The sequence below is a fragment of the Lysobacter sp. Root494 genome (assembly GCF_001427225.1).
Lineage (GTDB): Bacteria > Pseudomonadota > Gammaproteobacteria > Xanthomonadales > Xanthomonadaceae > Agrilutibacter.
Genome location: NZ_LMFH01000005.1, coordinates 337,677 through 395,347, shown reverse-complemented (window position 1 = coordinate 395,347; position 57,671 = coordinate 337,677). Strand labels below are relative to the sequence as shown.

Genomic DNA, 57,671 nt, shown 5'->3' with positions numbered 1-57,671 from the left:
CAGGACAACAACGACATCAGCAAGGCCCCCACGCCATGACAACCGAAATCAATCCGAACGCCGCCCCGGCACCGGCTCCCACCAGCAAGCGCAAGCGCGCGCTGACCATCCTGGCGATCGTGGTCGTGATCGCCGGCATCGCCTGGGCGCTGTGGTACCTGCTGGTCGCGCGCTGGCACGAAAGCACCGACGACGCCTACGTGCAGGGCAATGTCGTCGCGATCACGCCACAGGCGCCGGGCACCGTAGTCAGCATCGGCGCCGACGATGGCATGAAGGTCAATGCAGGCCAGGTGCTGGTGCAACTCGATCCGAACGACGCACGCGTTGCGTATGAACAGGCCGTGGCCAATCTCGCCAATACCGTACGCCAGGTCCGAGGGCTGTACAGCGCAGTGGAAGCCGGCCACGCCGACATCGCGGCTCGTCGAGTCGCCGTGGAGAAGGCGCGCGCCGACGTACAGCGTCGCGAAGGCCTCGTCGCCAGCGGCGCGGTATCAGCCGAAGAGCTGGCGCATGCCCGCGACGAACTCGCCGCCTCGCAGGCGGCGTTGTCGGCTTCGAACGAGAACCTCGCGCGCAACCGTGCGCTCGTCGATGCCACCACCGTCATGGACCAACCGCAGGTGAAGGCCGCTGCCGCGCAGCTTCGCCAGGCGTATCTCAACAACCAGCGCATGGCGATCGTCGCGCCAGTGTCGGGCTACGTCGCCAGGCGCAGCGTGCAGCTGGGCCAGCGTGTGCAGCCGGGCACGGCACTGATGACGATCGTGCCGCTGGAGCAGGCGTGGGTCGAAGCGAACTTCAAGGAAACGCAGCTCGCGAAGATGCGCATCGGCCAGCCGGTGGAGCTGCATTCGGATCTGTACGGCGACGACATCGAATTCGACGGCAAGCTCGCCAGCGTCGGCCTCGGCACCGGCAGCGCGTTCGCCCTGCTGCCGGCGCAGAACGCGAGCGGCAACTGGATCAAGATCGTGCAGCGCGTGCCTGTCCGCATAGAAGTCGATCGCAGGCAGCTCGCCGAGCATCCACTGCGCATCGGCCTGAGCATGCACGCCGACGTATCGCTGCGCGACCAGAGCGGCCCCGTGCTCGCAACTGCGCCGCAGGAGAAGCCCGTGTTGACCACGCAGGCGTATTCGAAGCAGCTCGCGGATGCGGATGCGGTGATCCAGAAGGTCGTCCGCGAAAACCTGCCGCGCAGCCACGGCTGATCGGCAGCTACTCGCGACTCCCGCCTTCGCCGATGCCAAGCGAACTTGAATATCGTCGTGGACGGACAGGCTCGCGCGGCAAGTCGAAGCAAAGTCACTGGATCCCCGCCTGGCGGGGATGACGAGCAAGGTCCATGTCCTCACCCTCCCCCGCCAATCAGGCTCCGGCCAACGGCTTCCGTCCGCCCAACATCGCACTGACCACGCTCGGCCTCGCGCTGGCGTCGTTCATGCAGGTGCTGGACCTGACGATCGCCAACGTCTCGCTGCCGACGATCTCCGGCAACCTCGGCGGCAGCGCCAACCAGGCGACCTGGGTCATCACGTCGTTTGCGGTCAGCAATGCGATTGCATTGCCGCTGACCGGCTGGCTGACGCGCCATTTCGGCGAACGCAAGCTGTTCGTGTGGGCCACGTTCCTGTTCGTCATCGCGTCCCTGCTCTGCGGCCTGGCCAACAGCATGGGTTTGCTGGTGCTGGCCCGCGCAGTGCAGGGTTTCGTCGCCGGACCGATGTATCCGATCACGCAGGCGCTGCTGATCTCGATCTATCCACCGCACAAGCGCGGACAAGCGATCGCATTGCTCGCGATGGTGACGGTCGTGGCCCCGATCGCGGGCCCGATCCTCGGTGGCTGGATCACCGACAACTACAGCTGGGAATGGATCTTCTTCATCAACGTGCCGATCGGCCTGTTCGCGAGCTTCGTGGTCGGGCGACAGCTGAAGGGACGTCCGGAGCGGCTGGAGAAGCCGAAGATGGATTACGTCGGCCTGGTCACGCTGGTCCTCGGCGTCGGTGCGCTGCAGGTACTGCTCGACCTCGGCAACGACGAGGACTGGTTCCGCTCGCAGCTGATCGTGTGGCTGGCGATCATCTCTACGATCTCACTGGCGGTGTTCGTCATCTGGGAAATGACCGACAAGGATCCCATCGTCAACCTGCGCCTGTTCCGGCATCGTAACTTCAGCGCGGGAACGGCGGCGATGGTGGTCGCCTATGCGGCGTTCTTCAGCGTCGGCATCCTGGTGCCGCTGTGGTTGCAGCGGAACCTGGGGTTCACGCCGATCTGGGCGGGCTTCGCAACGGCGCCGATCGGCATCCTGCCCGTGATCCTTACGCCCTTCGTGGGCAAGTACGCGCACAAGTTCGATCTGCGCATGCTCGCCACGCTTGCATTCATTGCGATGTCGGCGACGAGTTTCATGCGCTCGGGCTTCAACCTGGACGTCGACTTCAACCACATCGCGTGGGTGCAGTTGCTGCAGGGCTTCGGCGTGGCGCTCTTCTTCATGCCGGTGCTGCAGATCCTGTTGTCGGACCTGCAGCCGCACGAGATCGCTGCAGGCTCAGGGCTCGCGACCTTCATGCGAACATTGGGCGGCAGCTTCGCGGCCTCGCTGACGACTTACGCGTGGAGCGAACGCGGCGCCGTGCACCACGCGCACCTGACCGAAAAGCTGTCGAGCACCGATCCGAACGTGATCGAAGCCGTCACGCGGCTGGGCCAGGGCGACCTGCAACGCGGCGCCTTCGTCATGGAACGCATGATTTCGAACCAGGCGGCGCAGCTCGGTTTCAACGAGATCTTCCACCTGCTCGGCATCATCTTCCTCGTGGTGATCGCGTTCGTGTGGCTGGCGAAGCCGCCGTTCGTTGCGAAGGCAGGACCTGAGGCCGCAGGCGGGCACTGATTCGTCATGCTCCGCCGCGACGCGTGGCGGAGCTGTATGGGCAGAGATACGCCACTCCGCGGCAACTCCGGCGTCGACAGCTTCCGTGCGACCGGAACCATCGACCATTCCAAATGCATTTGGCCGGCTTGCCTTGCCTTCAATCAGTTCCAGTGCCGACACTTCTGGGCGCGCCAGGGGCAGTGACCAGCCCGTGTGCACTTAGCACTTACAAATCCAGCGCGTTGCTTATGCCTGCTCGAGCGCCTCGGCCAGGCGTTCGACCGCGATGACTTCCATTCCCTTGAAACTGCCTGCCTTCGGCGCATTGCCTTTGGGCACGATCGCGCGCTTGAAGCCGTGCGTCGCGGCTTCCTTCAGGCGCTCCTCGCCATTGGGCACCGGGCGGATTTCACCGGACAGGCCGACTTCCCCGAACGCAATCGTCTGCTCCGCCAAGGGCCGGTCGCGAAGCGACGACAGCACGGCAAGCAGCACCGGCAAGTCGACCGCGGTTTCCTGCACCCGGATGCCGCCCACGACGTTGACGAAAACGTCCTGATCGCCGACAGCAACACCGCCATGGCGATGCAATACCGCAAGCAGCATCGCCATGCGATTGCCTTCCATGCCGACGGCTACGCGGCGCGGATTCGACAACGGCGATGAATCCACCAATGCCTGCACTTCGACCAGCAACGGGCGGGTGCCTTCGCGCGTCACCATCACGCAGCTGCCCGGCTGCGGAGCGCTGTTGCCGGAAAGAAAGATCGCGGAAGGATTGGGCACTTCGCGCAGGCCCTTGTCGCCCATCGCGAAAACACCGAGTTCGTTCACCGCGCCGAAGCGATTCTTGAAGGCACGCAGCACGCGGAAGCGGCTGCCGCTCTCGCCTTCGAAATACAGGACGGCGTCGACCATGTGCTCGAGCACGCGCGGACCGGCGATGCCGCCTTCCTTGGTGACGTGGCCGACGAGGAAAACAGCGGTGCCTGTTTCCTTGGCGAAGCGGACCAGCCGCGCGGCGGATTCACGCACCTGGCTGACTGAACCCGGCGCGGCGCTCAACGATTCCGTCCAGAGCGTCTGCACGGAGTCGGCGACGATGAGTTGCGGGCGCATCGCTGCCGCGTGCTCAAGGATGCGCTCTACGCAGGTTTCGGCGAGGGCATGCACGCCGTCCAGCGGCAGGCCGAGGCGAGAAGCACGGCCTGCGACCTGCGCGAGCGATTCCTCACCGGTGACGTAAAGCCCCGGCATTGTGGACGCCAGCTTGGTAACCGCCTGCAACAGCAGCGTCGACTTGCCGATGCCCGGATCACCACCCACCAGCACCACCGAGCCATGCACGAGCCCACCGCCGAGCACGCGGTCCAGCTCACCGATACCGGTGGACGCGCGCGCGTCTTCGTGATGGCGCACATCCTTGAGTGCGGTGACCTTGGGCGCGTCCGCCGCGCCTGCCCAACTGCTGCGGCGGCTCGCGGCAACGCCCTTGGCTGCCGATGCCGGTTCCAGGACGACCTCGCTCAAGGTGTTCCAGACGCCGCATTCGCCGCACTGGCCTTGCCACTTGCCGAATTCGGCGCCGCATTCGTTGCAGACGTAGGCGGTCTTGCGGGTTGCGGTCTTGGCCATGGTCCGGAGCAGAACGGGAATGTTTTGCACTGTAACGGGACGCGGTCTCGGAACGCGAGACTGGAACACGGCCGAAGGCACCCGGAGGCGGAGTGCAATGCCCAAAAGCAGAAGGCCGCCCTTTCGGAGCGGCCTTCTGTCTTCACTTGGTGCCGGAGATAGGAATCGAACCTACGACCCCATCATTACGAATGACGTGCTCTACCAACTGAGCTACTCCGGCGAAGGGGCGGAATTGTAGGCGTTCGAGCGCAGGAGGGTCAATCGACCAGCTGCACCCGCAGTTCCTTGGGGAGGGCGAAAACCATGTTCTCGGGTTCCCCCGAGAGCTCGCCCACCTGATCCGCACCCAGTTCGCGCAGGCGCTCGATCACACCGCGGACCAATATCTCCGGAGCGGAGGCGCCTGCGGTGATGCCGATGCGCTTGCGGCCCTGCACCCAGCGTGGGTCGATCTCGACCGCCCCGTCGATCAGATGGGCTTCGACGCCCTCGCGTTCCGCGAGTTCACGCAGGCGATTGGAGTTCGAACTGTTGGGCGAGCCGACTACCAGCACCAGATCGCACTGCGAGGCTAGTTCGCGCACGGCATCCTGCCGGTTCTGCGTGGCGTAGCAGATGTCGTCGTTCCTGGGCCCCTGGATCGCGGGGAACCTGGCCTTCAGCGCCTCGATGACGACGCGCGTGTCGTCCACGGACAACGTCGTCTGCGTCGTATAGGCGAGGTTGTCGGGCTGGCTGACCCGCAGCGCGGCGACATCCTCGATGTCTTCGACCAGATAGATCTGGCCGGTGCCCGCTTCGCGCCGCCACTGTCCCATCGTCCCTTCGACTTCAGGATGACCATCGTGGCCGATCAGCACGACATCGCGGCCGGCTCGGCAATTACGCGCGACTTCCAGGTGCACCTTGGTGACCAGCGGGCAGGTCGCGTCGAAGACCTTCAGTCCGCGGCGCGTCGCTTCGTTGCGCACGGCCTGCGAGACGCCATGGGCACTGAAGATGACCGTGGCGTTGTCGGGCACTTCGTCGAGTTCTTCGACGAAGATCGCGCCGCGATGCTTCAAATCGTCGACGACGAAGCGGTTGTGCACGACTTCATGGCGGACATAGATCGGCGCGCCCAAGGTCTCCAGGGCGCGCTTCACGATCTCGATGGCGCGGTCTACGCCGGCACAGAAGCCGCGGGGGTTGGCTAGCAGGACATCCATGCGGCGATTTTACTCCGCCCGCCCGGCATCGGCCGCATGCGCGCTACCCAGCAGGCCAAACAGCGCGATCCCGACCGCACCGGCAACGATGGCCGAGTCGGCGATGTTGAACGCGGGCCAATAATGGTCCCGCCAGTACCACTGGATGAAATCGATGACTTTGCCGTGAATGAGGCGGTCGATCACGTTGCCGATCGCGCCGCCGATCACCAGCGCGTACGGGAGCGCCGTGCGCCAATCCCTGCGGGGCGTGCGCGTCAGCCAGTAACCCAGCATCGCACTGATGCCAAAAGCCAGCGCGGTGAACAGGTACTTCTGCCAGCCACCCGCATCGCTCAGGAAGCTGAAGGCTGCGCCGGTGTTGTAGGTCCGGTACCAGTTCCAGAAGCCGTCGATGACGGGCACGGCCTTGAATTCCGGCAACGAAGCCAGGACCCAGCTCTTGCTCCATTGGTCGAGGACGATGATCGCGATCGACAGCAGGAGCCAGGTGAGCGCGTTGGGTTTGATGTGTTTTGGCATTGTTGCCCTTGCTGTTTGACTTGGTTCGTCTTCCCGCTTTCGCGGGAATGACGAACAAAAAACGGCCTTCGGTCAGAACCAGCGACGGTCCTCACCCGGCCCTTCCACATTGCTCACGCAACGCGCGCAAAGCTCCGGATGCCCGGCATCCACGCCCACGTCCGCTCGACGCTGCCAGCAACGCACGCACTTCACCTTCGTCGTCGGTGCGGCGAGCACGGCGATGTCCTTGGCTGCATCGTCCGCGAGCACTTCGACGTCGCCGCTGATGAACAGGAAGCGAAGCTCATCTGCCATGGGCGCCAGCCAGTTCTGGTCGGCGACGCTGCAGCGCAGCCCGATCTCCGCATCGAGCGCGGCACCGATTTCGCCCGCGGCACGCATGGGCTCGAGCGTGCGGCTGACTTCTTCGCGCAAGGCCAGCAGGCGATCGAAGTCGGCCGCCGACAGCTCCGCGTTTTCGGGCAGCGGCGATAGTCCCTCGTACCAGGTGGCGAACAGGACGTTGTCCTCGCGTTCGCCAGGAAGATAACGCCACATCTCGTCGGCGGTGAAGCTCAGGATCGGCGCGATCCAGCGCACGAACGCCTCGGCGATCCGGAACATGGCGCTCTGCGCCGAACGTCGCCCGCGCGAATCCTCGCGCATCGTGTACAGCCGGTCCTTGGTGACGTCGAGGTACAGCGAGCCCAGGTCGACGCTGCAGAAATTCGACAAGGCCTGCACGATGGCCGCGAAGTCGTATTCCCCGTACGCCTGCGCAATCTGCTGCTGCACCTCATGCGCGCGATGCACGATCCAGCGATCCAGCGCGACCATGTCGTCAAGCGGGCGCAGGTCGCGCACCGGATCGAAGCCATTGAGGTTCGCCAGCAGGAAACGCGCGGTGTTGCGGATGCGGCGGTACACGTCGCCGCTGCGCTTGAGGATGTTGTCGGAGACCGACATCTCGTTGCGATAGTCGGTCGAGGCGATCCACAGGCGCAGTACATCGGCGCCCATCGCGTTGATCACCTTTTGCGGTTCAACGGTATTGCCGATCGACTTCGACATCTTCTTGCCCTGCTCGTCGACGGTGAAACCGTGCGTCAGGACCTGCCGGTACGGTGCGACGCCGTCCATCGCTACGCCCGTGAGCAGCGAGCTATGGAACCAGCCGCGATGCTGGTCGGAACCTTCCAGATACAGATCAGCCGGCTTGTACAACCCATCCTGCGGACGCTGCGCGAGCACGCATTCGTGCGTGACGCCCGAGTCGAACCACACATCGAGGATGTCGGTGACCTTGTCGTACTTCGACGCATCTTCCCCGAGCAGCGAAGCCGGATCGAGCGAATACCACGCATCGACGCCCTCCCGTTCGACCACGTCGGCGACCTGGCGCATCAGTTCGGCCGCGCGCGGGTGCGGTTCATGCGTTTCGCGATCGACGAACAACGCGATCGGCACGCCCCACGTACGCTGGCGGCTGATGCACCAATCGGGACGACCTTCGATCATGCCGAAGATGCGCGCTTCGCCCCACTCCGGGATCCACTTGACCTTGCCGATTTCGTGCAGTGCATCGCCGCGCAGGTTCGCCTGCTCCATCGAAATGAACCATTGCGGTGTGGCGCGGAACACAACCGGGGTCTTGTGGCGCCAGCAATGCGGATAACTGTGTTCGAGCTTGGCGAACGCGAGCAGGTGGCCGCTGTTGCGCAGCACTTCGACAAGAACGTCGTTCGCCTTCCAGATGTGCAGGCCGGCCAAGGTCACGCCATCGGCTGGTGGCGTCGATGGCAGGTACAGGCCGCGACCGTCGACGGGATTCATCTGCGCCGCGGTGTATTTCTCGATCAGGCCGTAACGCTGACCGACGACGAAGTCTTCCTGGCCGTGGCCCGGCGCGGTGTGGACGACACCGGTACCGTCGTCGGCGGTGACGTGTTCACCCACGAGTACCGGAATGTCGCGTTCGGCATAGAACGGATGCTGCAGGTGCTGGCCTTCCAGTTCGCTGCCGTTGACGTTGCCGAGCACGACGACGTTGTTCACGCCATAACGGGCAAGCGCCTTCGTCGCCAACGCCTCGGCGATCACGAGCAGGCGGCGGCGACCGTCTGCATGCGCCGGGCCTTCGACCAGCACGTATTCGAGATCCGCGCCGACAGTAACCGCGAGGCTCGCCGGCAACGTCCACGGCGTGGTCGTCCAGATCGGAAGGGCGACATCGGTGCCTTCTTCCAGCGACACGCCAAATACATCGCCTAGCTTCTGCGGGTTGCGTGCGCTGTAAGCGACGTCGATGGCCGGCGAAACCTTGTCGGCGTACTCGATCTCGGCTTCGGCGAGCGCCGATCCGCAATCGAAGCACCAGTGCACCGGCTTCGCGCCGCGCAGCAGATGACCGCGCTCGATGATCTTCGCGAGCGAACGCATGATTCCTGCCTCGGTGGCGAAATCCATCGTGCGATAGGGATGCTCCCAGTCGCCGAGCACGCCCAGGCGCTTGAAGTCGCGGCGCTGCAGGTCGATCTGCTCGGTCGCGTACTCGCGGCACTTCGCACGGAAGGCGGCGGCGTCGAGTTTGTCGCCGACCTTGCCGAACTTCTTCTCCACCGCGTGCTCGATCGGCAGGCCGTGGCAATCCCAGCCCGGCACGTAAGGCGCGTCGAAGCCGGCTAGCAGCTTCGACTTCACGATGACGTCCTTCAGCACCTTGTTGACGGCGTGGCCAATGTGGATCGCGCCGTTGGCGTACGGCGGGCCGTCGTGCAGCACGAAGCTCTTCTCGCGCTTGCCGGTCTTCTCGCGAATCCGCTGGTACAGGCCCTCGGTTTCCCAGCGCGCGAGCGTTTCGGGTTCGCGCTTGGGCAGGTCGCCGCGCATCGGGAATTCCGTCGCGGGCAGTTGCAGGGTGGACTTGTAGCGGCTGGTTTCTTGGTCGGTCACAGAGGTGCGCTCAGGCGAAAGCTCGTCGAGGATGAGTGGAATTCGGGTACGAAAACTTGTGCGGACAGGATCGCACGCGCCTGTTCGGCGTCGCGATGCATCTGTTCGGTGAGGGAATCCAGATCCGGGAATTTCAGTTCGTCGCGCAGCTTGGCGACGAATTCGACCTCGATCCGACGGCCATACAGATCGCCGTTGAAATCGAACAGGTGCGCTTCGAGCAGCGGCTCGACACCGGCCACCGTAGGCCGGGTGCCCAGGCTCGAAACCGACGCGCGCGGCACGCTGCCCACCCCATGGACCCACGAGGCATAGATGCCGGACAAGGCCGGTGTCTTCCCACCGAAGCGCAGGTTTGCGGTCGGGAATCCGAGTTCGCGGCCCAGCTGTTTACCGTGCACGACGTGGCCACCAATCGCATACGGCCGTCCGAGCAATCGCGTGGCAGTGGCGAAGTCGCCGGCCCGCAGCGCGGCACGGATGCGCGTGCTTGAGACGCGGTCGCCATCCAGTTCGACGGGCGCGATTTCGTCCGCATGGAAGCCGAGTTCACGACCGGTCTGTCGCAGCAGCGCGATGTCGCCTGCCCGGCCTTTGCCGAAACGAAATTCCGGGCCGACCCAGACTTCGCGCGCGGACAGGCGATCGCGGAGCACGACCCGCGCGAACGCTTCGGCGCTGAGGTTGCTGAGCCGTTCGTCGAAGCGGAGCAGTCCCACCTGCTCCACGCCCATGCCCAGCAACCGTTCGATCTTCGCGCGTGGCAACAGCAGCCGGGGCGGCGGATTGGAACGCGCGAAGAATTCACGCGGCAGCGGTTCGAAACTCAGTGCGACCGCGGGCAGATCGAGTTCGCGCGCACGCTCGACGGTGCGGCGCACCAGCGCCTGATGCCCGAGATGCAGGCCGTCGAAGGCGCCGATGCAGACCACACTGCCGTGCGGGCACCGGGGCCCGCCGTCGACGTCGCGAAACAGCCTGCTCATGGACTCTCTGATGTGCGGCCTGCTACGGGCCGGGTATGCAACGGAAGCCCGGCCAGGCCGGGCTTTTGCGGGCCGGATCTCGCGATCCGATCCATGCGTGTTCAAGTTGATAATGAAGTATAGCCGCGGGCACCCGGTCTCAATGCTCGCGCAGGTCGCGAGGCCTGAAGCCGAGTCCCAGCAGCGCCGCCAGGTAGACCGCGCCGCCACCGCCGACAAGCGCGGCCAGATAGCCGATGCGTTCCCATTTTCCGATTGCGGTGAAGTCCGGAACCCAGTGCAGTGCGAGCAGCAACGCTGTGGCCATCGCGACACAGGCCAGGCCGAGCCGGACCATATGGCGCGTCCAGCCGGGCTGACGTTCATAAACCCCCGACTTGCGCAGCCAATGCCAGAGCAGCGTCAGGTTGAGATAGCTTGCCAGCGCGCTCGCCAGACCGATCGCCAGGTGCAGACCCGGCGTGCTCGCGAGACCCTGCATGATGTTGCCCTGCCTGGCCGCCGGTACCCACATCACGAACAGCACCGCGAGGAACAGGACATTCAGCAGCATGTTCGCGACCAGCGAAGCCACGCCTGCGCGAACGGGGGTGCGGGTGTCCTGCCGCGCGTAAAACGCAGGCAGCAGGATCTTCACCAGTGCAAAGGCCGGCAGGCCGAAGCTGAGACCGAACACCGACATCGCCGCCATGCGCGTGTCGAAGGCTGTGAATTCCCGGTGCTGGAACAGGGTCGCGACCAGTGGCTGCGACAGCAACATCAGGCCGAGCATCGCAGGCAATGCAATGAGCAGGGTCGTGCGCAGACCCCAGTCCAGTGCCTTCGAGAATCCCTCGCGATCGGTGTTCACGTGATGGCGCGACAGGGTCGGCAGGATCACCGTGCCCAGCGCGATGCCGAACACCCCCAGCGGCAATTCGAGAAAACGGTCCGCCTGCGATAACCACGTCTGCGAGCCGGTGAACAGCAGCGACGCGATCACCGTGTCGAACAGCAGATTGATCTGCGCGATCGACGAGCCGAACAGCGTTGGCACCATCAGCCTGACCACCTTACGCACATCGGGATGGTTCCAGCCCCACTTCGGCAGCGAAAGCAGATCGAGCCCGCGCAGTGCGGGCAGCTGGAACAGCAACTGCAGGATGCCGCCGGCGAGCACCGCCCAGCCCAGTGCGGTAATGGGCACGTCCAGGTGGGGCGACAGCCATAGGGCGCCGGCAATCATGCAGAGATTGAGGATCACCGGCGTCAGCGCCGGCATCCCGAAGCGATGGAAACTGTTGAGGGCGCCGCCGGCCAGCGCGGTCAGCGACACGAACAGAATGAAGGGGAAGGTGAGCCTTAGCAGGTCCACCGTGAGTCCGAACTTCTCGGCACTTACTCCGCTTCCCAGGTTGAACAGCAGGGCGACCTGGGGCGTGAAGATCAGCCCCAGCGCGGTCACCACCAGCAGGATGCCGCCGAGGGTGCCGGAAACCCGGCCGACCAGTTCCTTCAGGTCGGCGTGGGGCCGGGTTTCCTTGACCTCGGTGAAAACCGGCACGAAGGCTGTCGAAAACGAACCCTCCGCGAACAGCCGCCGCATGAAGTTGGGGATTCGGAAGGCGACCCAGAAGGCGTCCGTCGCCGCATTGGCGCCGAACATCGAGGTGATCGAAATGTCTCGGATCAGCCCCAGGACCCGCGACACCATGGTCATGCCGCCGAAGGACAGCACCCCCCTGAGCATCCGCGGGCGGGTCATGCGCGCCCCCGGGCTGCCTGAAGGAACAATCGGGCGGGAACACGTGGGTTGTTGACGCAAGCTACTGAATCACCCATAATTTTCTGTCTGATTTTCCCAAAACCCTTCAACACCAGTTTCCAGGATTCCCTGTCGTGGCCAATATCAAGTCCGCCAAGAAGCGCGCCAAGCAGACCGTCGTGCGCAATGCCCGCAACGCCGCTCAGCGTTCGATGCTCCGCACCGCCGTCAAGAAGGTCCTCAAGGCACTCGATGCCAACGACGCCACTGGCGCCAAGGCCGCCTTCGACGTTGCCCAGCCGATTCTCGATCGTTTCAGCTCGCGTGGCCTCATCCACAAGAACAAGGCCGCTCGCCACAAGAGCCGCCTGACCGCTCGCATCAAGGCGCTGGCTGCTGCCTGAGGCAAGTGCGTTCATTGCAGGCGCGAACAGCGCCTGCTGAAAAAGCCCCGCCATGAGCGGGGCTTTTTTGTTGCCGTCGAAAGCCGCCAACTCAGACCGCATCGTCGACGGAACCCGCCTCGCCCTGCGCGTGATACGCCGCTTCGTTGGCGGCTTCCTGCGCAGCTTCCTTGAGCTTGTCGAAGAAGCTCATCACGTCGAGCATGATCGGCCAGGTGTTCTCGCGGCCGATCGCCGAGACCAGATACCAGCGATCCTTCCAGCCGAGCTCGTCGATGATTTCCTGCGCCGCGGCCTGCTGCTCTTCTTCCAGCAACAGGTCGGCCTTGTTGAGCACCAGCCACCGCGGCTTCTGCAGCAGCTCGGGATCGTGCTTTTCCAGCTCGCGCTCGATCGCGCGCACCTGCTCGGCCGGAGTGACTCCTTCGACGCCGCCTTCCATCGGGGCGATGTCGACGAGGTGCAGCAACAGTCGCGTGCGCTGCAAGTGCTTTAGAAATTGCGTGCCCAAGCCGGCGCCTTCTGCGGCGCCTTCGATGAGACCGGGGATATCGGCGATCACGAAGCTTCGATGCGCTTCAACGCTGACGACACCGAGATTCGGGTAAAGCGTGGTGAACGGATAGTCCGCGACCTTGGGTGTCGCTGCCGACACGGCACGAATGAAGGTGCTCTTGCCGGCATTGGGAAAGCCGAGCAGGCCGACGTCGGCCAGCAGCTTCAACTCCAGCTTCAGCACGCGCTCTTCGCCGGACAGGCCCGGCAACGCCTTGCGTGGCGAGCGGTTCACCGAACTCTTGAAGTGCATGTTGCCGAGGCCGCCCTTGCCACCCTTCGCGACCAGCAGGCGATCGCCATGGCGCGTAAGGTCGCCGATGACTTCGTCGGTCTCGACGTTCATCACGACGGTGCCGACCGGCACGGTGATGGTGAGGTCGTCGCCGGCCTTGCCATACATCTGCCGGCCCATGCCGTTCTCGCCGCGCTTGGCGCGGAAGTGCTTCTGGTGGCGGAAGTCGACCAGCGTGTTGAGGTTTTCGTCGGCAACCAGCCAGACGCTGCCGCCATCACCACCGTCGCCGCCGTCGGGGCCGCCGAGCGGAATGAATTTCTCGCGCCGGAAACCGACGCAGCCATTGCCGCCATCGCCTGCAATGACCTGGATTTCGGCTTCGTCAACGAGTTTCATGGGTATGAATTAGATCGGAAGGCAGCACGCTTCACAATGAAGCGGCCACGTGAGCGGACTGATTTTGCAGACCGCGGAAATACGAAGCCCCGCCTGAGCGGGGCTTCGCGGGACAGCGATGCGTCGCTCGATTACTCGGCGGCGACGACGCTGACGGTGCGACGCTTCTTCAGGCCCTTGACCGAGAACTCGACCTTGCCATCGACCAGCGCGAACAGCGTGTGGTCGCGACCCAGGCCAACGCCCGAACCCGGATGGAAGTTGGTACCGCGCTGACGCACGATGATATTGCCGGCTTCGATGGACTGGCCGCCGTAGATCTTGACGCCCAGGTACTTCGGGTTGGAGTCGCGGCCGTTGCGCGAGGAACCTACGCCTTTTTTGTGTGCCATGGCTGCTTCTCCTGCTTAGCCGGCAATGCCGGTGATTTCGATTTCGGTGTAGTGCTGACGGTGACCCATCTGCTTGCGGTGGTGCTTGCGGCGACGGAACTTCACGATGCGCACCTTGTCGGCGCGGCCGTGGCCGATGACCTTCGCGCTGACGCTGGCGCCCTTGAGCGCGTCGCCGATCTTGATGGTTTCGCCATCGCCGATCATCAGCACGTTGTCGAGCTTGATCTCGCTGCCGGCTTCGGCTTCGAGCAGTTCGACGCGGAGCGTCTCGCCCTGCATGACGCGGTATTGCTTACCGCCGGTGAGTACAACTGCGTACGACATGACCAGATTCCTCTGTAGTTATTTTGGTCGACCCTGCCGCGCCTGAGGCGGACAGAAGCGGAATTCTATAGGGATCAGCGAGTTAGGGCAATATCCGTTGCCAGCTGAACGAACCAGGCCGGCCATGCCGCCTAGGGTGCAGAAGCAGCTGGAAAAGCGCGCTCGGCCCGGGGAGACAAAGCTCGATCTGCCTCGATCCTGCAGGCTGGCCGCAGCGGTTCGTTTTCTGTCTCAGCTCCATCGCTTCCGGCAAAAGCCGGGGCCCAGTGCTCAGTAAGGAGACTGTTTTCCACGGGGTCCGGCGACCTGGGCGACTCGGCGGCAGTCATCGGCGCTGAACGCGGTGACCAGGCACCGGAACGAACAGGGCTGATGACTGGCCGGTGCCGCAACCCGTCGGGAGTGGCGTCGGGACGTTGCCTGAACCGGACCGGCGAGGCCTCGGGCGAGATCGGCAGGATGCTGGTATGGCTGGTAATCACCGAACTGCCGATCGCCGCGTTCCTGTTCGGGCGAGATCGGCGGCCATTCCGACAACACTGGCAACGGCGCCACCAGCCAGAAGCCGGGGTACTGACCGGCAGGTCTATGTCGGGACAAGCGTGGCCAACAACACCGCGGACGGCCACGTGCCGTTATCCAAGTGACCGTCATGAACCCCCGCGACTGCTGATGAATCACAAGCTGGGGCGGCCTGTTTTCCTTGCAGCTGAACGCACCTCGTCGCACCGCTTGCGACGCCGCCATCCGAGACTGGTATCGCGGCTATTTGCCCCAACTTCATCCGCTCGCTACGCTCCCCTGTTCGCCCCCGGATCTCCACTCTCAATGGCGCTGGATTACATCCGCATCCGCGGCGCGCGGACGCACAACCTCAAGAACATCGATCTCGATCTCCCGCGCGAGAAGCTGATCGTGATCACCGGCCTCTCCGGCTCGGGCAAATCGTCGCTCGCCTTCGACACGATCTATGCCGAAGGCCAGCGCCGTTATGTCGAGTCGCTGTCGGCCTATGCGCGCCAGTTCCTCAGCGTGATGGAAAAGCCCGATGTCGACCACATCGAAGGCCTCTCGCCTGCGATCGCGATCGAGCAGAAGGCAACGTCGCACAACCCGCGTTCCACCGTCGGCACGATCACCGAGATCTACGACTACCTGCGCCTGCTGTACGCGCGCGTCGGCATGCCTCGCTGCCCGGACCACCACTATCCGCTCGAGGCACAAACCGTCAGCCAGATGGTTGACCAGGTCGTCGCGCTCGGCAACACCGATGAAGGCCGGGAGCAACGCTACATGCTGCTTGCACCGGTCGTACGCGAACGCAAGGGTGAGCACGCGCAGATCTTCGAGCAGCTGCGCGCACAGGGTTACGTCCGTGTGCGCGTCGACGGCACGCTGCACGAAATCGACGCAGTGCCGCCGCTGGCACTGCGCCAGAAGCACACGATCGAAGCGGTGATCGACCGCTTCAAGCCGCGCGAGGACATCAAGCAGCGCCTCGCCGAATCGTTCGAAACCGCGCTGAAGCTCGGCGACGGCATGGCCGCGGTGCATTCGCTGGACAAGCCCGATGCCGACCCGCTGCTGTTCTCCTCGAAGTACAGCTGCCCGGTCTGCGATTATTCGTTGCCGGAGCTGGAGCCGCGCCTGTTTTCCTTCAACTCGCCGGTCGGCGCATGCCCGACCTGCGATGGCCTCGGCGTGGCGCAGTTCTTCGATCCCTCGCGTGTCGTCGTGCATCCGGAACTCTCGCTTTCGGCGGGTGCCGTGCGTGGCTGGGATCGCCGCAACGCGTACTACTTCGCCCTGATCCAGTCGCTGGCGAAGCACTACAAGTTCAGTGTCGACACGCCGTGGCAGACGCTGGGCGAGAAAGTGCGCGAAGCCGTCCTGTTCGGCAGCGGCGACGAACTGATCAACTTCACCTACACCAGCGAAAGTGGCACGCGCCACCAGCGCAAGCACCGCTTCGAAGGCATCGTTCCGAATCTCGAACGGCGCTACAAGGAAACCGAGTCCGCCGCGGTGCGCGAAGAACTCGCGAAATACATCAGCGAGCGTGCCTGCACCGAATGCGGAGGCGCGCGCCTCAATCGCGCTGCACGCAACGTATTCGTCGCCGACCGGCCGCTCCCGCAACTCGTGGTGCTGCCGATCGACGGCGCGCTCGAATTTTTCCGCACGCTCAATCTCGCCGGCTGGCGTGGCGAGATCGCCACGAAGATCGTCAAGGAAATCACCGACCGGTTGCGCTTCCTCGTGGACGTCGGCCTGGATTACCTGACGCTCGAACGCAAGGCCGATTCCCTCTCCGGCGGCGAAGCGCAACGCATTCGCCTGGCTTCGCAGATCGGCGCGGGGCTGGTTGGAGTCATGTACGTGCTCGACGAGCCGTCGATCGGCCTTCATCAGCGCGACAACGAACGCCTGCTCGGCACGCTCACGCGCCTGCGTGACCTGGGCAACACGGTGATCGTGGTCGAGCACGACGAAGACGCGATCCGCCTCGCCGACTACATCGTCGACATCGGCCCTGCTGCCGGCGTGCACGGTGGTGAAGTGGTTGCGCAGGGTCAACTCAGCGATGTGCTGAAGGCACCGCGCTCGTTGACCGGCCAGTACCTCAGTGGCAAGAAGCGGATCGAAGTTCCGAACAAGCGCCACAAGGTGGACCCGAAGGCGACCTTCCATCTCCGCGGAGCCACCGGCAACAACCTGAAGAACGTCGACCTCGATGTTCCCGCGGGGTTGTTCACCTGCATCACCGGCGTATCCGGGTCCGGCAAGTCCACGCTGATCAACGACACGCTGTACGCGATCGCAGCCAACGACCTCAACGGCGCATCGCACACGATCGCGCCGTTCCGCTCGCACGAGAACCTCGACCTGTGGGACAAGGTCGTCGACATCGACCAGTCGCCGATCGGCCGCACGCCGCGTTCGAACCCGGCGACATATACCGGCCTGTTCACGCCCTTGCGCGAACTGTTCGCGCAGGTGCCCGAAGCGCGCGCACGTGGCTACTCGCCGGGTCGATTCAGCTTCAACGTGCGTGGTGGCCGCTGCGAGGCCTGCCAGGGCGATGGCCTGATCAAGGTCGAAATGCACTTCCTACCCGACGTGTACGTGCCCTGCGACGTCTGCCACGGCAAGCGTTACAACCGCGAAACGCTGGAGATCCTCTACAAGGGTTACAACATCAACGACGTGCTCGAGATGACGGTCGAGGACGCACTGAACCTGTTCGAGGCGATCCCGTCGATCTCGCGCAAGCTCGAAACGCTGATGGACGTCGGCCTGAGTTACATCAAGCTGGGACAGAGCGCGACCACGCTGTCGGGTGGCGAGGCGCAACGCGTGAAGCTGTCGAAGGAACTTTCGCGCCGCGACACCGGCCGCACGCTCTACATCCTCGACGAACCCACCACCGGGCTGCATTTCCACGACATCGAGCACCTGCTCACCGTGCTGCACAAGCTGCGCGATGACGGCAACACGATCGTGGTGATCGAGCACAACCTCGACGTGATCAAGACGGCCGACTGGGTAATCGACCTCGGTCCCGAAGGCGGCCATCGCGGCGGCACCATCCTCGCGACCGGCACGCCGGAGGACATCGCAAGGCTGCCAAATTCGCACACCGGGCGTTTCCTTGCCCCGCTGCTGGGCATCACGCCCGGCGAGAGCGCGCGCAAACCGCAGAAGAAGAAGTCCGCCGCATGAGCCAGCAAGCCGCTCCGCACGCTGTCCTTTTCCGCATGCCGGTCGCGCTGCGCTGGCGCGACCTGGATGCGTTCAACCACGTCAACAATTCCAACTTCCTCACTTATCTCGAGGAAGCGCGCATCCGCTGGTTTGCCAGCTGGGGCGGCGAATGGGTGACGGATGCGATGGCGCCGCTGCTCGCTGCCGTGCAGCTCAACTACCGGATGCCGATTCCCTATCCGGCCGACGTCGTTGTCGAGCTGTTTGCCGAGCGCATCGGCAACAGCAGCGTGACGATCGGGCACCGGATCATGTCGGAGGAAGGCGCGACGTTGTATTGCGACGGCAATGTCGTCGTGGTGTGGATCGACCGTTCGAGCGGCCGGCCGATTGCATTGCCGGAAGCGGTGCGCGACGCGATGATGCCGCAATAATCGCTTGCAACGCCGGGCGCGCTCGACGCGTTTCCCTGCGTGGGGCGTACCGGACGACGGCGCTACGGCTCAGGGCGCGGGCTTGCGCACTTCCAGCTCACCACGCAGCACGCCGCCGTCCTTCAGCGTGAACTCGACCACGACGCGGCTGCCTTCCTTCAGCGGCGCATGCGGCTGCATCAGCATCAGGTGCATCCCACCCGGCTTCAGCACGGCGGCGCCCTCGGGAACGATGCGCAGCTCCGGCAACGCGCGCATGCGGCTGACGCCGTCGACGATCCGCGTTTCGTGCAAGGACACGTCACCGAATGCCGGGCTGCGTACGCCGGTGATCGTCACCGGCGTAGGGCAGCGATTCTCGATGCGGCCGAAGCCGGCCATCATCGGCATCTTCACGGGGGTCAGGCGGATCCAGCCATCACGCACCTGCGGCGTGCATTCGCGCGCGCAGGCCGGAAGCACGAAGAGGAGGCAAAGCGCGAAGGCGCAGGCTCGGAAGAGGTTCATGCGCCTATGATACCGGCTGCCTTCCGGATGCCTTCAACATGGCCATCGAGACCCTTCGCCACGACGGCGACATCGTCGAACTCCGCCTCGCGCGCGCACCTGTCAACGCACTGGATCCCGCGTTGTGCAATGCGCTGCAGAACGCCATTGCCGGAGCCGTAGCGGGCGGCGCGACCGGACTGGTGCTTTCCGGCAACGAGAAGGTGTTCTCCGCCGGGCTCGATGTCCCGCACCTGCTGTCGCTGGCCAATGACCGGACGGCCCTGCGCGCCGCATGGGGCGCATTCTTCGACGCCGCGCGTGCGCTCGCCGGATCGCCGGTACCCGTCGTCGCGGCGATCACCGGACACGCGCCCGCCGGTGGCTGCGTACTCGCACTGTGCTGCGACTATCGCGTGATGGCGAAATCGGAAGATCCCACGCGTCCATTTCGCCTTGGCCTGAATGAAACCCAGGTTGGCCTGGTCGCACCTGCTGGTATCCAGCACCTGATGGAGCGCACGGTTGGGAAACATCGCGCCGGCGTGCTGCTCGCGACCGGCGAACTGGTCGACACGGACAACGCGCTCGCCATCGGGCTCGTCGATGAACTCGTTACAGCTGACCAGGTCGTCGCGCGTTCCGTTGCATGGCTGCGATCCCTTCTTGCATTGCCACGCAAGCCGGTGCTTGCGACGCGCGAGATCTCGCGTGCGGACGTCGTGGCGGCGCTGTCGCCGCAGAGCATCCAGCTCGACCACTTCATCAATGCATGGACCGAGCCCGATACGCAGGCTGGCCTGAAGGCGCTGGTGGCGCGGCTCGGCAAGTAACGCGCGCCGGTGTCGGATCACTCCGGCGCCTGCATCAACCTTGCGCTATCGGCCGGGACGGGTCCTCGATCCAGCCACTCCACGAACCGGTATACAGCTTTGCACCGCTCAGGCCGGCGCGTTCCATCGCGAGCAGGTTGTGACAGGCGGTAACTCCCGATCCGCACATCATGATCGCCTGCTCGGGCGATCGTCCGTCCAGCAAGGCGCGGAACTCGGCGGCCAGTTGCCCGGGCGACTTGAAGCGGCCGTCCTGCATGTTCTCTGCGTAAGGCCGGTTCACGGCGCCGGGCACGTGGCCGTGCACACGGTCCATGAGGTCGTTTTCGCCGCGGAACCGATCTGCGGGACGAGCGTCGGCCAGCAGGTCGCCCGCGGCGAGCCGCTCCTGTACCTGGTTCGCGTCGAGCAGGCGTGAAGCATCGAAGGTCCCGCTGTATGTCGTCGCACGGCGCCGGACCGTGTCGGAGTTCGTGGGCAGGCGCATGCCCTGCCAACGCGTGAGCCCACCATCGAGGACGGCAACCTTCTCATGGCCGAGCGCACGCATCAGGAACCAGAAACGCGCTGCCATCGATCCATCGGCATCGTCGTACGCCACGATCTGGTGGTGCGGCAGGATGCCCCACTGCCCCAGCTTCGCAGTGAAAGTCTCTGCATCGGGCCAGGGATGACGGCCATCGCCTTGCCCTCGTCGGCTCATGTCGGAAAGGTCGCGCTCCAGGTGCGCGTAAACCGCGCCCGGCAGGTGCGAATGCTCATAGGCGAATTCGCCGGCGCCAGGACTGGACGACGAAAACCGGCAATCCACGATGACCAGGTCGGGCCGCTGCAATGCCACGGCCAATGTTTCGGGGGGTACGAGCGTGGTCCAGCCCATAGCAACTCCTTTCGGTGCACGGATCAGGATTGTAGGCGCCCGTTCTTATGCCAGTTACGCCCTTACGGATAGGTGGCGGCCAGCCGTTCGCGCAGGTTCAACAGGATCGCCGCCGTTACGCCCCAGATGCGCTGGCCGGGATAGCTGAATTCCCAGACCTGCCGGGCGCGGCCGCGGTGCTCCAGCGACAGGCTGGCGAGGTTGGCGGGCTCGAGGAGGAAATCCAGCGGCACTTCGAATACGTCGGCGACTTCGTCCGGATCGGGCTGCGCAGCGTAGTCGCTGTCGATCATGGCCACGACGGGCAGCACACGGAAGCCGGTGATCGTGGTGAAGACATCGAGGTAGCCGAGTGGGGTGATCTGCGAAGGCGCGATGCCGACTTCCTCGAAGGTTTCGCGCCGGGCGGCGGCGACGGCGTCGGCATCTTCGGGTTCGATGCGACCACCGGGGAAGCTCACCTGCCCGGCATGGTGGCGCAACGCGTCGGTGCGCCGCGTCAGCAGCACCTGCGTGCCCTTCGGACGAGGGACCAGGCCAACAAGTACGGCGGCTTCGACCAGCACATGGCCATCCGGCAGGAGATCGACGATCTCTTCGTGGTTCCAGCCGTCGCCGGCGGGCGCAAGCTCGAGTGGATGCAATGCCGCGGTGATGCGCGCGAGCGGAAAGACCGGATCGTTCACCCGCGTCGCAACTCCCGCTCCGGCAGGACGGATTCCATCAGGTGCAGGCGCTCGTCGTCGTTCATCTGCGGCCAGCGCGCGATTTCGGCGCCCGTGCGATGGCAACCATCGCAGAGGCCATCATCGGCAAGAGAGCAGACACCGATGCAGGGACTGAGCACGGCGCGGAAGTAGGTCGTCATCGAGGAGCGAGTTTACGGAGGTTTTGTTGATGCCGAAACGCATTGCGCCGGCTTGGGGCCGGCGCAATGGGTGAAAGCAGTCTTCATTTCCAGCGAATGCGTGAAGAGCAAGAGTCGCTGGATCCCAGCCTGACCAGCCTTCGGCTGTGGCGAAGCGCTTCGCGGGGATGACGATTTGGGAAAGCCGTGTGCGCTTATGCGCACACGGGCCAAATCGTCACTTCACGCTGACCAGCTTGATTTCGAACTGCACCGCGACGTTCGGCGGGAACTGGCTGCGCGGATCGTTGCCCATGTAGTTCGCGGCGGGCAGCGTGACTTCCCACTTGGAACCGGCCGGCATCTGCTGCAGCACTTCGCGCATCGCCGGGATCTCGATCTCGCTGACCTTGATGCCTGGGACCTGCGCAGCCGGACGGGCCTGCTGCGGACGTTCGCCCCACGGGAACGGGCCGGCAACTTCGAGCTGCACTGTGTTGGCCTGGGTTGGCTTGGCGCCGGTGCCGGTTTCGATCACGCGATACTGCACGCCGGACGGCAGGCTCTTCACGCCGGCCTTGGTCTTGTTCTGCGCGACGAAGGTGTCGCTCTTGGTCTTGTTGGCGGCGGCGGCCTTGTCCCACTCGGCCTTGGCCTTGTCCGTCTGGCGCTTCTGCATGTTCTGCACGGCCGTGCGCAGCTGGTCGACCGGGACCGACGGCTGCTTCTTGCCGTAACCGTCCTGCAGGCCCTTGATGATGGTGTTCACATCGACCTTTTCACCGCTTTCGGCGGCGTTGCGGCCCAGGTCATAGCCCAGCGCATAGCTCAGCTTGCCACCCTCGGTCGAAGTATCCTGCGCGACAGCGTTGCCAGCGAGGAGCAGAGCCGCGGCGGCGGCAGCAATCAGACGCAACTTCATTCGTTGAAGACCTCATTATGAAAAGAAGGCGGCTTACGCCGCCCGGCAAACTGGCCCTGGCCGGTTGACCGGGAGGGCGCGCTAGGATAACGGCGGCAGCGCTTAACCGCCACTGACGCCTCCCCTCTGACCCGAATGCCCGCGCGGAGTTCCGTGCGGGCGGAACCTTCCACGGACATGCCCGAAATCACCGGTACTACCAGCCCCGTCAGCATCGCCCACCGCGGCGCCATCCTCGTCATCACGGTCAACCGGCCGGACAAGCTGAACGCGCTCAACGCCGCGACGCTCGATGCCCTCCACGCCGCTTTCGATGCAGCCGCAGAGGACGGCTCGGTGCGCGTCGTCGTGCTCACGGGCGCAGGTACCAAGGCCTTCGTGGCGGGCGCCGATATCGCCGAGATGAATTCCCTGACGCCCGTGCAGGGCCGCGACTTCTCCCTGCGCGGCACCCGCATGATGCGCCGCGTGGAGCGCATGCCGAAGCCCGTGATCGCGATGGTCAACGGGTTCGCGCTCGGCGGCGGCCTGGAGCTGGCGATGTGCTGCCACCTGCGTATCGCATCAGACGCGGCGAAGGTCGGCCAGCCCGAAATCAATCTCGGCCTGATTCCCGGTTTCGGCGGCACGCAGCGCCTGCTAAGACTTGCGGGCCGTGCCGCCACGTTCGAGTTGTGCCTAACGGGCGCGCCAATTGACGCAACGCGTGCGCTGCAACTGGGCATCGTCAACCGCGTGGTACCCGCGGCCGAACTCGAAACCGAAACGATGAAGCTCGCCGAACAGCTCGCGAATGCGGCGCCGCTCGCGCTGCGCGGCATGATCGACTGCATCAACATCGGAGGCGAATGCGGCCTGGAAGAAGGCCTCGAATACGAATCCGCGCAATTCGGCCTCGTGTTCTCGACGCAGGACATGCGCGAGGGTACCGCCGCCTTCCTCGAACGCCGCAAGCCGGTGTTCAAGGGCGAATGACGGATAACTTCTCGCATGAGCGTCGTCTGCCCGGTCTGTGGCTGCACCGACATACACGGCGCCGACGCGCATGCCGTCGCAGCGGCGCTCGCTGAAGACGATATCGATCGCGCGATCGACGCCGGTTTGTTTTCCACCGCTTGTGCGTCATGCAACGACGCATGTACGACGGCTCTTATGGCTGCGCGCAACACGCGACTGTCTGCACTCGCCGCACGCGAGCGTTACCGCGCACGCCAGGCCCGCTTGCAGCGTCGCGCGGAAGAGCGCGCTGCGACGCGTACGGCACTTGCGATCGTGACGACAACGGAACCAAAGCCTGCTCTCCCCTCATCCGCAGCGGCGGCGCTGGCGCGGGCGAAGGCCCGCGCGGCGGAACGGCGCAAGCCATGACACGCGTGGCGACTTCCAGGCAGAGAGCCCCCGTCAAGGCAAAGAAAGTGGCGAAGAAAAACGTAGCGAAGCGCAGGGCGCGTTCGCCTTCGCAACTCTCGCCGGCCGAGATCGAGGAGATGTTCTCGCGCCTGGCCGAACTCAACCCGAAACCGACCACCGAACTCGAATACACCACGCCTTACGAACTGCTGGTGGCCGTGACGTTGTCGGCGCAGGCCACCGACGTCGGCGTGAACAAGGCGACGCGCAAGCTGTTTCCGGTCGCCGACACACCCGCGAAGATCGCCGCTCTCGGTGTGGAAGGCCTGAAGCCATACATCTCCACCATCGGCCTGTTCAATACCAAGGCCGCGAACGTGGTAGCGATGGCGCACCAGTTGATCGAGAAACACGGCGGCGAAGTGCCGCGCGATCGCGCTGCGCTCGAAGCGCTGCCGGGCGTCGGCCGCAAGACCGCGAACGTCGTGCTCAACACTGCGTTTGGCGAGCCGACCATCGCGGTCGACACGCACATCTTCCGTGTCTCCAATCGCACGGGTCTGGCGCCGGGCAAGGACGTGCGCCAGGTCGAAGCGGGACTCGAAACGGTAGTTCCCTCGCACTACCTGCAGGACGCGCACCACTGGCTGATCCTGCACGGTCGCTACGTGTGCAAGGCGCGCAAACCGGACTGTCCGCATTGCGTGATCCGCGACATCTGCCGTTTTAGGGACAAGACGCCGGGTGAGCCTGTGCCGGCAACGCGCTAGCAGGCCTCCCCTCACCCTGCGGCGCTACGCGCCGCTGTCCCTCTCCCCGCAAGCGGGGCGAAGGGAGCAGCCTTTCCGGTCGCTTTTGCTCTGTCGCGCAAGCGTCGTCACCGAATGGTCATTGCGCCGAAATAAGTCAGCGTTGTCATATTTACGCAATCTTCACTACTTAGCCTGCGCGGGTCCTCTCCACCCGCCCCAAGGGCTAATGCCATGAAACTCTCCCGCAGCACCCTGTCCGTTGCCCTGCTGGCCGCACTCGTCGCGCCAACTGCCCACGCCGAAGTCGCGCTCGACGTCATCGGCGGTTCGGAAGTCTCCTTCGAGGGCCTGGTGCAGGCCGATTTCTACAGCTTCGATACCGACACCATCGACTACGGCGCCGACTCGTCGAGCGACCTCGACGGCGAGGACTCCCTCCAGGAACTGCGCCGCGCCGAGCTCGTGCTCAAGGGCAAGGGCCCGGGCAACATCGAGTGGGTGCTCGGTTACGACGCCAAGGACGACAAGTGGCTCGACGCGAACGTCAAGTACAAGTTCGGCAACAACGCCAACCACTTCGTGCAGGTCGGCCAGTTCAAGCAGCCGGGCGCGACGCTGGAAGAACTGTCGTCGACCAAGAACAACGACTTCATCTCGAAATCGTCGATCACCAACACGCTTGGCACCCCACGCCGCGTTGGCTTCCAGTACAACTACGGCGATGTCAACTGGGGCCTGACCGGCAGCTACTTCGGCCGTGAACTGACCCGCAACCGCGAGCACGGCAGCGGCTACGCCCTGCGCGGCTACTGGGCTCCGATCAATGAAGCCGGCAACATCTTCCACATCGGCGCTTCGTATCTCGACAAGGACACCGACGGCGACGTGATCCGCCTGCGTGCGCGTCCGATGGCCGACATGGTTGGCACCCGCTTCGTCGATACCGGCAGCAGCGGCCTGAACCGCAGCGACCGCGCCAGCACCATCGGTGCCGAAGCACTATGGGTCCGCGGCCCGTTCAAGCTGCAGGCCGAATACATGGGTATCGATGTCCAGCGCTACGACGGCGCCGACGACTTCAGCGGCGACGGCTACTACGTCTCGGGCCTGTGGAACATCACGGGCGAGACCTGGGGCTACAAGGCCGGCGTGCCGACCACCGGCCTGCCGGACGATCCGGCCAAGGGCCTGTGGCAGCTGGGCCTGCGCTACGACACGATCGACCTGACCGACGGCGCTGTCGTCGGCGGCGAAATGGACAGCATCACCGCGGGCGTAAACTGGTACTGGCGCTCGAACTTCAAGTTCATGCTGGACTACGTGATGGTCAACCAGGAAAAGGGCGTCCTCGAAGACAACCCGAACGCGATCGAAGCCCGCCTGCAGTTCTACTGGTAATACGCAACACGTTTTCTCCCTCCCTGGAAGATTTGGGGCGCGGCTCACACCGCGCCCCTTTTTCTTTTCGCGCCCATGTCACCGCGTCTTGTAGCGTCGCGCCTGCGCGGTGTCGCTCTTCGCGGACACGGCAGCGCGCAAACCTGGTGCCACAACAACTGTCTGTGCTCGTCACCGAAGGCAGCAGGGCAATCTCCGCTCTACAAGGACACGCACGGACTGAATGCCGCACGCGCTGTCATCCCGCTGAAACATCTCCGACGCCCTGCTGTCATCGAACCGTTATGGAATGCGCACCGAGCGGGCAACGCCCGTCGTTTCTCTCCAGGAGTCCATCCGTGCGCAAGTCGATGATGTTCAAGACCCTCAAGTTCCGTGTCGCCGCCGTGGCCATCGCCACGACCGTCGCGGCCAATGCGTTCGCCGCCGACGTCACCGGCGCCGGCGCGTCGTTCGTGTATCCCATCATGTCGAAGTGGTCGTCCGAGTACGCGAAGTCCACCGGCAAGAAGGTCAACTACCAGTCGATCGGCTCAGGCGGCGGTATCGCCCAGATCAAGGCCGGCACCGTGGACTTCGGTTCGTCCGACGCCCCGCTGAAGCCGGAAGAGCTGGCCAAGTACGGCCTCGCCCAGTTCCCGTCCGTGATCGGCGGCGTGGTGCCGGTGCTCAACGTCCCGGGCGTCGCCTCGGGCGCGTTGAAGCTGGACGGCGCGACCCTCGCCAACATCTTCCTCGGCAAGATCATCAAGTGGAATGATCCGGCCATCGTCGCCCTCAACAGCGGCGTGCAGCTGCCCGACAGCAAGATCACCGTCGTGCACCGTTCCGACGGTTCGGGCACCACCTTCAACTTCGTCAACTTCCTGTCCAAGGTCAGCCCGGAGTGGCAGACCAAGGTCGGCGAAGGCACCGCGGTGAAGTGGCCGGTCGGCATCGGCGGCAAGGGCAACGAAGGCGTCGCTGCCTACGTGAAGCAGATCAAGGGCGGCATCGGTTACGTCGAGCTGTCGTATGCACTGCAGAACAAGATGGCTTATTCGCGCATGAAGAACGCCGCCGGCAACTACGTGCTGCCATCCGACGACACTTTCCAGGCCGCCGCCGCGAACGCCGACTGGGCGAATGCCAAGGACTTCTACCTGGTGATGACGAATGCCCCGGGCGAGAAGTCGTGGCCGATCACCGCAACCAACTTCATCCTGATGTACAAGCAGCCGAAGAACGCCGCCGGTGCGAAGAACGCCAAGGAATTCTTCACCTGGGCCTACGCCAACGGCGACGCCTCGGCCAAGGCCCTGGACTATGTGCCGCTGCCGGATGCGCTGGTGAAGCAGATCGAAGCCTACTGGGCGCAGAACATGAAGTTCTGATCCAGCCGGATCCGCTGGAACGGGAAAGCGGGCCTCATGGCCCGCTTTTTTTTCGGCGAGCCCAGGGACCGGCTTGCGCCGAGGCGGTGCCTTGGCCGGGCTGGCAGACATAAGGCGACACGGAAGCCCGAACACCACCCAAGTCGCGGCGCCCGGACGCCACTATCCGCCGATGACAACCGCATTACAGGGAAATGTCATTCCCCTGTAACAAAAACATCATTTCATAGCGACGTCCGCAGGCCGCAGGTCCCCTGGAGTCGCATCCATGAAATCCACCCGTTTCGTCCTTCCGGGCTTCATGACCCCGTCGCCCGCCGTCCGCCCCGGGAATCAGGAAGCCGACGCCGGCAAGTGGAACCAGGCAAGCACACGCGAATGAACGCTACCGCCCTCCCCGCCAACCGTGCGAGCAGCCGCGACGTCGCCGACGCGCGCAACGACAAGCTGTTCCGCTGGGTGCTGACCGGGACTGCCCTGTTCGTGCTGGTCGCCCTCGCCGGCGCCGCGCTGTCGATGCTGTGGGGCGGTCGCGCCGCACTCCAGGTTCAGGGCCTGAGCTTCTTCTTCTCCAGCGACTGGAACCCGGTCGAGGACAAGTACGGCGCACTCGTGCCGATCTACGGCACGGTGGTCACCGCGGTCATTGCGATGGCGATCGCGGTGCCGGTGAGTTTCGGCATCGCGTTCTTCCTCACCGAAGTCGCACCGCGCTGGCTGCGCGGTCCGGTGAGTTCGGCGATCGAACTGCTCGCCGGCGTGCCGTCGATCATCTACGGCATGTGGGGCTTCTTCGTGCTGATGCCGGTGATGCGCGAAACCATCGTGCCCTGGCTCAACGACAACGTCGGCACGTGGCCGGTAGTCGGACCGCTGTTCCAGGGACCGCCGATCGGCGCGGGCATGCTCACCTCGGGCATCGTGTTGTCGATCATGGTGATTCCCTTCATCTCGTCGGTGATGCGCGAGGTCTTCCTCACCGTGCCGACGCGCCTGAAGGAATCGGCCTACGCGCTGGGCTCGACGAAATGGGAAGTGAGCTGGGACATCGTCCTGCCGTACACGCGTTCGGCAGTGATCGGCGGCGTGTTCCTCGGCCTGGGCCGCGCGCTCGGCGAGACGATGGCGGTGGCCTTCGTGATCGGCAACAGCGTCGGCTTCACCAAGTCACTGCTCGAACCCAGCACCACGATCGCCGCACTGATCGCCAACGACTTCGGCGAAGCGACCGAGACCTACCGCTCCGCGTTGCTGCTGCTCGGCTTTGTGCTGTTCATCGTCACCTTCGTCGTGCTCGCGATCGCGCGCCTGATGCTCGCGCAGCTGTCCCGCAAGGAGGGCAACTGATGAACGCGTCCTCGAAATCCACGCACTCGCATGCCGCCGATGGCCTGTATCTGCGCCGCCGCATTTTCAATGGCGTAGCCATCGCGCTGGCCACCGTCGCCGCGTTGTTCGGCCTGCTGTTCCTCGGCTGGATCCTGTGGACGCTGATCGCCAAGGGCATCGGTGGCGTGAACTGGGCGCTGTTCGCGCAGGACCAGCCGCCACCGATGGAAGAAGGCGGCCTGAAGAACGCGTTCTTCGGGAGCATGGTGATGTGCGCGCTCGGCATCCTGATCGGCACGCCGCTGGGCATCGCCGCCGGCACGTGGCTGGCCGAATACGGCAACCGCAGCAAGCTCGGCACCGCCGTGCGCTTCGTCAACGACATCCTCCTGTCGGCACCGTCGATCGTGCTCGGCCTGTTCGTGTATGCGGTGTTCGTCATGAACACCGGCGGCCATTTCTCCGCTCTGGCCGGTTCGCTGGCGCTCGCCTTCATCGTCCTGCCCGTGGTCGTGCGCACGACCGACGAGATGCTGCGCCTGGTGCCGGCACAGATGCGCGAAGCCGCACTTTCGCTCGGCGTGCCGCAGTGGAAGGTGACCATGCAGGTGCTGTACCGCAGCGCCTCCGCCGGCATCGTCACCGGCATCCTGCTCGCGCTCGCGCGCATCTCGGGCGAAACCGCGCCGCTCCTTTTCACCGCGTTCGGCAACGAGTTCTGGAGCACCGATCTCACCGGCGCGATGGCCGCGGTTCCGCTGGTCATGTACAAGTTCGCCGGCAGCGGCTTCGCCAACTGGGAAGCGATCGCCTGGGCCGGCGCGCTGGTGCTGACGCTGTTCGTGCTCGCGGTCAGCCTTGTCGCACGCACCTTTCTCCTCCGCAACAAGATCACGCACGACTGAGGCTTCGGCATGGACCTTTCGAACCCTCCGCTTCCCCCTTCCTCTTCGCGAAACGCCGCCATGAATGACGTCCGCCTCAACGTGTCCACGCCCGAGCGCAGCCGCGCCGAGGCGGCGCCAGCTTCCGGCCGGTCCGTGAAGCTCGCCGCACGCAACGTCGACTTCTACTACGACAAGTTCCACGCACTGAAGGGCATCAACCTGGAGATTCCCGAAAAGCGCGTCACCGCGCTGATCGGTCCGTCCGGCTGCGGCAAATCAACGCTGCTGCGCATCTTCAACCGCATCTATGCGCTATATCCGAAGATGGAAGCCAAGGGCGATGTGCTGCTCGATGGCGAAAACATCCTTGACCCGAAATACCCGATGAACCGCCTGCGCAGCAAGGTTGGCATGGTGTTCCAGAAGCCGGTGCCCTTCCCGATGACGATCTTCGAGAACGTCGCCTACGGCATCCGCCACCACGAGAAGCTGTCGAAGTCGGAGATGAACGACCGCGTCGAGAGCGCGCTGCGCCAGGGCGCACTGTGGGACGAGGTGAAGGACAAACTGGGACAGAGCGCGCTGGGCCTGTCCGGTGGCCAGCAGCAACGCCTCTGCATCGCCCGCGCCGTCGCGCTGAAGCCGGACGTGCTGCTGCTCGACGAGCCGACTTCGGCGCTGGATCCGATCTCGACCAGCCGCATCGAGCAACTGGTCGAGGAACTGAAGAAGAACTACACGATCGCGATCGTGACCCACAACATGCAGCAGGCGGCACGCGTGTCGGACTTCACCGCCTTCATGTACCTGGGCGATCTGATCGAACACGCTCCCACCGAAACGATCTTCTCCAATCCATCCAGGCAGCAGACCGAAGACTACATCACGGGTCGCTTCGGCTGACCTCGGAGGAGACAACATCATGGGCACCAACATGCACGACCACATCGTGAAGAGCTACGACGAAGAGCAGAAGCGCTTGCTCAACGAAACCCTGCGCATGGGCGAAATGGCCGCCGCGCAGCTCGACGCCGCGCTCGACGTGGTCCAGCGCCGCGACGACAAGGCCGCCGAACGCATCATCGGAAACGACGAGGCGATCGATGTGCTCGAGCATGAGATCAGCCACGACGTAATGAAGCTCGCGTTGCGCGGGCCGATGGCGCGCGACCTGCGCGAAATCCTCGCCGCGATCCGGATAGCGGCCGACATCGAGCGCATCGGCGACCTCGCCGCCAATGTCGCCAAACGATCGCGCGCGCTCAACCTCGCCCCGCCGCTGCCGCACATCGCCGGACTGCATGCGCTGGGTATCCTCGCAGTGCAGCAGGTGCGCGACTCGCTCGCCGCCTACAAGGACAGCGACATCGAACTCGCACAGCGCGTACGCGCGCGCGATGCGGAAATCGATGTCGCCTATACCGGCCTGTTCCGGGAACTGCTCACCTACATGATGGAAGATGCCCGCAGCATCACCGGCTGCACGCATCTGCTGTTCATGGCCAAGAACATGGAACGCGTTGGCGACCACGCCACCAACATCGCCGAGAACGTGTGGTTCCTGGTCCGTGGCGAAGAGCCGTTGCCGCCCCGCGAGAAGCGCGACGAGTCCACCATCCCGCGCGGCTGAGCCTTCGCCGCTGCCTGGGCATTCTTGGCGTGAAACCACGAATCGGCGCCCAGGACTAAATGCTTCCTGAATACGGGCGTGAAGGTTGCCTTCACGCCCGCATCTTTTCCGGTGGTCCCCCACTCTTGGGATATGCACGCACCCCCTGCTGCGCGCATTCTCCCGATCCGCGAGGACCCACCACGAAATGGAACTGCTACTAGTCACCGGCGATCTCGAAGCCGCCCGCACGGGCGACCGCTTCGCGCTCGAGCGCGTGCTGGGGCAGTCGCGCCAGAACCTGCGCCGTTACGCCGAGTTCCATTGCATCGTCAACGACGTCGAAGACGCCGTGCAGGAAAGCCTGCTGCTCGTCTCGCGCAAGCTCCGCGACCTGCGCGAACTGGAATGCTTCACCTCGTGGCTGTTCCGCATCGTCAAGCGCGAATGCAACCGCCTCAAGCGAGGGCGCAAGTTGCTGACCGGACAGGAGATACCCGAATGCATCCTGCCGATCGTGTATCCGGAATCGAACGAGTACCGGCAGGACGTGGCCGCGGCGCTTGAATCCCTGCCGGCGCACTATCGCGAAATCATCCTGCTGCGCGACCTTGAGGGCCTGACGGTCGAGGAGATGTCCACGCAACTGGGCCTGTCTCGCGAAGCGGTCAAGTCGCGGCTGCATCGCGCACGGGTAATGGCCCGCGAGTACCTGTCTTCCTGAAGAAATCCTTTCACCGAATCCGACATACTCGGATTCCCGTAATGGCACGTTCTGTAACCGGCACGTCCCGCACCTCCGCTGTCCACAACCAGGAGTTCCCCATGTCCAAGCAGATCAACAAGCCCCTCGCCCTCGCCGTCGGCGCCGCCCTCGTCGGTGGCATCGCACTGTCCGCTTCCGCATTCGCCATGACCGACCTGTCCAGCGGCTACATGGTCGCCGCCAGCCAGGCACCGGGCGAAGCCGGCAAGAAGGACGCCGAGGGCAAGTGCGGCGAAGGCAAGTGCGGCATCGAAGTGATGGACACTGACAAGGACGGCAAGGTCTCGTCGGCCGAATTCGCCGCCAAGCACGACGGCGACACCACAATGTTCGCGGCGCATGACGCCAACAAGGACGGCTTCGTCACCGCCGATGAAGTCAAGGCGCACAAGGAAGGCAGCTGCGGCGGCGACAAGAAGGCCGGCGCTGAAGGCAAGTGCGGTGGCGAAAAGGCCGCCGACAAGAAGGAAGACAAGAAGGCCGACATGGAAGGCAAGTGCGGTGAAGGCAAGTGCGGCGGCATGGCCTGAGCTGACGGTACGAATGGATGGGAGCGTTGGTTCCCATCCATTCGTGCAATGAATTCGTGCAATGAACCCGTGGCAATGAATTCCCTGGCTTCACGAAGCGTCGGCCTCGGCCTGCGGCGCTCCCTTCTGGACGCGTTGCAGGCCGCCCCCGTGGGCGACTTCGACTTCCTCGAATGCGCGCCGGAGAACTGGATCGGCGTTGGCGGCCGCTTCGGCGACGCCTTGCAGGCGCTGAGCGCCAGGCATCCGCTCGTATGCCATGGATTGTCGCTGTCGCTGGGCGGCTTCGCGCCACTCGATGAAACATTCCTCGGTCGGGTGCGCCGCTTCCTTGATCGCCACCATGTCGCGCTCTATAGCGAACACCTGAGCTATTGCGCTGACGACGGGCAGCTCTACGACCTGCTGCCCATTCCGTTCACCGAAGAAGCCGTGCATCACGTTGCTTCACGCATCCGCCAGGCGCAGGACATCGTCGGCCGGCGCATCGCGGTGGAGAACGTTTCCTACTACGCGGCGCCGCACCAGGCGATGCGCGAGATCGACTTCGTCAACGCGGTGCTGTCCGAAGCCGACTGCGACCTGCTGCTGGACGTCAACAACATCTATGTCAACGCGATCAATCATCGCTACGACGCGCATGAATTCCTGTCGCAGCTGCCCGGGGATCGCATCGCCTACATCCATGTCGCCGGGCATTACGACGAAGCCGAGGACCTCAAGGTCGACACGCACGGCGCACCGGTGAAGGATGCGGTGTGGGATCTGCTGGGCGCTGCATACGCGCGCTTCGGCGCGCGTCCCACCCTGCTCGAGCGCGATTTCAATTTCCCGCCTTACGCGGAGCTGGTGGGCGAACTCGACACCATCCGCGAAACGATGCTGCGCCATGCTTCGTCCGACGCCATTGCAAGCACGCGCCATGCACGCGCCTGAATCGCGCTCCATGCCAGCATCCAGTCGTTTGCGTGAACAGCAGCTCGAGCTCACGCGGCACCTGCGCGACCCGAGGGTCGATGCACCTGCGGATATCGAAGACCGCCGCCTCGCGATCTATCGCGAACTTCTGTTCAACAACATCGCCAGCCTGCTTGGCGGCAATTTCCCCGTCATCCGCAAGACGCTGGGCGAAACACGCTGGCTCGCGCTGGTGCGCGACTTCTATCGCGACCATCGCAGCCAGACGCCGCTTTTTCCGGAGATCGCGCGCGAATTCCTGCGCTATCTCGAATCGTTTCCGCAACTCGATCCACCCTTCCTCGGTGAACTCGCGCACTACGAATGGGTCGAGCTGGCGTTGCAGATTTCCGAAGCGCGCATCGATGATGTCGCGCACGATCCGGACGGCGACCTGCTCGATGGGATACCGACGCTGTCGCCGCTTGCGTGGCCACTGGCTTACCAGTGGCCGGTGCACCGGCTTGGGCCTCACTTCCAGCCGGATACGCCACCTCCGGTTCCCAGCTTGTTGTTGTTGCGCCGCGAAGCCGATGGCAACGTCCGCTTCTCCGAATTGAGCCCGCTGGCGTTCCGTCTTCTGGCACGCCTGACCGAACAGCCGCGACTCAGCGGCCGCGAGCAGCTGCAGGCGCTCGCACGGGAAGCCGGCAGCCCTGCGGATGAAAACTTCATCACCCAAGGCCGGCAACTGCTGGAACAGATGCGCATCGCCGGCGTGATTCCAGGCACCATCCTGTAAAGCGGAGCTTGCTCCGCCCTATAAAGCAGCAATGGAGCACGCGACCCGACAGCCGGTCCGGCTACACTGCCCGCATGCAAGAAGAAGCAAAGAAACCCGCCTCCCCGCTCGCGACGCGCTTCCGCGGTTTCCTGCCTGTCGTCGTCGACGTGGAAACGGGAGGCTTCGACTGGAACCGGCACGCGTTGCTGGAAATCGCGGTATGTCCGATCGACATCGACGAGCACGGCAAGCTGTTCGCCAGCGAAGTGACGAGCACCCATGTCGTTCCAGCCAGCGGCCTGGACATCGACCCGAAGTCGCTCGAAATCACCGGCATCATCCTCGACCATCCGTTCCGCGATGCAAAACCCGAGCGCGCCGCGCTCGACCTGGTGTTCGCCCCTGTCCGCGAGGCCATGCGCAAGCACAATTGCCAGCGCGCGATCCTCGTCGGCCACAACGCGCACTTCGACCTCAACTTCCTCAACGCCGCGATTGCGCGCGTGGGGCACAAGCGCAGCCCGTTCCATCCTTTCAGCGTGTTCGACACGGTGACGCTTGCGGGTGTCGCCTATGGGCAGACGGTGCTCTCGCGTGCGGTCAACGCCGCCGGACTGGACTGGCGCAACGAGGACGCGCACTCGGCGGTTTACGACACCGAGCGCACCGCGCAGTTGTTCTGCCGGATCGTCAATGGATGGCCCATGTTGAAGACGCCGGAATCCGCGCAACCGTTGCCGCCGGCCGACGAAGTCGATACCCATATCGTTTGACGTAGCAAGCCTGCTTACCCCTCCCCCCGCCTGCGGGGTGAAGGCGAGCGCTTGCGCGCCACTGGCGCACGTCCGACGAACGCCCTTGCGCCATGCGCAAGGGCCGGGGCAGAGCGAGGGGTCGCGTTGCGGAGCAACGCAGGGTGAGGGGTCGTGCACACACAACAGCAAAAGCGCCCCTCATCCGCCCGTTCCTCAGCGGCTGTCGCAGCTTCGGCTTTCTCCCCGCTAGCGGGAGAAGGAAGCATCGCGTTGATCGGAAATCACGGGGTCGCCAGCTTCAACCCAACCAGCCCCGCAACGATCAAGGCAACGCTCCCCACGCGCAACGCATTGAGCGGCTCTTCGAACAACACGATGCCGAGGATCACGGTGCCTACCGCACCGATACCGACCCACACCGCATACGCCGTGCCCACCGGCAACGACTTCATTGCTGTTCCGAGCAGGACAAGGCTGATGCCCATCGCGGCGATCGTGCCGACCGATGGCCACAGGCGCGTGAAGCCTTCCGTGTATTTCAGGCCGATGGCCCAGCCGACTTCAAGCAGGCCGGCGAGGACAAGCAGGATCCAGGGCATTGCAGTTCTCCAGTCACGTGGGGCCGTCCCCGGATGATGATGGAGAGGCGGGTCGTCCCGCTTCGCTGCTTATGGAACGATCGTTTCCACGACGATCGGGACAACGCACCGCTCAAAAAGGAGCACGAAACCGTCGCTTCGTGCTTCGCCTACTTCGCCGCAACACTCCGTTGCCGCACCGCTTCGAACAGCGTCACGCCGGTGGCCACCGACACGTTGAGGCTTTCGACATCGCCGCCGCCCGGCATCGGAATCTTCACCAGTTGGTCGCAGTTCTCGCGGGTCAGGCGACGCAGGCCATCGGATTCTCCACCGAGCACCAGTGCGACGTTGCCGCGCAGGTCGATCGACCAGAACGACATATCCGCTTCGCCCGCAAGGCCGTAGATCCACACGCCCATCTGTTGCAGGTCGCGCATCGTGCGCGCGAGGTTGGTCGCGGGAATCACCGGAATGCTGTCGGCCGCGCCCGCCGACGTCTTGCGTACGGTCGCGTTGACCTGCACCGCCTTGTCCTTCGGAAAGATCACCGCAGTGACGCCCGCCGCTGCCGCGCTGCGCAGGCAGGCGCCGAGGTTGTGCGGATCCTGCACCCCGTCGAGCACGAGTACGAGGGCCTTGCCTTCGGCCGCTTCGACCAGGCCCTGCAGGTCGTTTTCGCTGTAGGTCTTCGCCGCGGCATACCGCGCGACCACGCCCTGGTGCCGCAGGTTGCCGACCACGCCGTCGAGCGCCTGCGTGGCGACACGGCGCACGTCTATGTCCTTGCGGCGCGCCTGCGCTTCGATTTCAGTCAGGCGCGGATTCTTGGCGCCGGCTTCGATCAACACCTCGCGCACGTTCTCGGCGTCGTGCTCGACGGCGGCCGATACGGCGTTGATGCCTGCGATCCATTGTTTTGTGCTCATGCGGTTACTTTAAAAGCGGGATGGGGCCAGGGAAAGGAAAACCAGCAGATCCATCCGCATTGCCCCATAACAGCTGCATTCCACGGCCCTAAAAAAGAACCCCGGCCGAAGCCGGGGTTCCCTGTCGCACATCGGTTTGCTTAAACGGATCAGAAGGCCGCGGCGGCAGCCACGGCTGCGTTGGCGTCGATGATGCCGTTGCCGATCGGCTTGTCGTTGCTGCCCGGGAAGGCGCGCAGCGAGCTCTTCAGGATGCTTTCCACCTGCGCCGGGGTCAGCGGTGCCTTGGTGCCGCGGGCCGCCTGCATCAGCGCAACCGTACCGGCTACGTGCGGAGCCGCCATCGAAGTGCCCGCCATGCACAGGTAGTTTTCGGCGCCCGGAGCGCTGAGGCCGTCATTGCCGGTCGACACGATCAGCGTGGTGCAGTCGGGGCTGTCACCACCCGGAGCCGCCACGTCGATCTTGCTGCCGTAGTTGGAATAGCTGGCGCGGGTGCCGCTGTTGTTGGTTGCAGCAACGGCAATCACGTTGTTGCAGCTGGCCGGGGTGAAGCCCGAGACGTCGGCGTTGCTGTTGCCGGCGGCCACCACGACGGTGGTACCGCGGGAAACGGCGCCGTCGATCGCGGCCTGGTACGTCGACGAGCAGGTCGAGGCGCCACCGAGCGACATGTTGATGACCTCGGCCGGGTTGGCGTTGGCCGGAACACCGGCGACGCTGCCGCCCGAAGCCCAGATGATGCCGTCGGCGATGTCGGAGGTGTAACCACCACCGCGACCCAGCACGCGCACCGGGACGACCTTCGCGCCGTAGGCAACGCCGATCACGCCCTTGTTGTTGTTGCCGACGGCGGCGACGGTGCCCGCGGTATGGGTGCCGTGCCAGCTGGAGTCTTCGTTGCGGTAGTAGTCGCCGTTGTCGTGCGCATCCGAATCCCGGCCGTTGCCATCGCCGGCAGTGCGCGACTGCGAGATGAAGTCGTAACCCGGCAGGATGTTGCCGACCAGGTCGCTGTGGTCGGTGTAGCCGGTGTCGAGCACGGCCACGACCACGCCGGCGCCGGAAGTGGTGTTCCAGGCCTGGTCGGCGCGGATACCCGGGGTGCCGCTCTGCATGCCCCACAGATAGGTGCCGTAGTGCGGGTCGTTCGGGGTCATCAGGGGCTTCATGATCAGGTCCGCCTCGACGTACTCGACGTTCGGGTCGGCAGCGATCTGGCGCATGAAGCCTTCGGCTTCGACGCGGTCCAGCGCGCGGCTGGCCTGGACGACTTCGCCACCGACGGCGAGCGAACGCACGCGGCTGGCCGAGAGGGCCTGGGCACTGGCCTTGGTGGCCTTGGTCAGGCTGCCCTGTTGTGCAGTAACGCTGGTGCCGTTGCGATACTTGACGATGAAGCGGTCAAAGCTGGTCTGGTCCGGGGAATGCAGGCCTGCGGTATCCACGCGACCGGCGGCGGCAGCGGAACCGGCGAAACCAGCGGTCAGGGCGACGGCCATGGCGGTGGCCAGCGCGCGCTGGTGCAACTTGTTCGACTTCGACATCTAAGGTGTACCCCTGTCAGGTTGGAAGTTTGATGGCGTTGCGCCATTCCCCGTGCGCAGTCCGGCGGCCCATTCCGAGCAGGCTTGATCGGGGAGTGCACCGGCGGAACACCGGTGCGTTTCAACCGTAACCGGAAAATTTGCGCTTCAACAATGAGTGTTTGTCCCTGTGCCGGCGACACACCCGCCGGGAATCGGCGTTCTGCGGATTTCGTCGGGAAAAATCGACGAAATCGTTCAGCTACGGGTTTCGGGCCACTGCACCGGACACGCGATGAACCGGGAACGCCGTCACACCACATGCTGCGTCGCAGCGCAAAGGACCGGCGGGCATCCGCGGACGCCGCCTCTGGCCTGATTGCACACCGGCGGATCCCGTCGTGCCGTCTCCGCAGGCCCATGCGCGCAGCGTTCACTTGCCCGGTGCCGCGCAGCGTTCGGTTCAGTACTTCTGCTTGGCGCGCTTCGCCGGCTTCCCGCGCGGCGGCAAGGGCTTCGCGCCCCGCTCTTCGGCGAGGCGGAAATCGATCTTGCGGTCCTCGACGCTGGCCTTGAGCACGATGATCTCGACGCGGTCGCCGAGGCGGAACTCGCGCCCCGTGCGTTCGCCGGACAGCGTCTTCCTGATCGCATCGAAGTGGTAGTAGTCGCTTGGCAGCTGGGTCACGTGGATCAGGCCGTTGACTTTCGAATCGTCGAGTTCGACGAACAGGCCAAAGCTGGTGACACCGCTGATCACGCCCGCGAACTGCCCTCCGACATGCTGCTCCATCCACGCCGCCCGGTAACGCTCGTCCACTTCGCGCTCGGCTTCGTCGGCACGGCGCTCGCGCTCCGAACACTGCAGCGCGAGCGCGGCCATGTCGTGATGCGAATAGAACTCCGCCGGCTTGCCATGGCGCAACGCGTGCTTGATCGCGCGATGCACCAGCAGGTCGGGATAGCGGCGGATCGGCGAGGTGAAGTGCGCGTATGCCTCGAGCGCGAGGCCGAAGTGGCCGACGTTGTCGGGCGAATACACCGCCAGCGACTGGCTGCGCAGCAGCACGGATTCCAGCAGCGCGGCATCGGGCCGCTCGCGGATCTTCTTCAGCAGCGCGGTGAAGTCGCGCGGGTGCACCTTCGACCACGGCGGCATGCGCAGGGCGAATTCCTTGAGGAATTCCAGCAGGTCGCCGTACTTCTCTTCCGGCGGACGCTCGTGGATGCGATACGGCGCGGGCACTTCGTGCGCGAGCAGGTACTTCGCGGCTTCGACGTTCGCCGCGATCATGCATTCCTCGATCAGCTTGTGCGCGTCGTTCCGCTGCAGCATGCCGGCCTGCAGGACTTCGCCCTGCGCGCCGAGCACAAACCGCACTTCGGACGACTCGAACTCGATCGCGCCACGATTCGCGCGCGCCTTGGCAAGGACGCGGAACAGCTGGTGCAGGTGCTCCACATGCGGCAGCACCGTGGCGCCGATCTGCTCGCGGGCATCCGCCTTCACCTCGTCCGGCACGTCGCCGACCGCATTCCACACCAGGGTGTAGGTGAGGCGCGCGTGCGAATGCATCACGGCTTCGTAGAACTTCGACTTCGTGACTTCGCCATTGCGGTCCACCTGCATGTCGCAGACGAAGCACAGGCGGTCGACCTTCGGCATCAGCGAACAGATGCCGTTCGAGAGGGTCTCGGGCAGCATCGGGACGACGAAGCCGGGGAAGTACACCGAGGTCGCGCGCTTCTGCGCTTCATCGTCGAGCGGCGCGCCGGGACGCACGTAGTTCGAGACGTCGGCAATCGCGACCACGAGCCGGAAACCATCGCGGTTGGGTTCGCAATAAACCGCGTCGTCGAAGTCCTTCGCGTCCTCGCCGTCGATGGTGACCAGCGGCATCGCGCGCAGGTCGACGCGCTGCGCCGCGGTCGCGGGATCGACGCTGAGCTGCACCGCGGCGGCTTCGTTCAATACTTCCTGCGGAAACTCGTGCGGCAGGTCGTGGCCGTGGATCGCGGCCTGCACTGCCAGCGAAGCGGTGAGCCGTTCGCCGAGCACCGTGAGCACGCGGCCGATCGGAGGGCGTCGCGAATCCGGCGCCTGGGTGATTTCGGCAACAACAAGCTGGCCGTGCTTCGCCTCGGCCCGCTGGTCGGGCGGAATCTGCACGTTGCGCTGGATGCGGCGGTCGTCGGGCACGACGTAGCTGATGCCCGATTCGATTTCGAAGCGGCCGATCAGGCGCGTGAGGCGGCGCTCCAGCACTTCGACGATCGCCCCTTCGCGGCGTCCGCGGCGATCCACGCCGGTGACGCTCGCGAGCACACGGTCGCCGTGCATGACCTTGCGCATCTCGAACGGCGGCAGGAACAGGTCATCGCCACCGGTCTCGGTGCGCAGGAAACCGAAACCTTCCGGGTTCGCAATGACGGTGCCGGGGACGAGGTCGAGCCGCGCGGCCGGGGCGAAATCGCCACGCCGGTTCCGCAGCAACTGGCCGTCGCGGATCATCGCCGCAAGGCGTTTGCCCAATGCATCGAATCGGTCGGGCGCGGCGAGATCGAGCCGTTCGGCCAGCGCATCGGCGGACATCGGCCCTTCGGCCAGCACGCGCAGGATCATTTCCCGGCTGGCGATGGGCTGCTCGTAACGGTTGGCCTCGCGCTCGGCGTGCGGGTCGCTGAAGGGATCGGGACGCACCCCACCGGGCGGAATACTTCCCGGCGAAATGGAACCTGTGGAAGCCGGACCACGCGAGGCCGACCGGGACGTCTTCTTCGGCACGAATCCGCGCGGTGGCGGTTCGGGCATCCATGCGGGCCGGGCTGCCGTGCTCTTGGGTCGTGAGCCGCTCTTTTTCGGTGCTCCCCTGGCCGGGCCGCTGGAAGAGCCAGGCCCGGATTTCCGGCCCTGACTGGAGGAACTGCGGCCACCCGTGGTCTTCTTTTTCATCGCGGCATGGTCGCATATCGCCATGAAGGCGAGGTCGGAGCGCCCGCGAAGCCGCTATGAGGAATGTCGCCGGTAACGCCCGATGAAAGGCCACCTAACGCATCGTTGACAAGCGCGCCCTTGCACCGCAACATACGCGGCCTCGCACGGCGCCAGCCGACGCGAATGCCCAGGTGGCGGAATTGGTAGACGCACTAGTTTCAGGTACTAGCGGGTAAAACCGTGGAGGTTCGAGTCCTCTCCTGGGCACCAACGAGTTCGAGATGAAGCCCCGCAGAAATGCGGGGCTTTTTCTTTTGTCGCAACTCATCCCGTTGCCTGTCTTGCCGCTTCGTCGCGGGCATGTTGAAGGTGCTCCGCTTCGGGGCTATGGTCGATCCACATCCCGACTACGGGCGACGCACCCGGTGCGCCGCCCGTTCTCTTTTGGACCGTTTCTCCTGGAGCCGCCATGCACGCAGAACGCCTGAACGAACCCATCACCCCCGCCATCCTCGTGTCCCGACTCGACTGCGAGCGCATCGAAGTGCTGCTCGAATCCCCGGCCGCGGAACACCATGACGTCGCCGCCCTGCGTGCCGAACTGGAGCGCGCCGACATCGTTGAACCGGCGCAGATGCCGCCCGACGTCATCACCATGAATTCCACCGCGCGCTTCGTCCTCAACGACGGCAGCGAGCGCGAAATCACCCTCGTCTATCCGCGCGATGCCGATGGCAGTGCCGACAACGTGTCCATCCTCGCGCCCGTCGGCAGCGCGCTGCTCGGCCTGCGCGTCGGCGATTCGATCCGCTGGCCCGCGCCGGGCGGCGACGTCGGCCTGCGCGTGCTTTCGATCCGCTACCAGCCCGAAGCCGCGGGCGAACTTCACCGGTAATCCACTCGCGCGCGGGGCGCGGATCGCCCCGCCGGTAGAATCCCTCCCAGATTTCATTCCAGGCCTCGCACCACTCCATGAGCGATACCGTCCGTCCGGTTTTCCACGGCTTCGAACAGATCCCCCTTCGCGAATACGCCGAGCGCGCCTACCTCGATTACTCGATGTACGTCGTGCTCGACCGCGCCCTGCCCTTCCTCGGCGACGGCCTGAAGCCGGTGCAGCGCCGCATCATCTACGCGATGAGCGAGCTCGGGCTCAACGCCGGCGCGAAGCCGAAGAAGTCGGCGCGCACCGTCGGCGACGTGATCGGTAAATACCATCCGCACGGCGACAGCGCGTGCTACGAAGCGATGGTGCTGATGGCACAGCCGTTCTCGTATCGCTATCCGCTGATCGAGGGCCAGGGCAACTTCGGTTCCAGCGACGATCCCAAGTCGTTCGCGGCGATGCGCTACACCGAATCGAAGCTCACGCCGATCGCCGAGGTGCTGCTGGGCGAACTCGGCCAGGGCACGGTCGATTGGGATCCCAACTTCGACGGCACGCTCGAAGAGCCGACGTGGATGCCGGCGCGCCTGCCGCACCTGCTGCTCAATGGAACCACTGGCATCGCCGTCGGCATGGCGACCGACGTGCCGCCGCACAACCTCAATGAAGTCGTCAGCGCCTGCATCCGCCTGCTCGATGATCCCGACGCGACCACGCGCGACCTGTGCGAGCACATCCTCGGCCCGGACTATCCGACGCCCGCCGAGATCATCACGCCGCGCAGCGACCTCATCGCGATGTACGAAACCGGCCTGGGCAGCGTGCGTGCGCGCGCTGTGTTCCAGAAGGACGGCGCCAACATCGTGATCACCGCGCTGCCCTACCAGGCGTCGCCGAGCAAGGTGATCGAGCAGATCGCCACGCAGATGCGCGCAAAGAAGCTGCCGTGGCTGGAAGACATCCGCGACGAGTCCGACCACGCCAATCCCACCCGCATCGTGCTGATCCCGCGCTCGAACCGGATCGACGCCGAACAGCTGATGGGACACCTGTTCGCGACCACGGACCTCGAGAAGAGCTTCCGCGTCAACTTCAACGTGATCAGCCTCGAAGGCCGCCCGCAGGTGAAGGGGCTGAAGGCATTCCTCGGCGAGTGGCTGCGCTTTCGCACCGACACGGTGACGCGCCGCCTCAAGCATCGCCTCGACAAGGTCGAGCGCCGCCTGCACCTGTTGGAAGGCTTGCTGATCGCCTTCCTCAATCTCGATGAAGTCATCCGCATCATCCGCAGCGAGGACGAGCCCAAGCCCGTCCTGATCCAGCGCTTCAAGCTCAGCGACGACCAGGCCGACTACATCCTCGAAACCAAGCTGCGCCAGCTCGCGCGCCTCGAGGAAATGAAGATCCGCGGCGAGGAAGCCGAACTCGATGCCGAACGCGACCGCATCATGGCCACGCTCGACAGCAAGGCCAAGCTGAAGAAGCTGGTGAAGGACGAACTCATCGCCGACGCGAAGAAATTCGGCGACGCGCGCCGTTCGCCGCTGGTCGCGCGTGAAGCCGCGCAGGCACTGTCGGAAACCGAACTGGTCGCCAGCGAACCGATGACGATTGTCCTCAGCGAAAAGGGATGGGTGCGCGCCGCGAAGGGCCACGACGTCGATGCTGCCGCACTGAGCTATCGCGAAGGCGACGGCCTGCTCGGTGCGGTGAAGGGACGCAGCACACAGCAAGTCGCGTTCCTCGACTCCACCGGCCGGTCGTATTCGACACTCGCGCACACGCTGCCCTCGGCGCGCGGCAATGGCGAACCGCTGACGGGCCGCTTCTCGCCGGTGTCGGGTGCATCCTTCCAGGCGCTCGCCTCCGGCGACAACGACGCGCGCTTCGTGCTCGCCACGAGCCATGGTTACGGCTTCGTCACCCGTTTCGAAAACCTCACCGGCCGCAACAAGGCGGGCAAGGCGATGCTTTCGCTGACGCCGAATGCAAAGGTGTTGCAACCTGCGCAGGTCGCGACCGGCGAGAAGGATCGCGTCGTCGCCGTCACCAACGTCGGCCACCTGCTCGCCTTCCCGGTGTCGGAGCTGCCGGAACTCGACAAGGGCAAGGGCAACAAGATCATCGACATCCCCAAGGCGAAGCTCGGCACCGAACGCGTCGTCGCCGTCGCCGTCGTGCCGCAGGGCGGCACGCTGGTGGTGAAGTCGGGTTCGCGGACGATGTCACTGTCGTTCAAGGACCTCGAGGAATACGTCGGTGCGCGTGCGACGCGCGGCGGGTTGTTGCCGCGTGGATGGCAGAAGGTGGAAGGGCTGTCGGTCGAGTAACAGGTTCGATGAAGCTACCGTCATTCCTGCGGAAGCAGGAATCCAGTGACTTTGCTCGTAACGATTACCGCAAAAAGCAGAGTCACTGGATTCCCGCTTCCGCGGGAATGACGAGCAAAAAAAGCACTCCCCATCTCCTCTCGCCCTCGACGAATGGCCGGGAGCCTAGGCAAGAAGCACATGCACCCGGATTTCTGGCTCCAGCGCTGGCAAGACAACCAGATCGGCTTCCACCAGGACAAGCCGACGCCGCTGCTGCTCAAGCACTGGCCAGCGCTCGGCATGCCGGTGGGTGCGAAGGTGTTCGTCCCGCTGGCCGGCAAGTCGCTCGACATCGCCTGGTTCGCGTCGCAGGGCTATCGCGTGCTGGCGGTGGAACTATCGCAACTCGCCGTCGACCAGTTCATCGAAGAGCACGGCCTCCTGCCGGAAGTGAGCGAGTCCCGCTACGGCACGCATTACGTCGCCGGCGGCGTGGAGATCATCCGCGGCGACGCGTTCGCGCTCGATGCGGAAGCGCTGGCCGATTGCAGCGTCGTATTCGACCGCGCCGCGCTGATTGCGCTGCCACCCGAGCTTCGCCGCCGTTATGCGCAGGAGATCTATCCGCTATTGCCGCAAGGCTGCCGCGGCCTGCTGATCACGCTCGAATACCCGCAACGCGAGAAACAGGGCCCGCCGTTTTCCGTGACCGAAGCGGAAGTCCGCGAACTGTTCGACGAACACTGGCACGTCGAAGTGCTGGAGCGCCGCGACATCATCGAGCAGCAGCCCTCTTTCGCTGCCGAAGGCGTTACCGCGCTCGACACGGTGGTCTACCGGCTGGTGCGGCGCTGACGTCGTGTTTCGACTCCGCGAAGCTGCGCTTCGCTGGCTCAACACGAACGGGTTCTGTTCCGCCGCGTCAGTGGCTGCAAAAAGACCCGGAAACAGCGGCGGCTCCCGTTCGTCCCTAGCTGAAATCGAAGGACCGCATCAGCGCGCACCAAGGCAGTTTCGTATTGCCCGCGGGTCCTGCGCACCTCAATGCCCCCGCATCGCCCACTCCGCCGCCGGTCGCGCGCGCGAGAACAGGAAACCCTGCCCCAGCTCGCAGCCGATCTCCAGCAGGCAGTCGCGCTGCTCGTCGGTCTCGATGCCCTCGGCGATCACGTCCATGCCCAGCGTGCGCGCCATCGCCAGCACCGCGCGCACCACGGCCGCGCTGCCGCCGCGCTCGCCGGTCTGCAGCGCGCTCACGAACGAGCGGTCGATCTTGAGCGAATGCAACGGGAACCGGTGCAGGTAGCTCAGCGACGAATAACCGGTGCCGAAGTCGTCCAGCGCGGCGAGGACGCCGGCGTCGCGCAGGGCTTCCAGTGTGGCGCGCACCTGCTCCGGGTTGTCGAGCAGCGCGCCCTCGGTGACCTCCAGGCGCACGCGGTCGTGCGGCAGGTGGTGCGCGTCCAGCAGTTGCAGCATCTGCCCGGCCAGCAGCGGTGAGCGAAAGTGGCGCGGCGACACATTGAGGGTGATGTAGGCACTGTCTTCGCCGAGCACGTCGATCGCACTGCAGGTCTTCTCGAACATCTGCCAGTCGATCTGCTCGACGCTGCCGGTCTCCTCCGCCACGCCCAGGAAGGTTCCCGGCAGCAGCAGGCCACGTCGCGGATGACGCCAACGCAGCAGGGCTTCGTAGCCCACCACCTGCCGGTCATCCAGGCGCACGATCGGCTGGAAATGCGGCTCGAACTCGGAGCGCTGGATGGCGTGGCGCAGGTCGCTCTCCAGTTCCAGCAACTGCAATGCTTCCTGGTGGAGGCGCTCGTCGAAGATCTCGAAGCGCTGGCGTCCGTGCGCCTTGGCGCGGTACATCGCGACATCCGCATCCCGCAGGAGCTCTTCCGCGCGCTGGTAGCGCGAGTGGCCCAGCGCGATGCCGATGCTTACCGACGTGAACAGCTCCTTGCCGCCGATGTGCATTGGCTGGCTCAGGGATGCGATCGCGCGCTGCGCCACGTGGCAGGCTTCCTCCGGCAGGTTGACGTCCTCCAGTACCACCGCGAATTCGTCGCCGCCCAATCGCGCCACCACGTCGAATGGACGCACGCAGGATGCGAGCCGCGCGCCCGCTTCCTTCAGCATCTCGTCGCCCGCGAGGTGGCCGACGCTGTCGTTGACCACCTTGAAACGGTCGAGGTCCAGGAACAGCACGGCGAAGCGGTGCTCCGGGTCGCGGGACATCCGCGCCAATGCCCGTTCCAGCGCGTCGTAAAGGAAGCTGCGGTTTGGCAGGCCGGTGAGCGAGTCGTGCATGGTTTCATGCATCAGCTGCCGTTCGACGCGTTCGCGCTCGCCGATCTGTTCGCGCAGTTCGCCCACGACCAGGGCGAGCTTGCGCGTGCGGTCCGCCACGCGGTGTTCCAGTTCGGCCTGGGCCTGCTTGCGATCGAGCGCGGTAAGGATGTGCTGCGCCACGTAGGCCAGCAGGACGCGGTCTTCCTCGGCATAGCGCTCGGACGCGTCGTAACTCTGGACGAGCACCGCGCCGCGCACGATGCCCTCGGACACCATCGGGACGCCGAGCACGTCCTCGGAGACGGCGCCGACGAACACTCCTTCGGGAATGCCCAGCTGCACGGCGACCTTCGCCGGGCGGCCCATTACCACGCGGCCGCTGCGGATCACGCCCAAGGTGATGGTGTCGCGCATCGCCGCTTCGGGGACCTCGATTTCCGGATCGACGAGGCCCGGGTCCTTTTCGTCGGCGTGGTAGATGAAGCGGAGCGTTTCGCGTTCCGGGTTGTGCAGCGCGATGATCAGGTTGCGCGCGTACATCAGCTCCGCGACGATTTCGTGGATGCGGCGAAGCATCTCGGTCATGTCGAGTTCGCCGCTGGCGAGATCGGCGATGCTGTAGAGGGCGGCCTGCAGCTTTTCGCCGCGCTGCCGCTCGATCACTTCCGTGGTCAGCGCGCGCGTGCGCTCCTCGACGTGCCGCTCGAGGTCTTCCTGGGCCTGCTTGCGCTGCAGTGCGGTCAGGATGTGCTGCGCGACGAAACCCAGCAGGGCGCGATCTTCCTCGGTGTAGCGCGTGGCGACGTCGTAGCTCTGCACCACCACGGCGCCGCGCACCACGCCATCGGCGACCATCGGCACGCCGAGCCAGTCGGCGCTGTCGGGACCGAATTCGTACGAGGGCGCGATGCCGAACTGTTCGCGCAATTGCTCCGAGGCTCCCATCGCCGGCGACCCGTTGCGGATCACGGCCATGGTCAGGCTGTTCTCCATCCTGGCGGCCGGTATCTCCTCGCCGACCTCTTCGGCATCGCGATCCTTCTCGTCGGCGAAGTACACGAAGCGCACCGTGTCGTGTTCGGGGTGGTACAGCGCGATGAAGAAGTTCTCCGCGTACATCAGCCTGGCGACCACCGCGTGGGTCCGGCGCAACATTTCCACCATGTCCAGCCCGCTGCTGGCGAGGTCGGCGATCGAATACAGCGCGTTCTGCAGTTGCGCGGCCTTCTCCATGCGCCCGGTGGCGTTGCGCGCGGCGGCGAGTTCGATCTCGACGCGCATGCGCGAGGCCAGCAGGGCGAGGAAGTCGGTCAGCCCCGCCGGCACGCGTCCGGGCTGCGCGCATGCCTCCGGCCATTGCGCAAGGAAGACGGCTTCGGCATAGCCCAGCGCGTGGGCGATCCGCAGCCATCCGCCGCGCGCCTCGCCCGCGACGCAGCCCCGGTGCGCCAGCGCCGCTTCGATCAGCGTGGCTTCTTCCTGCGACAGCGGCGTGGTCGGCCACTGGTGCCGCCGCAGCCGCCCGCGCCGGTCCAGCCCGGACACCCATACCAGGCGCGCATCGCGGCATCCGAACACCGTTTCGGCCATGCGCAGGACCAGCGCGTCGATCTCGCCCGCCTTCGAGGGGGCCGGGGGAATCGATACACCTTCCAGGACGCGCACGGGCGCCGGCCCGGAGCGACCGTGCCCGTCCGACGTCGGTAGCGAACTGGCCATCTCTCTATTCAACGCCCCGGCGCGTGATGGACGGCCGCCCGGGCCTGGCAGCGGGCTGCGGCGCCGTTGCGCGAGCTTCCGGCGCCCTCCGTCGAGCCGTCCGGCGCCCGCGCGCGAGCGTCTTTTGCCCGGCCGCGAGCGTTTTATGGTCGCGCGCGAGCACCTTCCTGCCTGCCCGCGAGCATCCTGGTGCCCATGCGCGGGCACGCCGCGCCCTCGCGCGGGCGCGCCAGGCTCGCGGCGGGCACATCCGGGCTCGCGAGCGAGCATTTCCGGCTCGCGCGCGAGCCGATTTCGCCCTCGCGCGAGCACCTGGATGCCCGATCGAAGGCGCCGGATGCTCGCGCGGAAGGTCAGGCCGGCTCTTTCAAGCCTGTCCTTTCAGGCCAGCGCCGCTTCGTGCACCCCCGCCACCGCGCGCCCCGACGGATCGGCCATCTTCGCGAACGCCGCGTCCCATGCGATTGCCGCGGGCGACGAACACGCGATCGACTTGCCGCCCGGCACCGTCTGCGCGCAGGCCACGCCGGGGAAGAACTGCTCGAAGACGTGGCGATACAGATACGCCTCCTTCGTCTGCGGCGGATTCACCGGGAAGCGGCTCGCCGCTGCGGCGAACACGCGGTCGCTCACCTGTGCCTCGGCATGCGCCTTCAACCCGTCGATCCAGCCGTAGCCGACGCCGTCGCTGAACTGCTCCTTCTGCCGCCACAGGATGGAATCGGGCAGATAGCCCTCGAATGCCTCGCGCAGGATCGACTTCTCGATGCGCTTGCGGCCGTCCGGACCGAGACCCGCCATCTTGAACTTCGCATCCATGCGCATCGCCACGTCGAGGAATTCGACGTCGAGGAAGGGCACGCGTGGTTCGACCCCCCACGCCATCATCGACTTGTTCGCGCGCAGGCAGTCGTAGTTGTACAGCGCGTCGAGCTTGCGGATGGTTTCCTCGTGGAACTCGCGCGCGTTCGGCGCCTTGTGGAAATACAGATAACCGCCGAACACCTCGTCGCTGCCCTCGCCCGACAGCACCATCTTCACGCCCATCGCCTTGATCCGGCGTGCGAGCAGGAACATCGGCGTCGACGCGCGGATCGTGGTGACGTCGTAGGTCTCGACGTGGCGGATCACCTCCGGCAATGCATCGAGGCCTTCCTCGAAGGTGTAGGTGAAGCCGTGATGCACGGTCCCCAGCGCCTTCGCCGCGATTTCCGCCGCGGCGAGGTCGGGCGAACCTTCCAGGCCGATCGCGAACGAATGCAGGCGCGGCCACCAGGCTTCGGCCTTGTCGTCCTCTTCGACGCGATGGCGTGCGTAGCGCGCCGCTACAGCAGCTACCAAAGAGGAATCCAGCCCGCCGGACAACAGCACGCCGTAAGGCACGTCGGTCATCAGCTGCCGGTGCACCGCGCGTTCGAAGGCTTCGCGCAGTTCCTGCTTCGCGACTTCGACGTCCTGCGTCGCGGCGTAGTCGCGCCACGGCTTCACGTAGTACTTCACCAGCCCACCGCCTTGTCCTGCGGAGCTTGCTCCGCTGCTTTCCGGCACCAGCGCACTGTCGTAGTAATGCCCCGGTGGAAACTGCGCGACATCCGCGCAGACATCGGCCAGCGCCTTCATCTCCGACGCGACGCAAAGCCGGCCGTCGCTGTCGTGCCCCCAGTACAGCGGACACACGCCCATCGGATCGCGCGCGATGATGAAGCGTTGCGTCGCGCGGTCCCACAGCGCGAATGCGAAGATGCCGTTGAGCGCGTTGAGCCAGGTCGAAACGTCTTCTTCCGACCGATACAGCGCGTTGATCACCTCGCAGTCGGAGCCGGTCTGGAAGGCGTACGGCTTAGCCAACTGCTTTTCGAGTTCGCGGTGGTTGTAGATCTCGCCGTTGACCGCGAGCACCAGCCCGCCATCTTCCGAACGCAACGGCTGCGAGCCTCCCGCCGGATCGACGATCGCCAGGCGTTCGTGCACGAGGATCGCGCCCTCGTCCTGGTGCACGCCGCTCCAGTCGGGCCCGCGGTGGCGCTGGCGCTGGGAGAGTTCCAGCGCGCGCCTTCGCAGCTGGTGGGAATCGTCACTGGCCTGCAGGCCGAAAATGCCGAGGATGGAACACATGGGAGGACTCCTGGGGTGGATAGAGGCGGTTAGCTTTTTGTCATTCCCGCGAAAGCGGGAATCTCGTCCTTAGCTGTTGCCCTTGCTCATTCCCACTTTCGGGGATGACGAGCACGGCCGAAGACGAGATTCCCGCTTTCGCGGGAATGACGGCTTCGGACATGGACGGGGAACGTATGGTCATGGAATTTTCCGGAGACAGAAACGACGAAGCCCGCGCTTTTCGGCGCGGGCTTCGTGAGCGATCGGGGCGTTTGTTACACGCGCTAATCGCCGGCCCGCGGGTGGCTGGCGTTATTGCGGTTGTTATTGTTCAGGCCGTCCAGGTGCATGGCCGTGCCGCCGCGGAACGCGGTGGTGGTCATGCGGACAAATGCCTGGTGCGAGGTCATGGGCCGATCTTGCGTGGCCACGGGAACGTTTGCAAGTGATCGTATCGAATGAAACGGCAAGGCAGTCCACGTACGATGGGTTGAGCGCAGGCGATACCCCTCGTCTTCGCCAGCATCAACGTATTCCCTCGGCTCGACCTACCTTATGGAGAGAACGGAACCATGGCGAAGTGGATTCGACGTGGACTGCTGGCCCTGCTGTTGTTGCTCGCGGTCATAGTGCTCACCGCCTGGTGGCTGATGCGCGGCAGCCTTCCGCGACTCGACGGCGAACTCGCATTGAACGGCCTGTCCGCACCGGTGACGGTGCAGCGCGACGCACTCGGCGTAGTCACCATTGATGCGGCCAGCCAGCTTGATGCCATGCGCGCGCTCGGCTACGTGCACGCGCAGGAACGCTTCTTCGAAATGGATCTGCTGCGGCGCACGGCGGCGGGAGAACTCGCGGAAGTATTCGGGCCGATCGCGATCGATACCGACAAGCAGCACCGCATCCACCGCTTCCGCGCGCGCGTGGACGCGAACCTCGACGGCATCCTCGGCACGCACCGGAACGAGATGCAGGCCTATGTCGATGGTGTCAACGCCGGACTGCGCGATCTCAAGGTGCGGCCCTGGCCCTATCTGCTGATGCGCACGCAGCCCGAGCCGTGGCAGCTGAGCGACTCGCCGCTCGTCGCGTACGCGATGTACTTCGACCTGCAGGACGGCGAGAACGCTCGCGAACTCGCGCTGTGGAAGCTACGCCCGCATCTTCCGCCAGCGCTGTTCAAGCTGCTCACGCATGACGGCAGCCGCTGGGATGCGCCGCTGACCGGAGGTCCACGTGGCGATGCACCGTTGCCGTTGGCGGATGAAGTCGACCTGCGCAAGCTGCCGTGGCCACGCCGCCCCAGTGATGCGCCTGCGATGCCGCGCGTGATCGGCAGCAACAACTTCGCGGTGTCGGGCGAGCTCACGCGCGATGGCCGCGCGATCGTCGCCGACGACATGCACCTCGGACTGCGCGCGCCGAACATCTGGTTCCGCGCTCGCCTGCGTTATCCGGATGCACGGGCCCCTGATGGCAAGGTCGACGTGAGCGGCTTCACCCTGCCCGGCTTTCCGTTCACCGTGGTCGGCAGCAACACGCATGTCGCGTGGGCCTTCACCAACAGCTACGTCGATACGCTCGACTGGGCCGTGCAATCCATTTGCGGCACGAAGGCTGATTCCAGTTGCGTGCCATCGGTTCACCATCGCGAACGCATCGATGTCGCAGGCGCGAAGCCGGTCGACTTCGACGTGGAGGAAACGGCGTGGGGCCCGGTAATGAAGCACGACGCACAGGGCCGCGCGCTTGCGCTGCGCTGGGTCGCGCACCTCCCGGGTTCGTTCAATCTCAATCTCGGCGAAATCGCGCGTGCGCGCACGCTTGCGGAAGCCACAGCCGTCATTCGCAACGTGGCCATTCCCACGCAGAACATGCTGGTCGCCGACAGCAGGGGCGCGATCGGCTGGCGCTGGCTGGGGCCGATTCCTGTGCGCGGCGCGGCGTGCGATGCACAGCAGCCGATCGAATTTACCGGCAATGCGTCGGAGTGTCCGCCATGGGCGATCAGCACTTCGGTCGCGCCATTGCTCATGCCGAATCAGGGACGGTTATGGACGGCGAACAACCGGGTCGTCGGCGACGAGGTGCTGAAGATCGCCGGCGACGGCGGCAGCACGCTGGGCGCGCGCGCGAAACAGATCCGCGACGATCTGTTCGCGAAGCGGCAGTTCACCGAGCGCGATCTGCTCGCGGTGCAGCTCGATGATCGCGCGCTCTTCCTGCAGCCGTGGTGGCAGTTGCTGCGGGACGAGGCTGGTGAGTCACCGGCGATGCAGGAACTCGCGCATGCCGCATCCGAATGGCAGGGGCGCGCGAGCACGGACTCGGTGAGTTACCGCATCGTCCGCGCGTGGCGCACGGCCGTGAGCGATCGCGTGCTGGATGGACTCACCGGACCGGCGGAGGTGGCCTTGGGCAAGGACTTCGTGCTTCCGGGTCTGCAACAGCAGGAAAGTTTCGTGTGGCCGCTGGTGACGCAGCGTCCACCGCACCTGCTCTCACCACGTTACGACAACTGGAATGCGCTGCTCGAAGATGCGGCGCGCGAAGTCCGCGATGGATTGAAGAAGCAGGGCCCCCTCGCGAAGCGCACCTGGGGCGAACGCAACACGGCGAAGATCTGCCATCCGCTCGCGCGCGCCTTGCCTGCGTTCGCGCGCGGAACGTTGTGCATGCCGTTCGAGCCTTTGCCGGGCGATGTGGCCATGCCGCGCGTGCAGGCGCCCGACTTCGGCGCATCGGAACGCATGGTGGTGGCGCCAGGGCACGAAGCAGATGGAATCATCCACATGCCGGGCGGACAGAGCGGGCATCCGCTGTCGCCGTTCTGGGGTGCAGGGCATGACGACTGGGTGCATGGACGGCCGACGCCGTTTTTGCCGGGTGAGGTGCGATATTCATTGGTGTTGCGACCTGCGGGGCGATAACCGCGGCGCACCGCCCCTCACCCTGCGCTGCTTCGCAGCGCTGTCCCTCTCCCCGCAAGCGGGGCGAGGGGTGATGGGACGCGTGATGGATTAACAGCGCATGCAGTTCGCCCTTCTCCCCGCCTGCGGGGAGCAGGTGCTCGCAGGGCGGATGAGGGGCGCGCCGGCGTAGCCGGCGCAACGACTCACGAAACCAGCAAACGCTCGATCAGCTCGAGATACAGGTCCGGCAACACTTCCAGATCGGCTACGGATACATGTTCGTCGACCTTGTGGATGCTCGCATTCACCGGTCCGATCTCGATGCACTGCGCGCCCAGTGGCGCGATGAAGCGCGCGTCCGACGTACCACCGCCTGTGCTCTCTTCCGGAACCCCGCCGCTGAACTTCGCCAGCACTTCACGCGCCGCCGCGCGCAGCGGACCCTCCGGCGTGTGGAACGGCTCACCGCCGCGATGCCAATGCACGTCGTATTCGAGACCATGCGCGCGCAGCACCGCTTCGCATTCCTGTTCGAGCTTCGCCGCACGCCAGTTCGGGTTGAAGCGCAGGTTGAAGAGCACGCGCAACTCGCCCGGGATCACGTTGTTCGCACCGGTGCCGGCATTGATGTTGCTGATCTGCAGGCTGGTCGGCGGGAAGGTTTCGTAACCCTCGTCCCATCGCCGCGCAGCAAGTTCGGCGAGCGCAGGCATGGCCTGGTGGATCGGATTGCGCGCCTTTTCCGGATACGCGACGTGGCCCTGGATGCCGTGCACGGTCAGCGTCGCCGACAACGTGCCGCGACGGCCGACGCGCAGCAGGTCGCCCAGCTTCGCCTTCGACGATGGCTCGCCGGTGATGCACCAGTCGATCTTCTCGCCGCGTTCGCGGAACAGGTCGGCGACCCTGCGAACGCCATCGACCGCATCGCCCTCCTCGTCCGAAGTGAGCAGCAACGCGACGCGGCCACGATGTTCCGAATGCGATGCGACGAAACGCTCGAGCGCGATCACGAACGCAGCCACGCTGCCCTTCATGTCCGCCGCGCCGCGGCCGTACAGCACGCCGTCGCGGATCTCCGGCACGAACGGATCGCTCGCCCACGCCTCGCGCGGCCCCGGCGGGACTACATCGGTGTGGCCGAGGAGCACCAGCGTCGGCTCGCCCGCGCCGTGCGTCGCCCACAGGTTGTCGACCTCGCCGAATCGCAGGTGTTCGCAGGCGAAGCCCGCGCGCTGCAGGCGCCCGGCGATCAGTTGCTGGCAACCCGCGTCGTCGGTGGTGATCGACGGGCGGGTGATCAGTTCCTTGGTGAGATTGACGACTTCGCTCATCTGCTGCCCCTGATTCGATTTTCCGTAGGAGCGCCAAGCGCGACTGGAATGGTGCAAAAAACCGTCGCGCCTATGACGCACCTACCTGATCATGCGATGCCGAAACGCTTCTTGAAACCGTTGTCGCTGAATCCCTGCGTGACCGTGCCGTCGTCGGTGACCACGACCGGGCGCCGGATCAGTTGCGGATATTCCTTCAGCAGCAGCTTCCACTCCGCATCGGACGCGGGCAACTTGCGGTTCTCGGGCAGCTGGCGCCAGGTGGTGGATGACTTGTTGATCATCGCTTCCCAACCGCCGAGCTTGTCCTTCCATTCGACCAGCGCTTCGGGCGATTGCCGATTGTCGCGGTAGTCGACGAACGCGTGCGCGACGCCGAAGCGGTCGAGCCACTTGCGAGCCTTTTTGCAGGTATCGCAATTGTTGAGGCCGTAGAGCGTGGTCATGCGTTACTCGGCCAACCCGCGCAGCAATTCGTTGATGCTCGTCTTCGACCGCGTCTTTGCATCCACCTGCTTCACGATCACCGCGCAGTACAGGGAATGCGAACCGTCCTTCGACGGCAGCTGGCCAGACACCACTACGCTGTACGGCGGCACCGAACCGTAGCTGATCTCGCCGGTCATGCGGTTGTAGACGCGCGTGCTCTGGCCGAGGAACACGCCCATGCCGATCACGCTGTGGTGGCCCACGACGAAGCCTTCCACGACTTCCGAGCGCGCACCGATGAAGCAGTGGTCCTCGATGATCGTGGGCGAGGCCTGCAGCGGCTCCAGCACGCCGCCGATGCCCGCGCCCCCGCTGAGGTGGCAATGCTTGCCGACCTGCGCGCACGATCCGACCGTGGCCCAGGTGTCGACCATCGTGCCTTCGCCGACATGCGCGCCGATGTTGACGAAGCTCGGCATCAGCACCACGTCCTTGCCGATGTGCGCACCGCGGCGCGCGATCGCGCCGGGAACGATGCGCGCGCCAAGCCTGCGGAAATCATTCTCGCCATAGCCTTCGAAGCGCGCCGGCACCTTGTCCCAGAACGGCGCGGGCTGCGCATCGACCAGCTGCATCTCGTTGACGCGGAAGTAGAGCAGCACTGCCTTTTTCAGCCACTCGTTGACCTTCCAGCCGCCCTTGCCATCGGGCTCCGCGACGCGGTATTCGCCCTTCTCCAAGCCTTCGATCACGCGCTCCACCATCGGGCGCGTCGAGCCATCGATCTCGTCGATCGTCAACATCGCGCGGCGCTCGAAGGCGCTGTCGATCATGAACTTCAGTTCCTCGACACCGGGGCGCTTTGGCGCGATCTTCCTGGCGACCTTGCGGGCCGGCTTCTTCTTTTCGGTCATTGCTTGTCTCCATCGAGGCAGGCGGTCAGCGCGTCGCGCAGGGCCTGCTGTTGCGTTTCGTCCAGCGGCTGGTTGCGCTGGTCGGTGATCTGGAACACGTCTTCGGCGCGCTCGCCGAAGGTCGCGATGCGCGCATCGTGCACGCGCAGCTTCTGCTGGCGCAGGACCTGTGCGACGTCCGCGAGCAAACCGGGACGGTCGTTGCAGACCAGGCTCAGCATCGTGCGCCCGGCACTGCCGACCGCCACGTCGTCGAAACCGATCTGCACGTTGATGCGGAAGTGGCGCAGGTGGCGCGGCTGGGCGCGGCGCGCCGGGCGGATATTGTCGAGCGAGCCGGCGAGCGCCTGCGACAGGCGGTGTTCGATTTCGTCGGCACTGGGCGTGTGGCGCGGATCGGACGATACGACTTCGAAACTATCGAACACCATGTCGTGCGGGCCATCGAGCACGCGCGCCTGCTGGATCGCGAGGCCGAGACGGTCGAGCGTCGCCACGATCGCGGCGAACAGGCCATCGCGATCGGGCGAATGGACGAACACTTCCATCGCCGCGGCATTACCGCTCACCGGGCGTGCGCGCACGCAGCCCTCGCCGATCGCGACTTCACGCAGCGACAAGGCCTGCCATGCGATCTGGTCGGGGCGGCTGCGCTCGAAGCCTACCTGCGGCATGCGCGCGAACAACGCATCGGCTTCCTCGTCGGTGCAGCCGAATGCAGTCAGGATCCCGCGTGCTTCCGTGCGCGTTTCCTCGCTGCGCTCGTGCGCGGCGACGGGATGCTCGAGGCCGCGGCGCAGTGCGAGGCGGGTTGCGGTGTAGAGATCAGCCATCAGCCGATCCTTCCACGCGTTCCACAGCTTCGGCGAGGTCCCGGCGATATCGGCGCAGGTCAGCAGGTACAGGTTGTCGAGGCGTTCGCGATCGCCCACGAGCGTGGCGAAACGATGGATCACGTCGGGATCGGCGATGTCCTGCTTCTGCGCGGTCACCGACATCAGCAGGTGCTTGCGCACGAGCCATTCGACGAGGGCGGTGTCGCCTTCGGAAAGATCCATCGCCTCGCAGAATTCGCGCGCGTCGACCGCGCCGAGTTCGGAATGATCCCCGCCCCGGCCCTTGCCGATGTCGTGGAAGAGACCCGCGAGCAGCAGCAGTTCCGGCTTGCGCAGGCGCGGCCAGACCTGGTGCGCGAGGGTGAAGCGTTCGTCGGCTTCACCGGACGCGAACGACGCGATGTTCTTCAGCACCGCGAGCGTGTGCTGGTCGACGGTGAACACATGGAACAGGTCGAACTGCATGCGCCCGGTAACCTGGAAGAAGGCCGGGATCCAGCGTCCGAGCACCCCCAGGCGCGCCATGCGCGAAACGGTGGCGACCGAATTCGGTCCACGCAACAGGCGCATGAAATGCTGGCGCAATTCGGGTCCGGCTTCGAAGAACGCAGGAATGCGACCAAGCGATTCGGCCAGCGCGCGCGCAGTGCGCGAATGCAGTCCTCGCGCTCTGTCGTGCCCCGCCCACGCGGCGAGCAGCGAGAACAGGTCGTCGATGTCGCGTGGCCATTGCGTATCGCGGGCAGCGAGGTAGCCGCGGCGCAGTTCGAATCTGTCGTCGATGGGCTGCGGTTCGCCTTCGCCTTCCAGTTGTTCCTCGAAGCGCTGCAGCAGGCGGTCGCCGATGCGCAGGATGCGCGCGGCGGCGCGGTAGAACTCCTGCATCATCTGTTCGACGGCGAGGTTGTCCGCGCTATCGACGTGGCCCAGGCGCGCGGCCAGCAGTTTCTGGTAATCGAAGCGCAGCCGCTCTTCGCGTTTTCCAGCGACTAGATGCAGGCCGTAGCGCAGGCGCGAAAGCACGCGTCGCTCGCGCTCCAGCGTGGCGAATTCATCCGGCCCGATTTGGCCAATCGCCATCAGCGAATCGGGATCCCAGGTGCCGATGATGCGCAGCGCGACCCAGCGCAACGTGTGCAGGTCGCGCAGGCCGCCGGGGCCTTCCTTGATGTTCGGTTCGAGATTGTCGGCGGTG

At 65.1% G+C, this 57,671-nt stretch carries 46 protein-coding genes, 2 tRNA genes and 3 pseudogenes (2 of these 51 cut by a window edge); 26 read left to right on the top strand and 25 right to left on the bottom strand.

Annotation, left to right across the window (positions count from 1 at the left end; translation table 11 throughout):
• The 3 genes from ASD14_RS05105 to ASD14_RS05095 form a co-directional block, all read left to right on the top strand.
• On the top strand, positions 1–39 hold the final stretch of the coding sequence (locus ASD14_RS05105; protein WP_056129959.1) for an efflux transporter outer membrane subunit. The gene continues 1,449 nt to the left of window position 1, outside the view; 39 of the gene's 1,488 nt are visible here — the last part of the coding sequence; its start codon lies beyond the left edge, outside the window; its stop codon occupies positions 37–39.
• Complete coding sequence (locus ASD14_RS05100) at positions 36–1,217, top strand: efflux RND transporter periplasmic adaptor subunit (protein ID WP_056129956.1); 1,182 nt, start codon at positions 36–38, stop codon at positions 1,215–1,217. The genes ASD14_RS05105 and ASD14_RS05100 overlap by 4 nt, the downstream gene beginning before the upstream one ends.
• 134 nt (positions 1,218–1,351) lie before the next feature.
• Entirely contained in the window at positions 1,352–2,911 is a 1,560-nt protein-coding gene (locus ASD14_RS05095) for a DHA2 family efflux MFS transporter permease subunit (RefSeq protein WP_056129953.1), read from the top strand.
• A 228-nt stretch (positions 2,912–3,139) separates the two neighbouring features.
• On the opposite strand, the gene radA is transcribed toward ASD14_RS05095, so the two are convergent.
• The 7 genes from radA to murJ all read right to left on the bottom strand — a co-directional run bounded on the left by radA (position 3,140) and on the right by murJ (position 11,910).
• Positions 3,140–4,528: a DNA repair protein RadA gene (gene radA / locus ASD14_RS05090; protein ID WP_056129950.1), complete on the bottom strand. Its 1,389-nt coding sequence runs from the start codon at positions 4,526–4,528 to the stop codon at positions 3,140–3,142.
• Between the two features lie 147 nt (positions 4,529–4,675).
• Positions 4,676–4,751 (bottom strand) — tRNA-Thr (locus tag ASD14_RS05085).
• Between the two features lie 37 nt (positions 4,752–4,788).
• Complete coding sequence (gene ispH / locus ASD14_RS05080) at positions 4,789–5,739, bottom strand: 4-hydroxy-3-methylbut-2-enyl diphosphate reductase (protein ID WP_056129947.1); 951 nt, start codon at positions 5,737–5,739, stop codon at positions 4,789–4,791.
• Positions 5,740–5,748: 9 nt separating this feature from the next.
• Positions 5,749–6,261, bottom strand: a complete 513-nt coding sequence (gene lspA, locus ASD14_RS05075) for a signal peptidase II (RefSeq protein WP_056129944.1) — start codon at positions 6,259–6,261, stop codon at positions 5,749–5,751.
• Between the two features lie 72 nt (positions 6,262–6,333).
• Positions 6,334–9,132, bottom strand: coding sequence for an isoleucine--tRNA ligase (gene ileS, locus ASD14_RS05070; protein ID WP_056132120.1), 2,799 nt, complete (start codon positions 9,130–9,132; stop codon positions 6,334–6,336).
• Between the two features lie 59 nt (positions 9,133–9,191).
• Complete coding sequence (locus ASD14_RS05065; protein ID WP_056129941.1) at positions 9,192–10,181, bottom strand: bifunctional riboflavin kinase/FAD synthetase; 990 nt, start codon at positions 10,179–10,181, stop codon at positions 9,192–9,194.
• Between the two features lie 139 nt (positions 10,182–10,320).
• A complete protein-coding gene (gene murJ, locus ASD14_RS05060) occupies positions 10,321–11,910 on the bottom strand; it encodes a murein biosynthesis integral membrane protein MurJ (protein ID WP_200947041.1) in 1,590 nt (529 codons plus the stop codon).
• A gap of 149 nt (positions 11,911–12,059) precedes the next feature.
• On the opposite strand from murJ, the gene rpsT reads away from it, so the two are divergent.
• Positions 12,060–12,329 (top strand): 30S ribosomal protein S20, encoded by a 270-nt coding sequence (gene rpsT, locus ASD14_RS05055; RefSeq protein WP_056129933.1) that lies wholly within the window; start codon positions 12,060–12,062, stop codon positions 12,327–12,329.
• A gap of 91 nt (positions 12,330–12,420) precedes the next feature.
• On the opposite strand, the gene obgE is transcribed toward rpsT, so the two are convergent.
• The 3 genes from obgE to rplU all read right to left on the bottom strand — a co-directional run bounded on the left by obgE (position 12,421) and on the right by rplU (position 14,237).
• Positions 12,421–13,518 carry a GTPase ObgE gene (obgE, locus tag ASD14_RS05050; protein ID WP_056129931.1) on the bottom strand — a complete coding sequence of 366 codons (1,098 nt, stop codon included), beginning with the start codon at positions 13,516–13,518 and terminating at the stop codon, positions 12,421–12,423.
• 131 nt (positions 13,519–13,649) lie between these two features.
• The gene (gene rpmA, locus ASD14_RS05045) at positions 13,650–13,910 is read right to left on the bottom strand and encodes a 50S ribosomal protein L27 (protein ID WP_056129928.1); all 261 of its coding nucleotides are present in this window, start codon (positions 13,908–13,910) and stop codon (positions 13,650–13,652) included.
• 15 nt (positions 13,911–13,925) lie between these two features.
• Positions 13,926–14,237 (bottom strand): 50S ribosomal protein L21, encoded by a 312-nt coding sequence (gene rplU, locus ASD14_RS05040; RefSeq protein WP_056129926.1) that lies wholly within the window; start codon positions 14,235–14,237, stop codon positions 13,926–13,928.
• 828 nt (positions 14,238–15,065) lie between these two features.
• Between rplU and uvrA the strand changes: the two are divergent.
• Positions 15,066–17,903: pseudogene (gene uvrA / locus ASD14_RS05035) on the top strand (excinuclease ABC subunit UvrA); the annotation flags it as partial.
• Between the two features lie 53 nt (positions 17,904–17,956).
• Positions 17,957–18,376, top strand: coding sequence for a thioesterase family protein (locus ASD14_RS05030; RefSeq protein ID WP_056129925.1), 420 nt, complete (start codon positions 17,957–17,959; stop codon positions 18,374–18,376).
• Positions 18,377–18,445: 69 nt separating this feature from the next.
• Here the strand turns inward: ASD14_RS05030 and ASD14_RS05025 are convergent, their stop codons facing one another.
• Positions 18,446–18,883 carry a copper chaperone PCu(A)C gene (locus tag ASD14_RS05025; RefSeq protein WP_056129923.1) on the bottom strand — a complete coding sequence of 146 codons (438 nt, stop codon included), beginning with the start codon at positions 18,881–18,883 and terminating at the stop codon, positions 18,446–18,448.
• A 38-nt stretch (positions 18,884–18,921) separates the two neighbouring features.
• Between ASD14_RS05025 and ASD14_RS05020 the strand changes: the two genes are divergently transcribed.
• A complete protein-coding gene (locus ASD14_RS05020) occupies positions 18,922–19,695 on the top strand; it encodes an enoyl-CoA hydratase/isomerase family protein (protein WP_056129920.1) in 774 nt (257 codons plus the stop codon).
• A gap of 34 nt (positions 19,696–19,729) precedes the next feature.
• Here ASD14_RS05020 and ASD14_RS05015 read toward each other — a convergent pair whose 3' ends face one another.
• The 3 genes and pseudogenes from ASD14_RS05015 to ASD14_RS05005 all read right to left on the bottom strand — a co-directional run bounded on the left by ASD14_RS05015 (position 19,730) and on the right by ASD14_RS05005 (position 22,344).
• Positions 19,730–20,575, bottom strand: coding sequence for a sulfurtransferase (locus ASD14_RS05015; RefSeq protein WP_056129916.1), 846 nt, complete (start codon positions 20,573–20,575; stop codon positions 19,730–19,732).
• Positions 20,576–20,637: 62 nt separating this feature from the next.
• Positions 20,638–21,443 (bottom strand): annotated as a pseudogene (locus ASD14_RS05010) (CoA pyrophosphatase).
• A 217-nt stretch (positions 21,444–21,660) separates the two neighbouring features.
• Positions 21,661–22,344 (bottom strand): FKBP-type peptidyl-prolyl cis-trans isomerase N-terminal domain-containing protein, encoded by a 684-nt coding sequence (locus ASD14_RS05005; protein WP_056129913.1) that lies wholly within the window; start codon positions 22,342–22,344, stop codon positions 21,661–21,663.
• Between the two features lie 177 nt (positions 22,345–22,521).
• On the opposite strand from ASD14_RS05005, the gene ASD14_RS05000 reads away from it, so the two are divergent.
• The 14 genes from ASD14_RS05000 (at position 22,522) to rnt (ending at position 34,792) form a co-directional block, all read left to right on the top strand.
• Complete coding sequence (locus ASD14_RS05000; protein ID WP_056129910.1) at positions 22,522–23,319, top strand: enoyl-CoA hydratase-related protein; 798 nt, start codon at positions 22,522–22,524, stop codon at positions 23,317–23,319.
• Positions 23,320–23,334: 15 nt separating this feature from the next.
• Positions 23,335–23,712, top strand: coding sequence for a hypothetical protein (locus tag ASD14_RS16635; protein ID WP_343123454.1), 378 nt, complete (start codon positions 23,335–23,337; stop codon positions 23,710–23,712).
• Between the two features lie 119 nt (positions 23,713–23,831).
• Entirely contained in the window at positions 23,832–24,464 is a 633-nt protein-coding gene (gene nth, locus ASD14_RS04990) for an endonuclease III (protein WP_235565353.1), read from the top strand.
• A 213-nt stretch (positions 24,465–24,677) separates the two neighbouring features.
• Positions 24,678–25,844, top strand: coding sequence for an OprO/OprP family phosphate-selective porin (locus ASD14_RS04985; RefSeq protein ID WP_056129905.1), 1,167 nt, complete (start codon positions 24,678–24,680; stop codon positions 25,842–25,844).
• A gap of 353 nt (positions 25,845–26,197) precedes the next feature.
• On the top strand, positions 26,198–27,217 hold the full coding sequence (gene pstS / locus ASD14_RS04980; protein WP_056132117.1) for a phosphate ABC transporter substrate-binding protein PstS: 1,020 nt from the start codon (positions 26,198–26,200) through the stop codon (positions 27,215–27,217).
• Positions 27,218–27,595: 378 nt separating this feature from the next.
• A complete protein-coding gene (gene pstC / locus ASD14_RS04975; RefSeq protein ID WP_056132115.1) occupies positions 27,596–28,564 on the top strand; it encodes a phosphate ABC transporter permease subunit PstC in 969 nt (322 codons plus the stop codon).
• Complete coding sequence (gene pstA / locus ASD14_RS04970) at positions 28,564–29,451, top strand: phosphate ABC transporter permease PstA (RefSeq protein ID WP_056129902.1); 888 nt, start codon at positions 28,564–28,566, stop codon at positions 29,449–29,451. The genes pstC and pstA overlap by 1 nt, the downstream gene beginning before the upstream one ends.
• A 60-nt stretch (positions 29,452–29,511) precedes the next feature.
• Positions 29,512–30,336: a phosphate ABC transporter ATP-binding protein PstB gene (gene pstB / locus ASD14_RS04965; protein WP_056129898.1), complete on the top strand. Its 825-nt coding sequence runs from the start codon at positions 29,512–29,514 to the stop codon at positions 30,334–30,336.
• A gap of 19 nt (positions 30,337–30,355) precedes the next feature.
• A complete protein-coding gene (phoU, locus tag ASD14_RS04960; protein ID WP_056129896.1) occupies positions 30,356–31,063 on the top strand; it encodes a phosphate signaling complex protein PhoU in 708 nt (235 codons plus the stop codon).
• 187 nt (positions 31,064–31,250) lie between these two features.
• Positions 31,251–31,766 (top strand): RNA polymerase sigma factor, encoded by a 516-nt coding sequence (locus ASD14_RS04955; RefSeq protein WP_056129893.1) that lies wholly within the window; start codon positions 31,251–31,253, stop codon positions 31,764–31,766.
• A 101-nt stretch (positions 31,767–31,867) separates the two neighbouring features.
• Positions 31,868–32,338, top strand: coding sequence for a hypothetical protein (locus ASD14_RS04950; RefSeq protein ID WP_056129890.1), 471 nt, complete (start codon positions 31,868–31,870; stop codon positions 32,336–32,338).
• A gap of 75 nt (positions 32,339–32,413) precedes the next feature.
• A complete protein-coding gene (locus ASD14_RS04945; RefSeq protein ID WP_056132112.1) occupies positions 32,414–33,274 on the top strand; it encodes a DUF692 domain-containing protein in 861 nt (286 codons plus the stop codon).
• A gap of 10 nt (positions 33,275–33,284) precedes the next feature.
• A complete protein-coding gene (locus ASD14_RS04940) occupies positions 33,285–34,037 on the top strand; it encodes a putative DNA-binding domain-containing protein (RefSeq protein WP_056132110.1) in 753 nt (250 codons plus the stop codon).
• A gap of 74 nt (positions 34,038–34,111) precedes the next feature.
• Entirely contained in the window at positions 34,112–34,792 is a 681-nt protein-coding gene (rnt, locus tag ASD14_RS04935) for a ribonuclease T (protein WP_056129888.1), read from the top strand.
• Between the two features lie 263 nt (positions 34,793–35,055).
• Here rnt and sugE read toward each other — a convergent pair whose 3' ends face one another.
• The 4 genes from sugE to rnr all read right to left on the bottom strand — a co-directional run bounded on the left by sugE (position 35,056) and on the right by rnr (position 40,784).
• The gene (gene sugE / locus ASD14_RS04930) at positions 35,056–35,373 is read right to left on the bottom strand and encodes a quaternary ammonium compound efflux SMR transporter SugE (RefSeq protein ID WP_056129884.1); all 318 of its coding nucleotides are present in this window, start codon (positions 35,371–35,373) and stop codon (positions 35,056–35,058) included.
• A gap of 149 nt (positions 35,374–35,522) precedes the next feature.
• Positions 35,523–36,281, bottom strand: coding sequence for a 23S rRNA (guanosine(2251)-2'-O)-methyltransferase RlmB (gene rlmB / locus ASD14_RS04925; RefSeq protein WP_056129881.1), 759 nt, complete (start codon positions 36,279–36,281; stop codon positions 35,523–35,525).
• Positions 36,282–36,430: 149 nt separating this feature from the next.
• Positions 36,431–37,828 carry a S8 family peptidase gene (locus tag ASD14_RS04920; protein WP_056129878.1) on the bottom strand — a complete coding sequence of 466 codons (1,398 nt, stop codon included), beginning with the start codon at positions 37,826–37,828 and terminating at the stop codon, positions 36,431–36,433.
• A gap of 442 nt (positions 37,829–38,270) precedes the next feature.
• A complete protein-coding gene (gene rnr, locus ASD14_RS04915; protein WP_082538748.1) occupies positions 38,271–40,784 on the bottom strand; it encodes a ribonuclease R in 2,514 nt (837 codons plus the stop codon).
• 143 nt (positions 40,785–40,927) lie between these two features.
• Here rnr and ASD14_RS04910 point away from each other — a divergent pair.
• The 4 genes from ASD14_RS04910 to ASD14_RS04895 all read left to right on the top strand — a co-directional run bounded on the left by ASD14_RS04910 (position 40,928) and on the right by ASD14_RS04895 (position 44,795).
• A tRNA-Leu gene (locus ASD14_RS04910) sits at positions 40,928–41,012 on the top strand.
• Between the two features lie 199 nt (positions 41,013–41,211).
• Positions 41,212–41,637 (top strand): nucleoside diphosphate kinase regulator, encoded by a 426-nt coding sequence (gene rnk, locus ASD14_RS04905; RefSeq protein WP_056129875.1) that lies wholly within the window; start codon positions 41,212–41,214, stop codon positions 41,635–41,637.
• 77 nt (positions 41,638–41,714) lie between these two features.
• Positions 41,715–43,958, top strand: coding sequence for a DNA topoisomerase IV subunit A (gene parC, locus ASD14_RS04900; protein WP_056129871.1), 2,244 nt, complete (start codon positions 41,715–41,717; stop codon positions 43,956–43,958).
• 180 nt (positions 43,959–44,138) lie between these two features.
• Positions 44,139–44,795 (top strand): thiopurine S-methyltransferase, encoded by a 657-nt coding sequence (locus tag ASD14_RS04895; protein ID WP_056129869.1) that lies wholly within the window; start codon positions 44,139–44,141, stop codon positions 44,793–44,795.
• Positions 44,796–44,981: 186 nt separating this feature from the next.
• Here ASD14_RS04895 and ASD14_RS04890 read toward each other — a convergent pair whose 3' ends face one another.
• The 3 genes from ASD14_RS04890 to ASD14_RS16590 form a co-directional block, all read right to left on the bottom strand.
• Entirely contained in the window at positions 44,982–47,954 is a 2,973-nt protein-coding gene (locus ASD14_RS04890) for a GGDEF domain-containing protein (RefSeq protein WP_056129866.1), read from the bottom strand.
• Between the two features lie 381 nt (positions 47,955–48,335).
• On the bottom strand, positions 48,336–50,069 hold the full coding sequence (asnB, locus tag ASD14_RS04885) for an asparagine synthase B (protein ID WP_056129862.1): 1,734 nt from the start codon (positions 50,067–50,069) through the stop codon (positions 48,336–48,338).
• Positions 50,070–50,335: 266 nt separating this feature from the next.
• Positions 50,336–50,461: a hypothetical protein gene (locus ASD14_RS16590; RefSeq protein ID WP_255355008.1), complete on the bottom strand. Its 126-nt coding sequence runs from the start codon at positions 50,459–50,461 to the stop codon at positions 50,336–50,338.
• Between the two features lie 162 nt (positions 50,462–50,623).
• On the opposite strand from ASD14_RS16590, the gene ASD14_RS04880 reads away from it, so the two are divergent.
• Positions 50,624–52,981 (top strand): penicillin acylase family protein, encoded by a 2,358-nt coding sequence (locus ASD14_RS04880; RefSeq protein ID WP_056129858.1) that lies wholly within the window; start codon positions 50,624–50,626, stop codon positions 52,979–52,981.
• 185 nt (positions 52,982–53,166) lie between these two features.
• Here ASD14_RS04880 and dapE read toward each other — a convergent pair whose 3' ends face one another.
• The 4 genes and pseudogenes from dapE to glnD all read right to left on the bottom strand — a co-directional run.
• Positions 53,167–54,297 (bottom strand): succinyl-diaminopimelate desuccinylase, encoded by a 1,131-nt coding sequence (gene dapE / locus ASD14_RS04875; protein WP_056129857.1) that lies wholly within the window; start codon positions 54,295–54,297, stop codon positions 53,167–53,169.
• An 89-nt stretch (positions 54,298–54,386) separates the two neighbouring features.
• The gene (locus tag ASD14_RS04870; RefSeq protein ID WP_056129854.1) at positions 54,387–54,743 is read right to left on the bottom strand and encodes a Spx/MgsR family RNA polymerase-binding regulatory protein; all 357 of its coding nucleotides are present in this window, start codon (positions 54,741–54,743) and stop codon (positions 54,387–54,389) included.
• A 3-nt stretch (positions 54,744–54,746) separates the two neighbouring features.
• Positions 54,747–55,583, bottom strand: a pseudogene (gene dapD / locus ASD14_RS04865) (2,3,4,5-tetrahydropyridine-2,6-dicarboxylate N-succinyltransferase); the annotation flags it as partial.
• A 53-nt stretch (positions 55,584–55,636) separates the two neighbouring features.
• A protein-coding gene (gene glnD / locus ASD14_RS04860; protein ID WP_056129848.1) for a [protein-PII] uridylyltransferase crosses the window boundary here: on the bottom strand, positions 55,637–57,671 show its 3' portion. It continues 581 nt past the right edge of the window; only the last 2,035 of its 2,616 coding nucleotides appear in the window; the start codon falls outside the window, past its right edge; its stop codon occupies positions 55,637–55,639.

What these genes read in the sequence shown, in the direction of transcription:
- ASD14_RS05100 (WP_056129956.1), top strand. Translation starts at nt 36, where the DNA reads ATGACAACCGAAATCAATCCGAACGCCGCCCCGGCACCGGCTCCCACC.
- ASD14_RS05095 (WP_056129953.1), top strand. Translation starts at nt 1,352, where the DNA reads ATGTCCTCACCCTCCCCCGCCAATCAGGCTCCGGCCAACGGCTTCCGT.
- radA (WP_056129950.1), bottom strand. Translation starts at nt 4,528, where the DNA reads ATGGCCAAGACCGCAACCCGCAAGACCGCCTACGTCTGCAACGAATGC.
- ispH (WP_056129947.1), bottom strand. Translation starts at nt 5,739, where the DNA reads ATGGATGTCCTGCTAGCCAACCCCCGCGGCTTCTGTGCCGGCGTAGAC.
- lspA (WP_056129944.1), bottom strand. Translation starts at nt 6,261, where the DNA reads ATGCCAAAACACATCAAACCCAACGCGCTCACCTGGCTCCTGCTGTCG.
- ileS (WP_056132120.1), bottom strand. Translation starts at nt 9,132, where the DNA reads ATGCGCGGCGACCTGCCCAAGCGCGAACCCGAAACGCTCGCGCGCTGG.
- ASD14_RS05065 (WP_056129941.1), bottom strand. Translation starts at nt 10,181, where the DNA reads ATGAGCAGGCTGTTTCGCGACGTCGACGGCGGGCCCCGGTGCCCGCAC.
- murJ (WP_200947041.1), bottom strand. Translation starts at nt 11,910, where the DNA reads ATGCTCAGGGGGGTGCTGTCCTTCGGCGGCATGACCATGGTGTCGCGG.
- obgE (WP_056129931.1), bottom strand. Translation starts at nt 13,518, where the DNA reads ATGAAACTCGTTGACGAAGCCGAAATCCAGGTCATTGCAGGCGATGGC.
- rpmA (WP_056129928.1), bottom strand. Translation starts at nt 13,910, where the DNA reads ATGGCACACAAAAAAGGCGTAGGTTCCTCGCGCAACGGCCGCGACTCC.
- rplU (WP_056129926.1), bottom strand. Translation starts at nt 14,237, where the DNA reads ATGTCGTACGCAGTTGTACTCACCGGCGGTAAGCAATACCGCGTCATG.
- ASD14_RS05030 (WP_056129925.1), top strand. Translation starts at nt 17,957, where the DNA reads ATGAGCCAGCAAGCCGCTCCGCACGCTGTCCTTTTCCGCATGCCGGTC.
- ASD14_RS05025 (WP_056129923.1), bottom strand. Translation starts at nt 18,883, where the DNA reads ATGAACCTCTTCCGAGCCTGCGCCTTCGCGCTTTGCCTCCTCTTCGTG.
- ASD14_RS05020 (WP_056129920.1), top strand. Translation starts at nt 18,922, where the DNA reads ATGGCCATCGAGACCCTTCGCCACGACGGCGACATCGTCGAACTCCGC.
- ASD14_RS05015 (WP_056129916.1), bottom strand. Translation starts at nt 20,575, where the DNA reads ATGGGCTGGACCACGCTCGTACCCCCCGAAACATTGGCCGTGGCATTG.
- ASD14_RS05005 (WP_056129913.1), bottom strand. Translation starts at nt 22,344, where the DNA reads ATGAAGTTGCGTCTGATTGCTGCCGCCGCCGCGGCTCTGCTCCTCGCT.
- ASD14_RS05000 (WP_056129910.1), top strand. Translation starts at nt 22,522, where the DNA reads ATGCCCGAAATCACCGGTACTACCAGCCCCGTCAGCATCGCCCACCGC.
- ASD14_RS16635 (WP_343123454.1), top strand. Translation starts at nt 23,335, where the DNA reads ATGAGCGTCGTCTGCCCGGTCTGTGGCTGCACCGACATACACGGCGCC.
- nth (WP_235565353.1), top strand. Translation starts at nt 23,832, where the DNA reads ATGTTCTCGCGCCTGGCCGAACTCAACCCGAAACCGACCACCGAACTC.
- ASD14_RS04985 (WP_056129905.1), top strand. Translation starts at nt 24,678, where the DNA reads ATGAAACTCTCCCGCAGCACCCTGTCCGTTGCCCTGCTGGCCGCACTC.
- pstS (WP_056132117.1), top strand. Translation starts at nt 26,198, where the DNA reads ATGTTCAAGACCCTCAAGTTCCGTGTCGCCGCCGTGGCCATCGCCACG.
- pstC (WP_056132115.1), top strand. Translation starts at nt 27,596, where the DNA reads ATGAACGCTACCGCCCTCCCCGCCAACCGTGCGAGCAGCCGCGACGTC.
- pstA (WP_056129902.1), top strand. Translation starts at nt 28,564, where the DNA reads ATGAACGCGTCCTCGAAATCCACGCACTCGCATGCCGCCGATGGCCTG.
- pstB (WP_056129898.1), top strand. Translation starts at nt 29,512, where the DNA reads ATGAATGACGTCCGCCTCAACGTGTCCACGCCCGAGCGCAGCCGCGCC.
- phoU (WP_056129896.1), top strand. Translation starts at nt 30,356, where the DNA reads ATGGGCACCAACATGCACGACCACATCGTGAAGAGCTACGACGAAGAG.
- ASD14_RS04955 (WP_056129893.1), top strand. Translation starts at nt 31,251, where the DNA reads ATGGAACTGCTACTAGTCACCGGCGATCTCGAAGCCGCCCGCACGGGC.
- ASD14_RS04950 (WP_056129890.1), top strand. Translation starts at nt 31,868, where the DNA reads ATGTCCAAGCAGATCAACAAGCCCCTCGCCCTCGCCGTCGGCGCCGCC.
- ASD14_RS04945 (WP_056132112.1), top strand. Translation starts at nt 32,414, where the DNA reads ATGAATTCCCTGGCTTCACGAAGCGTCGGCCTCGGCCTGCGGCGCTCC.
- ASD14_RS04940 (WP_056132110.1), top strand. Translation starts at nt 33,285, where the DNA reads ATGCCAGCATCCAGTCGTTTGCGTGAACAGCAGCTCGAGCTCACGCGG.
- rnt (WP_056129888.1), top strand. Translation starts at nt 34,112, where the DNA reads ATGCAAGAAGAAGCAAAGAAACCCGCCTCCCCGCTCGCGACGCGCTTC.
- sugE (WP_056129884.1), bottom strand. Translation starts at nt 35,373, where the DNA reads ATGCCCTGGATCCTGCTTGTCCTCGCCGGCCTGCTTGAAGTCGGCTGG.
- rlmB (WP_056129881.1), bottom strand. Translation starts at nt 36,281, where the DNA reads ATGAGCACAAAACAATGGATCGCAGGCATCAACGCCGTATCGGCCGCC.
- ASD14_RS04920 (WP_056129878.1), bottom strand. Translation starts at nt 37,828, where the DNA reads ATGTCGAAGTCGAACAAGTTGCACCAGCGCGCGCTGGCCACCGCCATG.
- rnr (WP_082538748.1), bottom strand. Translation starts at nt 40,784, where the DNA reads ATGGCGATATGCGACCATGCCGCGATGAAAAAGAAGACCACGGGTGGC.
- rnk (WP_056129875.1), top strand. Translation starts at nt 41,212, where the DNA reads ATGCACGCAGAACGCCTGAACGAACCCATCACCCCCGCCATCCTCGTG.
- parC (WP_056129871.1), top strand. Translation starts at nt 41,715, where the DNA reads ATGAGCGATACCGTCCGTCCGGTTTTCCACGGCTTCGAACAGATCCCC.
- ASD14_RS04895 (WP_056129869.1), top strand. Translation starts at nt 44,139, where the DNA reads ATGCACCCGGATTTCTGGCTCCAGCGCTGGCAAGACAACCAGATCGGC.
- ASD14_RS04890 (WP_056129866.1), bottom strand. Translation starts at nt 47,954, where the DNA reads ATGGCCAGTTCGCTACCGACGTCGGACGGGCACGGTCGCTCCGGGCCG.
- asnB (WP_056129862.1), bottom strand. Translation starts at nt 50,069, where the DNA reads ATGTGTTCCATCCTCGGCATTTTCGGCCTGCAGGCCAGTGACGATTCC.
- ASD14_RS16590 (WP_255355008.1), bottom strand. Translation starts at nt 50,461, where the DNA reads ATGACCTCGCACCAGGCATTTGTCCGCATGACCACCACCGCGTTCCGC.
- ASD14_RS04880 (WP_056129858.1), top strand. Translation starts at nt 50,624, where the DNA reads ATGGCGAAGTGGATTCGACGTGGACTGCTGGCCCTGCTGTTGTTGCTC.
- dapE (WP_056129857.1), bottom strand. Translation starts at nt 54,297, where the DNA reads ATGAGCGAAGTCGTCAATCTCACCAAGGAACTGATCACCCGCCCGTCG.
- ASD14_RS04870 (WP_056129854.1), bottom strand. Translation starts at nt 54,743, where the DNA reads ATGACCACGCTCTACGGCCTCAACAATTGCGATACCTGCAAAAAGGCT.